This is a genomic window from Actinoplanes sp. NPDC049802 (assembly GCF_040656595.1).
In the GTDB taxonomy this organism is placed as follows: domain Bacteria; phylum Actinomycetota; class Actinomycetes; order Mycobacteriales; family Micromonosporaceae; genus Actinoplanes.
On the sequence record NZ_JBFAMR010000032.1, the window covers coordinates 18,189 to 72,438 of the forward strand.

The 54,250-nt window shown below is 70.4% G+C and carries 61 protein-coding genes (1 of these 61 running past the window's edge); 20 read left to right on the forward strand and 41 right to left on the reverse strand.

Annotated features, from left to right (window positions below; genetic code table 11):
• Nucleotides 1-384 precede the first annotated feature (384 nt).
• The 4 genes from AB0I88_RS22420 to AB0I88_RS22435 form a co-directional block, all read right to left on the reverse strand.
• A complete protein-coding gene (locus tag AB0I88_RS22420) occupies nucleotides 385-843 on the reverse strand; it encodes a hypothetical protein (RefSeq protein ID WP_361027610.1) in 459 nt (152 codons plus the stop codon).
• A gap of 202 nt (nucleotides 844-1,045) precedes the next feature.
• Nucleotides 1,046-1,288, reverse strand: coding sequence for a MoaD/ThiS family protein (locus AB0I88_RS22425; RefSeq protein WP_361027613.1), 243 nt, complete (start codon nucleotides 1,286-1,288; stop codon nucleotides 1,046-1,048).
• Between the two features lie 4 nt (nucleotides 1,289-1,292).
• Nucleotides 1,293-2,300: a GTP 3',8-cyclase MoaA gene (gene moaA / locus AB0I88_RS22430; protein WP_361027616.1), complete on the reverse strand. Its 1,008-nt coding sequence runs from the start codon at nucleotides 2,298-2,300 to the stop codon at nucleotides 1,293-1,295.
• A 154-nt stretch (nucleotides 2,301-2,454) separates the two neighbouring features.
• Nucleotides 2,455-3,324 (reverse strand): fructosamine kinase family protein, encoded by an 870-nt coding sequence (locus tag AB0I88_RS22435; RefSeq protein ID WP_361027619.1) that lies wholly within the window; start codon nucleotides 3,322-3,324, stop codon nucleotides 2,455-2,457.
• Nucleotides 3,325-3,380: 56 nt separating this feature from the next.
• Between AB0I88_RS22435 and AB0I88_RS22440 the strand changes: the two genes are divergently transcribed.
• Together AB0I88_RS22440 and AB0I88_RS22445 are read left to right on the forward strand one after the other, a co-directional pair.
• Nucleotides 3,381-3,884 (forward strand): GNAT family N-acetyltransferase, encoded by a 504-nt coding sequence (locus AB0I88_RS22440; RefSeq protein ID WP_361027621.1) that lies wholly within the window; start codon nucleotides 3,381-3,383, stop codon nucleotides 3,882-3,884.
• A gap of 90 nt (nucleotides 3,885-3,974) precedes the next feature.
• A complete protein-coding gene (locus tag AB0I88_RS22445) occupies nucleotides 3,975-4,934 on the forward strand; it encodes a DUF4192 domain-containing protein (RefSeq protein WP_361027624.1) in 960 nt (319 codons plus the stop codon).
• A gap of 39 nt (nucleotides 4,935-4,973) precedes the next feature.
• On the opposite strand, the gene fdhD is transcribed toward AB0I88_RS22445, so the two are convergent.
• Complete coding sequence (fdhD, locus tag AB0I88_RS22450) at nucleotides 4,974-5,801, reverse strand: formate dehydrogenase accessory sulfurtransferase FdhD (protein WP_361027628.1); 828 nt, start codon at nucleotides 5,799-5,801, stop codon at nucleotides 4,974-4,976.
• 100 nt (nucleotides 5,802-5,901) lie between these two features.
• Here fdhD and AB0I88_RS22455 point away from each other — a divergent pair, with 100 nt between their 5' ends.
• The 3 genes from AB0I88_RS22455 (at nucleotide 5,902) to AB0I88_RS22465 (ending at nucleotide 8,015) form a co-directional block, all read left to right on the forward strand.
• The gene (locus AB0I88_RS22455) at nucleotides 5,902-6,483 is read left to right on the forward strand and encodes an NTP transferase domain-containing protein (protein WP_361027852.1); all 582 of its coding nucleotides are present in this window, start codon (nucleotides 5,902-5,904) and stop codon (nucleotides 6,481-6,483) included.
• Between the two features lie 150 nt (nucleotides 6,484-6,633).
• Nucleotides 6,634-6,873, forward strand: a complete 240-nt coding sequence (locus AB0I88_RS22460) for a DUF6457 domain-containing protein (protein ID WP_361027631.1) — start codon at nucleotides 6,634-6,636, stop codon at nucleotides 6,871-6,873.
• Between the two features lie 59 nt (nucleotides 6,874-6,932).
• On the forward strand, nucleotides 6,933-8,015 hold the full coding sequence (locus AB0I88_RS22465; protein WP_361027634.1) for a hypothetical protein: 1,083 nt from the start codon (nucleotides 6,933-6,935) through the stop codon (nucleotides 8,013-8,015).
• Here the strand turns inward: AB0I88_RS22465 and AB0I88_RS22470 are convergent.
• On the reverse strand, nucleotides 8,010-8,462 hold the full coding sequence (locus tag AB0I88_RS22470; protein WP_361027637.1) for an Lrp/AsnC family transcriptional regulator: 453 nt from the start codon (nucleotides 8,460-8,462) through the stop codon (nucleotides 8,010-8,012). The genes AB0I88_RS22465 and AB0I88_RS22470 overlap by 6 nt on opposite strands.
• A gap of 68 nt (nucleotides 8,463-8,530) precedes the next feature.
• Here AB0I88_RS22470 and ddaH point away from each other — a divergent pair, with 68 nt between their 5' ends.
• Both ddaH and AB0I88_RS22480 read left to right on the forward strand, forming a co-directional pair.
• On the forward strand, nucleotides 8,531-9,361 hold the full coding sequence (gene ddaH / locus AB0I88_RS22475) for a dimethylargininase (RefSeq protein ID WP_361027641.1): 831 nt from the start codon (nucleotides 8,531-8,533) through the stop codon (nucleotides 9,359-9,361).
• 31 nt (nucleotides 9,362-9,392) lie between these two features.
• The gene (locus AB0I88_RS22480; protein ID WP_361027644.1) at nucleotides 9,393-9,962 is read left to right on the forward strand and encodes a bacterial proteasome activator family protein; all 570 of its coding nucleotides are present in this window, start codon (nucleotides 9,393-9,395) and stop codon (nucleotides 9,960-9,962) included.
• Nucleotides 9,963-10,302: 340 nt separating this feature from the next.
• Here AB0I88_RS22480 and AB0I88_RS22485 read toward each other — a convergent pair whose 3' ends face one another.
• From AB0I88_RS22485 to AB0I88_RS22500, 4 genes are all read right to left on the reverse strand, one after another.
• Nucleotides 10,303-11,097 carry an HAD family hydrolase gene (locus AB0I88_RS22485; RefSeq protein ID WP_361027647.1) on the reverse strand — a complete coding sequence of 265 codons (795 nt, stop codon included), beginning with the start codon at nucleotides 11,095-11,097 and terminating at the stop codon, nucleotides 10,303-10,305.
• Nucleotides 11,097-11,909, reverse strand: a complete 813-nt coding sequence (locus AB0I88_RS22490) for an HAD family hydrolase (protein ID WP_361027650.1) — start codon at nucleotides 11,907-11,909, stop codon at nucleotides 11,097-11,099. The genes AB0I88_RS22485 and AB0I88_RS22490 overlap by 1 nt, the downstream gene beginning before the upstream one ends.
• 118 nt (nucleotides 11,910-12,027) lie before the next feature.
• Entirely contained in the window at nucleotides 12,028-13,281 is a 1,254-nt protein-coding gene (gene serS, locus AB0I88_RS22495) for a serine--tRNA ligase (protein ID WP_361027653.1), read from the reverse strand.
• A gap of 55 nt (nucleotides 13,282-13,336) precedes the next feature.
• Nucleotides 13,337-14,005 (reverse strand): hypothetical protein, encoded by a 669-nt coding sequence (locus AB0I88_RS22500; protein WP_361027656.1) that lies wholly within the window; start codon nucleotides 14,003-14,005, stop codon nucleotides 13,337-13,339.
• Between the two features lie 64 nt (nucleotides 14,006-14,069).
• Here AB0I88_RS22500 and AB0I88_RS22505 point away from each other — a divergent pair, with 64 nt between their 5' ends.
• The 3 genes from AB0I88_RS22505 (at nucleotide 14,070) to AB0I88_RS22515 (ending at nucleotide 15,675) form a co-directional block, all read left to right on the forward strand.
• Nucleotides 14,070-14,498 carry an OsmC family protein gene (locus AB0I88_RS22505; protein ID WP_361027659.1) on the forward strand — a complete coding sequence of 143 codons (429 nt, stop codon included), beginning with the start codon at nucleotides 14,070-14,072 and terminating at the stop codon, nucleotides 14,496-14,498.
• Nucleotides 14,499-14,565: 67 nt separating this feature from the next.
• A complete protein-coding gene (locus AB0I88_RS22510) occupies nucleotides 14,566-14,907 on the forward strand; it encodes a metallopeptidase family protein (protein WP_361027855.1) in 342 nt (113 codons plus the stop codon).
• Between the two features lie 30 nt (nucleotides 14,908-14,937).
• Nucleotides 14,938-15,675 (forward strand): AIM24 family protein, encoded by a 738-nt coding sequence (locus AB0I88_RS22515; protein WP_361027662.1) that lies wholly within the window; start codon nucleotides 14,938-14,940, stop codon nucleotides 15,673-15,675.
• 1 nt (nucleotide 15,676) lies between these two features.
• Here AB0I88_RS22515 and pheA read toward each other — a convergent pair whose 3' ends face one another.
• The 5 genes from pheA to AB0I88_RS22540 form a co-directional block, all read right to left on the reverse strand.
• Nucleotides 15,677-16,606 (reverse strand): prephenate dehydratase, encoded by a 930-nt coding sequence (gene pheA, locus AB0I88_RS22520; protein ID WP_361027665.1) that lies wholly within the window; start codon nucleotides 16,604-16,606, stop codon nucleotides 15,677-15,679.
• A gap of 13 nt (nucleotides 16,607-16,619) precedes the next feature.
• Nucleotides 16,620-17,207, reverse strand: a complete 588-nt coding sequence (locus AB0I88_RS22525) for a hypothetical protein (protein ID WP_361027668.1) — start codon at nucleotides 17,205-17,207, stop codon at nucleotides 16,620-16,622.
• 24 nt (nucleotides 17,208-17,231) lie between these two features.
• On the reverse strand, nucleotides 17,232-17,618 hold the full coding sequence (locus tag AB0I88_RS22530) for an ACT domain-containing protein (protein WP_361027671.1): 387 nt from the start codon (nucleotides 17,616-17,618) through the stop codon (nucleotides 17,232-17,234).
• A gap of 83 nt (nucleotides 17,619-17,701) precedes the next feature.
• Nucleotides 17,702-18,163, reverse strand: a complete 462-nt coding sequence (locus AB0I88_RS22535) for a hypothetical protein (RefSeq protein WP_361027674.1) — start codon at nucleotides 18,161-18,163, stop codon at nucleotides 17,702-17,704.
• Nucleotides 18,164-18,237: 74 nt separating this feature from the next.
• Nucleotides 18,238-18,978 carry a hypothetical protein gene (locus AB0I88_RS22540; RefSeq protein WP_361027677.1) on the reverse strand — a complete coding sequence of 247 codons (741 nt, stop codon included), beginning with the start codon at nucleotides 18,976-18,978 and terminating at the stop codon, nucleotides 18,238-18,240.
• A gap of 263 nt (nucleotides 18,979-19,241) precedes the next feature.
• On the opposite strand from AB0I88_RS22540, the gene AB0I88_RS22545 reads away from it, so the two are divergent.
• Complete coding sequence (locus tag AB0I88_RS22545; RefSeq protein ID WP_361027680.1) at nucleotides 19,242-20,414, forward strand: arginine deiminase; 1,173 nt, start codon at nucleotides 19,242-19,244, stop codon at nucleotides 20,412-20,414.
• A 205-nt stretch (nucleotides 20,415-20,619) separates the two neighbouring features.
• Here the strand turns inward: AB0I88_RS22545 and AB0I88_RS22550 are convergent, their stop codons facing one another.
• From AB0I88_RS22550 to AB0I88_RS22590, 9 genes are all read right to left on the reverse strand, one after another.
• Nucleotides 20,620-21,495: a DUF5926 family protein gene (locus AB0I88_RS22550; RefSeq protein WP_361027683.1), complete on the reverse strand. Its 876-nt coding sequence runs from the start codon at nucleotides 21,493-21,495 to the stop codon at nucleotides 20,620-20,622.
• 71 nt (nucleotides 21,496-21,566) lie between these two features.
• Nucleotides 21,567-22,721, reverse strand: a complete 1,155-nt coding sequence (locus AB0I88_RS22555) for a HAMP domain-containing sensor histidine kinase (protein WP_361027686.1) — start codon at nucleotides 22,719-22,721, stop codon at nucleotides 21,567-21,569.
• Nucleotides 22,722-22,805: 84 nt separating this feature from the next.
• The gene (locus tag AB0I88_RS22560; RefSeq protein ID WP_361027689.1) at nucleotides 22,806-23,594 is read right to left on the reverse strand and encodes a glycerophosphodiester phosphodiesterase family protein; all 789 of its coding nucleotides are present in this window, start codon (nucleotides 23,592-23,594) and stop codon (nucleotides 22,806-22,808) included.
• Complete coding sequence (locus AB0I88_RS22565) at nucleotides 23,591-23,926, reverse strand: rhodanese-like domain-containing protein (RefSeq protein WP_361027692.1); 336 nt, start codon at nucleotides 23,924-23,926, stop codon at nucleotides 23,591-23,593. The genes AB0I88_RS22560 and AB0I88_RS22565 overlap by 4 nt, the downstream gene beginning before the upstream one ends.
• Nucleotides 23,927-23,974: 48 nt before the next feature.
• The gene (locus AB0I88_RS22570) at nucleotides 23,975-25,150 is read right to left on the reverse strand and encodes an LCP family protein (protein WP_361027695.1); all 1,176 of its coding nucleotides are present in this window, start codon (nucleotides 25,148-25,150) and stop codon (nucleotides 23,975-23,977) included.
• A 110-nt stretch (nucleotides 25,151-25,260) separates the two neighbouring features.
• A complete protein-coding gene (locus AB0I88_RS22575) occupies nucleotides 25,261-26,424 on the reverse strand; it encodes an LCP family protein (protein ID WP_361027699.1) in 1,164 nt (387 codons plus the stop codon).
• A 133-nt stretch (nucleotides 26,425-26,557) separates the two neighbouring features.
• Complete coding sequence (locus tag AB0I88_RS22580; protein ID WP_361027702.1) at nucleotides 26,558-28,228, reverse strand: cation acetate symporter; 1,671 nt, start codon at nucleotides 28,226-28,228, stop codon at nucleotides 26,558-26,560.
• Nucleotides 28,228-28,578, reverse strand: a complete 351-nt coding sequence (locus AB0I88_RS22585; RefSeq protein WP_361027705.1) for a DUF485 domain-containing protein — start codon at nucleotides 28,576-28,578, stop codon at nucleotides 28,228-28,230. The genes AB0I88_RS22580 and AB0I88_RS22585 overlap by 1 nt, the downstream gene beginning before the upstream one ends.
• A 118-nt stretch (nucleotides 28,579-28,696) precedes the next feature.
• Nucleotides 28,697-29,221: a flavin reductase family protein gene (locus tag AB0I88_RS22590; protein ID WP_361027708.1), complete on the reverse strand. Its 525-nt coding sequence runs from the start codon at nucleotides 29,219-29,221 to the stop codon at nucleotides 28,697-28,699.
• Nucleotides 29,222-29,302: 81 nt separating this feature from the next.
• Between AB0I88_RS22590 and AB0I88_RS22595 the strand changes: the two genes are divergently transcribed.
• Nucleotides 29,303-29,584 carry a hypothetical protein gene (locus AB0I88_RS22595; protein WP_361027858.1) on the forward strand — a complete coding sequence of 94 codons (282 nt, stop codon included), beginning with the start codon at nucleotides 29,303-29,305 and terminating at the stop codon, nucleotides 29,582-29,584.
• Here the strand turns inward: AB0I88_RS22595 and AB0I88_RS22600 are convergent.
• Entirely contained in the window at nucleotides 29,532-30,275 is a 744-nt protein-coding gene (locus AB0I88_RS22600; RefSeq protein ID WP_361027711.1) for a GntR family transcriptional regulator, read from the reverse strand. The two genes, AB0I88_RS22595 and AB0I88_RS22600, sit on opposite strands and share 53 nt — an antisense overlap.
• Nucleotides 30,276-30,464: 189 nt before the next feature.
• Here AB0I88_RS22600 and AB0I88_RS22605 point away from each other — a divergent pair, with 189 nt between their 5' ends.
• Nucleotides 30,465-30,611, forward strand: a complete 147-nt coding sequence (locus tag AB0I88_RS22605; protein WP_361027714.1) for a hypothetical protein — start codon at nucleotides 30,465-30,467, stop codon at nucleotides 30,609-30,611.
• Between the two features lie 4 nt (nucleotides 30,612-30,615).
• Here the strand turns inward: AB0I88_RS22605 and AB0I88_RS22610 are convergent, their stop codons facing one another.
• The 11 genes from AB0I88_RS22610 to AB0I88_RS22660 form a co-directional block, all read right to left on the reverse strand.
• On the reverse strand, nucleotides 30,616-32,220 hold the full coding sequence (locus AB0I88_RS22610) for an ABC transporter permease (RefSeq protein WP_361027716.1): 1,605 nt from the start codon (nucleotides 32,218-32,220) through the stop codon (nucleotides 30,616-30,618).
• On the reverse strand, nucleotides 32,211-32,996 hold the full coding sequence (locus tag AB0I88_RS22615) for an ABC transporter ATP-binding protein (RefSeq protein WP_361027719.1): 786 nt from the start codon (nucleotides 32,994-32,996) through the stop codon (nucleotides 32,211-32,213). The genes AB0I88_RS22610 and AB0I88_RS22615 overlap by 10 nt, the downstream gene beginning before the upstream one ends.
• 87 nt (nucleotides 32,997-33,083) lie before the next feature.
• Nucleotides 33,084-34,706 carry a cation acetate symporter gene (locus AB0I88_RS22620; RefSeq protein WP_361027722.1) on the reverse strand — a complete coding sequence of 541 codons (1,623 nt, stop codon included), beginning with the start codon at nucleotides 34,704-34,706 and terminating at the stop codon, nucleotides 33,084-33,086.
• Nucleotides 34,703-35,089 carry a hypothetical protein gene (locus AB0I88_RS22625; protein WP_361027725.1) on the reverse strand — a complete coding sequence of 129 codons (387 nt, stop codon included), beginning with the start codon at nucleotides 35,087-35,089 and terminating at the stop codon, nucleotides 34,703-34,705. The genes AB0I88_RS22620 and AB0I88_RS22625 overlap by 4 nt, the downstream gene beginning before the upstream one ends.
• Before the next feature lie 31 nt (nucleotides 35,090-35,120).
• A complete protein-coding gene (locus AB0I88_RS22630) occupies nucleotides 35,121-36,692 on the reverse strand; it encodes a DUF4173 domain-containing protein (protein ID WP_361027728.1) in 1,572 nt (523 codons plus the stop codon).
• Nucleotides 36,693-36,705: 13 nt separating this feature from the next.
• Nucleotides 36,706-37,752, reverse strand: coding sequence for an ATP-binding protein (locus tag AB0I88_RS22635; protein WP_361027861.1), 1,047 nt, complete (start codon nucleotides 37,750-37,752; stop codon nucleotides 36,706-36,708).
• A gap of 11 nt (nucleotides 37,753-37,763) precedes the next feature.
• A complete protein-coding gene (locus AB0I88_RS22640; protein ID WP_361027731.1) occupies nucleotides 37,764-38,456 on the reverse strand; it encodes a response regulator transcription factor in 693 nt (230 codons plus the stop codon).
• 257 nt (nucleotides 38,457-38,713) lie between these two features.
• Complete coding sequence (locus tag AB0I88_RS22645) at nucleotides 38,714-39,445, reverse strand: response regulator transcription factor (RefSeq protein WP_361027734.1); 732 nt, start codon at nucleotides 39,443-39,445, stop codon at nucleotides 38,714-38,716.
• A gap of 49 nt (nucleotides 39,446-39,494) precedes the next feature.
• Complete coding sequence (locus tag AB0I88_RS22650; protein ID WP_361027737.1) at nucleotides 39,495-40,694, reverse strand: histidine kinase; 1,200 nt, start codon at nucleotides 40,692-40,694, stop codon at nucleotides 39,495-39,497.
• A gap of 304 nt (nucleotides 40,695-40,998) precedes the next feature.
• The gene (locus AB0I88_RS22655; RefSeq protein ID WP_361027740.1) at nucleotides 40,999-42,558 is read right to left on the reverse strand and encodes a sugar transferase; all 1,560 of its coding nucleotides are present in this window, start codon (nucleotides 42,556-42,558) and stop codon (nucleotides 40,999-41,001) included.
• 177 nt (nucleotides 42,559-42,735) lie between these two features.
• On the reverse strand, nucleotides 42,736-43,596 hold the full coding sequence (locus AB0I88_RS22660) for a DNA-formamidopyrimidine glycosylase family protein (protein ID WP_361027743.1): 861 nt from the start codon (nucleotides 43,594-43,596) through the stop codon (nucleotides 42,736-42,738).
• A gap of 81 nt (nucleotides 43,597-43,677) precedes the next feature.
• On the opposite strand from AB0I88_RS22660, the gene AB0I88_RS22665 reads away from it, so the two are divergent.
• On the forward strand, nucleotides 43,678-44,853 hold the full coding sequence (locus AB0I88_RS22665) for a glycosyltransferase family 4 protein (RefSeq protein WP_361027746.1): 1,176 nt from the start codon (nucleotides 43,678-43,680) through the stop codon (nucleotides 44,851-44,853).
• A gap of 171 nt (nucleotides 44,854-45,024) precedes the next feature.
• On the opposite strand, the gene AB0I88_RS22670 is transcribed toward AB0I88_RS22665, so the two are convergent.
• From AB0I88_RS22670 to AB0I88_RS22680, 3 genes are read right to left on the reverse strand one after another with little or no spacing between them, the layout of a single operon-like run.
• On the reverse strand, nucleotides 45,025-45,891 hold the full coding sequence (locus AB0I88_RS22670) for a CDP-alcohol phosphatidyltransferase family protein (protein WP_361027748.1): 867 nt from the start codon (nucleotides 45,889-45,891) through the stop codon (nucleotides 45,025-45,027).
• Complete coding sequence (locus tag AB0I88_RS22675) at nucleotides 45,872-46,933, reverse strand: iron-containing alcohol dehydrogenase family protein (protein ID WP_361027751.1); 1,062 nt, start codon at nucleotides 46,931-46,933, stop codon at nucleotides 45,872-45,874. Before AB0I88_RS22675 ends, AB0I88_RS22670 begins: the two co-directional genes overlap by 20 nt.
• The gene (locus AB0I88_RS22680) at nucleotides 46,921-47,652 is read right to left on the reverse strand and encodes a phosphocholine cytidylyltransferase family protein (protein WP_361027754.1); all 732 of its coding nucleotides are present in this window, start codon (nucleotides 47,650-47,652) and stop codon (nucleotides 46,921-46,923) included. The genes AB0I88_RS22675 and AB0I88_RS22680 overlap by 13 nt, the downstream gene beginning before the upstream one ends.
• 122 nt (nucleotides 47,653-47,774) lie before the next feature.
• Between AB0I88_RS22680 and AB0I88_RS22685 the strand changes: the two genes are divergently transcribed.
• From AB0I88_RS22685 to eccB, 3 genes are all read left to right on the forward strand, one after another.
• Nucleotides 47,775-48,869 (forward strand): PLP-dependent aminotransferase family protein, encoded by a 1,095-nt coding sequence (locus AB0I88_RS22685; protein WP_361027757.1) that lies wholly within the window; start codon nucleotides 47,775-47,777, stop codon nucleotides 48,867-48,869.
• Between the two features lie 81 nt (nucleotides 48,870-48,950).
• The gene (locus tag AB0I88_RS22690; RefSeq protein WP_361027760.1) at nucleotides 48,951-50,066 is read left to right on the forward strand and encodes a magnesium and cobalt transport protein CorA; all 1,116 of its coding nucleotides are present in this window, start codon (nucleotides 48,951-48,953) and stop codon (nucleotides 50,064-50,066) included.
• Between the two features lie 37 nt (nucleotides 50,067-50,103).
• Complete coding sequence (eccB, locus tag AB0I88_RS22695) at nucleotides 50,104-51,441, forward strand: type VII secretion protein EccB (RefSeq protein WP_361027763.1); 1,338 nt, start codon at nucleotides 50,104-50,106, stop codon at nucleotides 51,439-51,441.
• 4 nt (nucleotides 51,442-51,445) lie between these two features.
• Here the strand turns inward: eccB and AB0I88_RS22700 are convergent, their stop codons facing one another.
• The gene (locus tag AB0I88_RS22700) at nucleotides 51,446-51,991 is read right to left on the reverse strand and encodes a hypothetical protein (RefSeq protein WP_361027766.1); all 546 of its coding nucleotides are present in this window, start codon (nucleotides 51,989-51,991) and stop codon (nucleotides 51,446-51,448) included.
• Nucleotides 51,992-52,160: 169 nt separating this feature from the next.
• On the opposite strand from AB0I88_RS22700, the gene AB0I88_RS22705 reads away from it, so the two are divergent.
• Together AB0I88_RS22705 and AB0I88_RS22710 are read left to right on the forward strand one after the other, a co-directional pair.
• A complete protein-coding gene (locus tag AB0I88_RS22705) occupies nucleotides 52,161-52,685 on the forward strand; it encodes a peptidylprolyl isomerase (protein WP_361027769.1) in 525 nt (174 codons plus the stop codon).
• A 22-nt stretch (nucleotides 52,686-52,707) separates the two neighbouring features.
• Nucleotides 52,708-53,613: a rhomboid family intramembrane serine protease gene (locus AB0I88_RS22710; RefSeq protein ID WP_361027772.1), complete on the forward strand. Its 906-nt coding sequence runs from the start codon at nucleotides 52,708-52,710 to the stop codon at nucleotides 53,611-53,613.
• On the opposite strand, the gene AB0I88_RS22715 is transcribed toward AB0I88_RS22710, so the two are convergent.
• On the reverse strand, nucleotides 53,606-54,013 hold the full coding sequence (locus AB0I88_RS22715; RefSeq protein ID WP_361027774.1) for a PH domain-containing protein: 408 nt from the start codon (nucleotides 54,011-54,013) through the stop codon (nucleotides 53,606-53,608). The genes AB0I88_RS22710 and AB0I88_RS22715 overlap by 8 nt on opposite strands.
• 107 nt (nucleotides 54,014-54,120) lie before the next feature.
• Between AB0I88_RS22715 and AB0I88_RS22720 the strand changes: the two genes are divergently transcribed.
• Nucleotides 54,121-54,250 carry the 5' end (the start) of a hypothetical protein gene (locus AB0I88_RS22720; protein ID WP_361027777.1) on the forward strand. Its footprint extends 302 nt past the window's final position, so only the first 130 of its 432 coding nucleotides appear in the window; it begins with the start codon at nucleotides 54,121-54,123; the stop codon falls past the right edge of the window.

Here is a 54,250-nt window from a genome sequence, read left to right on the forward strand (position 1 = left end):
GCCCGAGATCCGGCCCGAGATCCGGCCCGAGATCCGGCCCGAGATCCGGCCCGAGATCCGGCCCGAGATCCGGCCCGAGATCCGGCCCGAGATCCGGCCCGAGATCCGGTTCAGCCGGTGGGTGGAGCCTGGTCACGGACAGGTCCGAGATATCGGTTCAGCCGGTGGGTGGAGCCCGGTGGCTCTGGCACGAACTCAGTGCAGATCGCTGCAACCCCGGCATCAGACTCCGGGAACGACGGCGTTCGGACAGGCACCACTCGGTGAAGGGTTGCCGGAAGTGTTGTCGGCCGGCCTCACGAACTCCATGCCGGAGCCGACGCGGTTGCGATCTTCGGTCGAGGACCGGGCTTCGTGGCCGGACGAAGCACGGCGGTCGCCCGGTCACGAGACGGCGTGAGCCGGCCAGCGGCCGGTCAGATAGCGAGCCAGCAGAGCGGCATGCGACAGCGGGCTGCTCGTGTCGCCCGGATCCCCGTTGGTCGTGTAGTCGAGCAGAACGATGCCGTCGGTGGCGGCCAGACCGCGCAGCCGATCGACGAGATCGGGCACCCGGTTCTCGAGTACCCACCGGTAGGCCGGAAGGTAGATCCGCCGGCGTGCGGTCGAATAGTCCAGCAGATCCGGACCGGTCAGCCCGGCACGATGGCCACGCACCGGCCCGTAACGGCGGACCGTCCGCTTGATCCCCCTCATCGAGGTGACCGCCAACTTCCCCGGATCGACGTCAGCGGTCTCGAACACCTTCAGCGCCTGCCAGATCCCCTCGACCGAGGCGCTGACCGCACCGGGCGTGAGTGGGACCGGAATCCCGCCGTGTGGGTAGAACGGACTCAGCCGCACCCAGGGTTGTGGCCCACGGGAGGTCGCGTCGATGACGGTTGCTCCCGGAAACACGGCCCGAACCGACTCCGGCATCCGTCGTCGGCTTGCGACATCAACCCGCACATCAACCTCCCCATCAGGTCTCGCCGCACATGCTGCCCGAGGGGTCTGACAAAACGCGCTGACCAGCACGGACGTGGGCCGTGGGGCGATGGCCGGGTCAGCCGCCGGCGAAAGGCGGGAGGATGTCGACCGTGGCACCCTCCGGAAGGGCGGCCGCGCGGTCGTGGCAGGTGAGCCCGTCCACCAGGAAGCTGGCCGCCTTCAGGACCAGGCCCAGCCGCTCACCGTGGCGGTCGATCAGGGTCTGGATGAGCTCGTCCAGGGTGGCGGCGCCGACCGTCTCGCTGGAGGTGCCGTTGGCGGCCGCACGGGCGCCGGCGAAATAGCGGACCGTGAGCACCGGGTCAGCCTCCGATCGCGGACATGGGGCGGGCGGGCTGGAGGAAGGAGGGGTCGTCGATGCCGTGACCGGCGCGTTTGCCCCACATGGCGGTTCGCCACGCCCGACCGATCTCCTCGTCGGAGGCGCCGCCGCGCAGCAGGCCGCGCAGGTCACTCTCCTCGGTGGCGAAGAGGCAGTTGCGGACCTGACCGTCGGCGGTGAGCCGGGTGCGGTCGCAGTCGCCGCAGAACGGCCGGGTCACGCTGGCGATCACACCGACCCGGGCCGGCTCCCCGGCCGCGTCGACATAACCCGGGACCAGCCACGTCTCGGCAGGCGCCGTTCCACGTGAAACATCGTCGGGCTGGAGATCGAAGGGTTCGAGCGCGGCCAGGATCTCCTCGGCGGTGACCATCTCGTGCCGGTCCCACTGGTGCTGGGCGTCGAGTGGCATCTGCTCGATGAAGCGCAGTTGATAGCCGTGGTCGAGGGCGAACCGGAGCAACGTCGGCGCCTCGTCCTCGTTGACGCCCCGCATCAGCACGGTATTGATCTTCACGGGGGTGAGGCCGGCGTCGGCGGCGGCCCGTAGCCCGGCCAGGACATCGGAGTGCCGGTCGCGCAGGGTGAGCGTGTTGAATCGGTCCGCGTCGAGCGTGTCGAGCGAGACGTTCACCCGGTCGAGGCCCGCGTCACGTAGCGGAACAGCGATCCGGTCCAGGCCGATCCCGTTCGTGGTGACCGACAGCTTGGGGCGCGGGTCGAGCCGGGCGGCCTCGGCGACGATGTTCACCAGCCCGCGCCGGATCAACGGCTCGCCGCCGGTGAAGCGCACCTCGGTGACGCCGAGCCGTTCGACCGCGATCCGGACGAGCCGCTTGACCTCGTCATCGGAGAGTTGCTGCTGCTGCGGCATCCAGGCGAGGCCCTCGGCCGGCATGCAATACGTGCAGCGCAGATTGCACCGGTCGGTCAGCGAGACGCGCAGATCGGTCGCAATGCGGCCGAAGCGGTCGACAAGCGCGGTCACGGTCGCCGCCGCTTCGGCTCGACTGATCTCCTGGAGATGCGCACCTGTCGAACTTAGCGTCTCCTTCGCCATCCTGCCGTTAGGCATATCGTCCTGTGGGCAATGTGCCCTTCCGTTTCGGGACTCGGACCGCGCAACGGAACGTGACGGCCCGTCAGGCGCGGAGCACGGCGGTGGCCGCCGCCCGTACCGCCGGTTGGTAGGTGTCGCCGAAGGCGGCGGTGTGCACCAGCAGCAGATGCAGTTGGTGGAGCGGGACACGCGCCCGCCAGCCCTCCGCCAGCGGCCACTCCGCGTCGTAGGCGGCCAGGATCACGTCCAGGAACGGAACCCCGCCGAACAGCGACAGAGTGGCCAGGTCGGTCTCCCGGTGGCCGCCGTGCGCCGCCGGGTCGACGAGCCAGGCGCGGCCGTCGGCGGCCCACAGCAGGTTGCCCGGCCACAGGTCGCCGTGGATTCGTGCGGGCGGTTCGCTCACGGCGTACTCCTCGAGGGTTTTGAGGATCCGCTCGACGAGGGTGACGTCGGATTCGGAGAGCGAGCCGCGGTCGGCGGAGGTTCTGAGGTAGGGAAGCAGGCGCCGGGTCGCGAACCAGGACGCCCATGTGCCGGTGTCGGGGGTGTTGTCGAGTGGCAGCGGCCCGATGTAGCCGGGCCAGGGAGCGCCGAATGAGTCGGCGCCGCTGCGATGCAGAAGGGCGAGCGAGCGGCCGAACTCCTCCGCCGCCTGGCGGGTCGGTTCGCCCGGCTGAACCCATTCGGTGGCGAGCATGCCGGGCAGGGCGGCCACGACCTCCGGCACCGGGACCGTCCCGGAAGCGCGCAGCCAGGCCAGTCCGGCCGCCTCGGCCGCGAACATGCCGTCGGGCGCCGACCCGGACGGCCGCGACTTCGCGAACAGGGACGTTCCGTCGTCGAGGGTGAGACGGGAGACGCCGCCGCCGACCGGTGTCTCACGAATCCGCTGATGGAGAAGAAATGTCGGTAGGTGCTCAGGGTGCGCACGCAGATACGCCAGGTCCACCCGCCTATCTTGCGCTTCCGGTGACGTAAGCCTTCATTCGGAGGCAAGATGGCGTCATGACCCCTGTCGTCGTGCGCTCGTACCGTCCGAGTGACCACTCCGCCGGCAGGCGCCTGTGGACCGAGCTCACCAGGCAGCACAACGAGATGTACGGGGAACACCGCGACGACGGCGGCGCCGGCTTCGAGGAGTACCTGACCAGGCTGGACCTCTCCGGCTTGTGGGTGGCCGACCACGCCGACGACGGAGTGATCGGGATGGTCGGCCTGATCATGCGCGGGCGGGCCGGCGAGGTGGACCCGGTCGTCGTGACGATCACCCACCGGCACAAGGGTGTCGGCCGCCGACTGCTGCACCACGTCGCGAGTGAGGCGAAACGCCGCAACATGTCCGCGCTGACGATCTCGCCGGAGTCCCGCAACGTGGACGCGATCCGCAGCCTGCACGCCGCCGGGTACGACGTGGTCTCGTCGATCGAACTGACCATGGACCTGGACCGGCACACCCACCCCTGGCAGCAGGAGGGTCTGCAACTCCACGAGTTGCCGTTCCGCTCCTAGCTGGGCCTTTCCGCCGGCCGCCTGTGGACGAGCCGGCGTGTCGTCCACAGGGCATCCCACGGGCCGCCGAATGCGAGCACGCTGCCCGGCATGACAGCCGATTGCCCCCTCGTCGTCCGGACCCCCGCCGAGCTCCTCGCGCTCCTGCCGTACCTGCTGGGCTACCACCCGCACGACAGCATCGCCCTGATCGGCCTGCACGGCCGTGACCTCGACTTCGGCGCGTGCTTCGATCTGCCGCCGCCGGATCGTGGTGAGGAGGCCGCCCGCGACGTGGCCGGGGCGGTGGCCCGGCAGCGCGCCGATGCGGTGGTGATCGTCGGCTACGGGCCGCCGCGGCGGGTCACCCCGATCGCGTTGCACGTGACCGAGGCGCTGCGGGCCGCCGGTGTCCGGATCGACGACGTGCTCCGGGTCGACGGCGGCCGCTGGTGGTCGTATCTGTGCGAGGACCCGGGCTGCTGTCCGCCGGAGGGAAGCGCCTGCCTGCCGCCGGACAGTGTGATCGCGGCCGAGGCCACCTATCTCGGTCAGGTGGCCCTGCCCAGCCGGGAGGACCTGATCGCCCAGGTGGCGGCGGTGCAGGGCCCGGCCCGGGAGGGCATGGTGGCGGCCACCGAGCGTGCCCGGAGCCGTTTTCCCGGCCTGCTGAACGACGTCCGCCGGATCCGCCGCGCCGGGCGTCTGGCGGTGCGGGAGGCCGAGAAGCGGTACCGGTCCGGCGCGGCGTTGACCGACGACGAGGTGGCCTGGCTCGGAGCGCTGCTGACGGACCGGGTGGTGGAGGACTACGCACTGGACCGCACCTCCGCCCACCATTGGCGGGTCCGGCTCTGGACCGACGTGGTGCGGCGGGTCGAGCCGGCCTATGTGCCGGGCCCGGCCTGCCTGCTCGGATTCGCCGCCTGGCGGATGGGCTGGGGGCCGCTGGCCCGGGCGGCCGTGGACCGGGCCCTGCGCGCGGAGCCCGGCCACCAGCTCGCCCGGATGCTGTTCGAGATCCTGGGCGCCGGCATTCCCCCCGGGGCGATGAGCCGCCGTGACGGCTGACCGGTGCGCGCCCACGACGTCGCGCGAGACCGGGGCTGGTCAGAGAGTGACGCGATGCGGAGCCGAGTAGACGTTCATCCGCTGTTCGCGAAGAAAGCCGACAAGCGTCATCCCGGCATCGTCGGCCAGCTCCACCGCGAGCGTGCTCGGCGCCGACACCGCGGCCAGCATCGGCAGCCCGGCCATCCACGCCTTCTGAGTCAGCTCGAAACTGGCCCGCCCGGAGACCAGCAGCACATGTCCGGTCAACGGCAGCCGGCCATCGCGCAGCGCCCAGCCGAGCACCTTGTCGACCGCGTTGTGCCGGCCCACGTCCTCACGCAGCACCACCAGCTCACCCTCGGCGGTGAACAGGCCCGCGGCGTGCAGGCCACCGGTGCGGTCGAAAGCGCGCTGGGCGGCCCGCAGCTTCTCCGGGACGCCGGCCAGCACCCGGGCCGGGATCCGCATCGGGTCGGCGGCCACGTCGAAGTGCGACTTCACGCGTACCGCGTCGATGCTGGCCTTACCGCAGACCCCGCAGGAGCTGGTCGTGTAGAAGTTGCGGCTCGGATCGGTGACCGGCGGCGGCACGCTCGGATCGAGCGTCACGTCCACCACGTTGTACGTGTTCGGCGTGTCCGCGCCGGCGCACAGCTGAGCCGTCGTGACATCGGGCGCCCGGCCGATCACACCCTCGCTGAGCAGGAAACCCATCGCCAGATCGATGTCGTGGCCGGGGGTGCGCATGGTCACCGCGAGAGGCCGTTTCCGCACCCGGATCTCCAGCGGCTCCTCGGCCGCCAGATGGTCCTGACGGCTCCGGGCGGCGGGCGACACGCCGACATCGATGGCCACCACCGTGCGGCGCGCCGTACTCCTGGCCATGGCGGGAGCATACGGGTTCCCCCGAAGGCGTCGAACCGAGCGCGTGGTCACGTCCGGCACGTGGTCGGGATACGGTACTCACGTGGGGGGATTCGCGGCGGTGGTCTTGGCCGGTGGTGCGGCACGGCGGATGGGCGGTGCCGACAAACCGGCCATCGCGGTCGCCGGCCAGTCGATGCTCACCCGGGTGCTGGCGGCGGTGCACGACGCCGACCCCCGCGTGGTGGTCGGCCGGATACCGCCGGACTTCCCGGTTTCGGTGCACGTCACACGGGAGGAACCGCCCGGTGGTGGGCCGGTCGCGGCCGCCGCGGCGGGGCTCGCCCTGGTGCCGTCACAGGTCACCTTCACCGCCCTGCTCGCCGCCGACCTGCCGCTGCTGACCGGCGAGGCGGTCGACGTGCTGCGGCTGACCCTGGAGTCGGCGCCGATGGAGGGCGCGGTCTACCGGGACACCGACGGGCACCTGCAACTGCTGTGCGGTGTGTGGCGCACCGCCGGGCTGCGCGCCGCCCTGGAGCGGGTGGCCCAGGCCCGGGGCGGACTGCACGGAGCCCCGGTGCGGGCGCTGCTGGAGCACTCCCGGGTGGCCGAGGTGTCGTGGCGCCGGCCCGGCCCACCCCCCTGGTTCGACTGCGACACCGACGACGACCTGCGCACCGCGGAGGAGTGGGCCCAATGAGCGAGCTTGCGAGCGAATCGGTCAGCTCAGGGTTGAACTCATGGCGGCGCCGGAGCGAAGCGGAGGTGACGGCGTGAGCGAGCTTGCGAGCGAATCGGTCAGCTCAGGGTTGAACTCATGGCGGCGCCGGAGCGAAGCGGAGGTGACGGCGTGAGCGAGCTTGATCACTGGGTTGCCGAGGTGGTGGCCGAGCTCGGGCTCGGCGATGTCGACGTGCCGGCGAAGCAGGTGCTGGACGTGGCCCGCGATGTGGCGCACAACGTTCTCCGTCCGGGGGCGCCGGTCTCCGCGTACCTTCTCGGGCTTGCTGTGGCGGGCGGCGCAGACCCCGCCGAGGCGGCCGCGAAGATCAGCGCGCTGGCCCTGCGACGAGCCTCTCCCGGCAAATAAGAGGCGGTCCACGCTGGACCCGGTTCGCTCGATAGGGTGACGGGAACGGAGGTGCGATCATGACGGCAGAAGGCGCCGCGGGCGAGGCGTATGAAGGCGGGTTGCTCGACGAGCCGACCACGGCTGACCTGAAGGCGAAGGTCACCCAGGCTTGGCGGGAGTTCGCCGGCGCGCTGGCCGGTCTGCTGCCGACCCTCCAGCCGGGGGCGCACATCGACCTGACTCTCGATCCGACCGCTTCGGGCACCGGCACGGCCGTCTACTCGGTCAGCATCCGGGTGCTGCCGGAGGGCGTCGTCGAGGCGCTCGCGGTCGGCAACGCCGCACTCCCGCAGGAGTTCCGGATGGATCGGGCCGCGGTCGCCGACCTGGTCGCTCTCGGCTGGTCGCCGCCGGGTGTGCTGCCGGGCTCCGGTGACTCGTTCGGTTTGCGCTCGGCACAGGACAAGGCGGCGCAGTTCGCCACCGTGGTCACCCGCACGCTGCGCGACGTGCACGGCGCTCCGCACCCCGCCTTCCTGGTCTATCTGGTGCATGACGAGGAGGACGAGCCGATCGAGTCCACCCCGCTCGGCACCGCCCGCCACGAGCCGAGCATCGAAGCGGGGCTGAGCCTCGACGATCTCGACGACGAGGCGGCTCTGGACGCCGCCTTGGCGGGGGTGACCGGCGACGTGGTGCCGCTGGAGGAGCGGGTTCGCACGGTCGTCGCCACCATGTCGAAGACCACCATCGACCAGCTTCAGGTCGACGCCGACGGCGACATCGGCATCCGGGCCGGCTCGGCGATGGTCTTCGTCCGGGTCCGCGACAATCCGCCTCTGGTCGACGTCTTCTCTCCGATCCTCACCGAGGTCGAGCCGACCGAGCAGCTTTACGTGAAGCTGTCCGAGCTGACCAACCGGATGCCGATCGGCCGCCTCTACTGCGCGCAGGACACCGTCTGGGCGTCGATCCCGGTCTTCGGCCGCAACTTTCAGGCGATTCATCTGATGCTGGCGGTGCAGGTGATGACGGGTCTCGCCGACGAGCTGGATGACCGGCTGCACGGCGAGTTCGGCGGGAAACGGTTCTTCGGCGAGGGCGACAAGCCGGCGGCCGGCAAGATCGATGACGAGCACCGGCCGGGCATGTATCTATAGCGGCACCGCGGTCGGTGTCTCCACCAGCCGCGACAGCACCACCATGCTCCGGGTCGAGGTCACGAACGGTTCGGCCCGGAGCCGCTCCAGTGCCTGCTCGAGGTGCCCGATGTCGGCCGCCCGCAGGTGCACCAGCGCGTCCGCCTGCCCGGAGACCGTGTAGGCGCCGACCACCTCCGGGTGCCGCCGGGTGGCCACGGTTATCTGGGCCGGGGTGGTCCGCCCGGTGCAGAAGAGCTCGACGAACGCCTCGGTGGTCCAGCCCACGGCGGACGGTTCGATGACGGCGGTGAATCCCTTGATGACCCCGTCGGCGCGTAATCGATCGACGCGCCTCTTCACGGCGGGAGCCGACAGGGAGACCTTCGCACCTATCTCAGCGTACGAAGACCGCGCGTCCGCCACGAGAAGCGCAATGATTCGCTGGTCGACGGCGTCCATCTGCAACGATTCGCCTCCGAGAAGCAAGATTTACGGCTGTTTGCTGCAACCGAGCCTACCTACCCTTGAACCTCATGAGCCACATGGAGCGCTTGCCGCGAAACAGGACATACCTTATGTGTCCGCCGGAACATTTCACGGTCGAGTACGCCATCAACCCCTGGATGGACACCACCGTCGCGGTGGACACCCGTCTCGCCGTCAAACAGTGGGACCAGCTCCGTAACACCCTCGCCGACCTGGGCCACGTCGTGCACGTGCTCGACCCGGAGCCCGGCCTGCCCGACATGGTCTACTCCGCGAACGGCGCGTTCTCCGTCGACGGAACGGTCTACGGCGCCCGCTTCCGGCATCCGCAACGCTCCGCCGAGGCCGTCGCGCATCAGGCGTTCTACCTTGCGAACGAAGGCTGGAACTTCATCGCCCCGGAGCATGTCAACGAGGGTGAGGGCGACTTCGCGTACCTTCCCGCGGCGTACGGCGGCATCGTCCTGGCCGGCTACGGCTTCCGCACCGACCCGGCCGCGCACGCCGAGGCGCAGGAGGCGCTGGGCCGCCCGGTGATCTCCCTCAAGCTGGTCGACCCGGCCTTCTACCACCTGGACACCGCTCTCGCCGCCCTCGACGACCGGCACGTCACCTACTACCCCGGCGCCTTCTCCGAGGCGTCCCAGCGGGTGCTGCGCCAGCTCTTCCCGGATGCGGTGATCGCCGACCGGGCCGATGCCGAGGCGTTCGGCCTCAATCTGGTCAGCGACGGCCGGCACGTGATTCTCAACACCGAGGCCGTGGCGATGGGTCACAAGGTCCGCGACGCCGGTTATCTGCCCGTCCACGTGGATCTCTCCGAGCTCAAGCGCGGTGGCGGCAGCATCAAGTGCGCGGTTGCCGAACTGCGCCCCTGACGATCGCGAACCGGTGAGCGAAGATGGGCGCATGACCGACGACACCCGCACCACAGAGCACAAGGAAGACGGCTCCGTCATCGTCGTGGGCCCCGACGGCCGCCCGATGGGCACGGTCGAGTCGGACGGCTCGCTCACGCCCGAGGAGCCGGGCAACCTCATCGAGCAGCCCGCGAAGGTCATGCGGATCGGCAGCATGATCAAGCAGCTGCTCGAGGAGGTGCGGGCGGCTCCGCTCGACGAGGCCAGCCGTGGCCGGCTGCGGGAGATCCACCAGCGGTCGATCGCCGAGCTCGAGGACGGCCTCGCCCCCGAGCTCCGCGAGGAGCTGGAGCGCCTCTCCCTGCCGTTCGAAGGCGACACGCCGCCCAGCGAGGCCGAGTTGCGCATCGCCCAGGCCCAGCTGGTCGGCTGGCTGGAGGGCCTCTTCCACGGCATCCAGGCCGCCCTCGTCGCCCAGCAGATGGCTGCCCGCCTGCAACTCGAGCAGATGCGCGGTGGCGTCCCGGGGCGCCCGGCCCTGCCGATGGGCGGTCTCATCCCGGGCGCCGCCGCCCCAGGCCAGGAGAATGTCCACGGCCGCACCGGCCAATACCTCTAAAAAACCGCTATATCGTACGGGGTCGCTCGTTCCGCAAAATTCGGATAGTCCCGAATGGCCCGCGCGGCCCCCGTGCGACTCCAGGCCATGCCGCGCGTTCCGGGCGTGAGTGGTGGGCCGGCCTCGCAAGCCCCTGCCCCCTCACCCACCACACCCCCGGCTCCCGCCCGACAGCCGTCTGAGGCGCCCAGGAACAGCGCTGAACCTGCTGGTCGATGACGCACACCGATCAGCCGCGGGCCTTCCCGTCCGGTGCACGCACACATTGCGCGCCCGATCGGGAACACGCGGAACGGGCGGAACGGCCCGGGTTCGCCGGGGACGGCGAACCTCGTACCCCTCAAAGGTTGAAGAGGGTCCGCAGATAGCGTGCGACGCCGTCCTCATTGTTGGTGCCCGTGATCTCGTCGGCGATCGCGCGCAGCGCGGGATGCGCGTTGCCGACGGCGACACCCCGGCCCGCCCAGCTGAGCAGCGGAATGTCGTTGGGCATGTCACCGAAGGCGACGACCTGGTCGGCGGTGATGCCGTGCCGTTCGCAGAGCCATGCCAGCCCGGCCGCCTTGGTGACGCCTGCCGCGGAGATCTCCACGAGCGCCGACGAGGACGATCGGGTCGCCTCGGCACGCTCACCGAGGGTGCGGCTGACCAGCTCCAGGAAGTCGTCGGGGTCGGCGGTGGCGGAGCGGGCCAGCAGTTTCACGGCCGGGATGGCGGTCAGCTCCTCGGGATGGGCGATCACCCGGACCCGGTGGTCGTGCTCCCAGCGGATGGTCCACGTCTCCTCGTGCAGGAAGGCGCGGCCGTCGTCGATTTCGACAGCCAGGGAGACGTCGGGAACGGCGTCGCGCAGCCGTTTCGTGACGTCGAGCAGCAGGTCGACGGGCAGCGGGTCGGCGCGCAGCACCTCGTCGGTGTGCGGGTCGTAGATGACCGCGCCGTTCGCGCAGACGGCGGGCAGCGGCGCCGACAGCTGGTCGTAGAGCTGGTCGAGCCAGCGCAGTGGGCGGCCGGTGACGAGGATCACCGGGACCGGGATCCGCTCCAGCACCTCCAGGGTGCCCGGGGACAGGCTGCGGTCGCTGGTGATCAGGGTGCCGTCGATGTCGGTGGCGACGAGCCGGAAGTCTGCCATCACCTGGACAATAGCCGGTCCAGGTATGTCGCGACGCCGTCCTCGTCATTGGTGAGCGTCACATCGTCGGCGGCGGCCAGGAGCGACGGATGAGCGTTCGCCACGGCCACCCGCCCCCAGCCGGCCCACGCGAACATCGGCAGATCGTTGGGCATGTCGCCGAAGACGAGCACGTCCGACGGATCCACCCCGACGGACTCGGCCACCACCGACAGGCCGGTGCCCTTGTCGACGTCGGGTGGGCAGATCTCCACGTAGTCGAGGCCGGCCTGGGTGACGGTCGCCAGGTCCGGCGGCACGACCCGGTGGGCCACCGCGAGCAACTCGTCGACGCCCAGTGTGAACGACCGGGCGAACGCCTTGATCACCTCGCCGTCGAGGCACTCGGAGCGTGGCCGGGACTCCACGGTGACCGGATATCGCCAGGTGGGGTCGTAGTCGCCCCAGAGCGGGGACTCGTCGTGCTCCAGCGCCTCGAACATCACCGACAGCGGCCCGGCCACCGACTCCAGCGCGCCGAGGACCTGACCGAGCGCCGGGCCGGGCATCCGGGCCTGACGCAGATAGCGGGTGTCCGCCAGGTCGAGCACCCAACCGCCTTGGGCGAGCACCAGGTAGTCGGCGACGCGGATGTCGTTTCGGGTGAGTGAGGTGAGGCGGGGGCCGCGGCCGGTGGCGGCGACGATCCGGATGCCGGCGGAGCGGACCCGGTCGAGAACCTCGTGTGTGAACGCCGAGACGGTGTCGTCATTGCGGACCAGGGTGCCGTCCAGGTCAGTGGCGATCAGCTTGGGGAGCCCAGGCTTGAGCATCGGAACCTCCGAGGGTCGGCGAACCCCCGCGGAGGGCGGAAGGAGAACGGTACACCTGATCGGCTACCAGCTGCTATGACAACTGGTAGCCGATCGATTGCGGGATCTTTACGGTCTTCTACCGGGGTTCGAGGACCTCGCGGCCGAGGAACGGCTGCAACGCCTTGGGCACCCGCACCGACCCGTCCGGCTGCTGGTGGTTCTCCAGGATCGGGATGAGCCACCGGGTGGTGGCGAGCGTCCCGTTGAGCGTGGCGGCGGTCTGCGGCTTGCCGTCCGCGTCCCGGTAGCGGATGTTGAGCCGCCGGGCCTGGAAGGTGGTGCAGTTCGAGGTCGAGGTGACCTCCCGGTAGCGGCCCTGCGACGGCACCCAGGCCTCGCAGTCGAACTTGCGGACCGCGCTCGACCCGAGGTCACCGGCCGCCACGTCGATCACCCGGTACGGGATCTCGACCTTGGCGAGCATCTCCTCCTCCATGGCGAGCAGCCGCAGGTGCTCGGCCTCGGCCTCCTCCGGGCGGCAGAACGAGAACATCTCCACCTTGTCGAACTGGTGGACCCGCAGAATGCCGCGCACGTCCTTGCCGTGCGAACCGGCCTCCCGCCGGTAGCACGACGACCAGCCGGCGAACCGCGACGGCCCACCGCTCAGGTCGATGATCTCGTTCGAGTGGTACGCCGCGAGCGCCACCTCCGAGGTACCCACCAGGTACAGGTCGTCGGCCTCCAGCCGGTAGACCTCGCCGGCGTGCGCGCCCAGGAATCCGGTGCCCTCCATCGACTCCGGCCGGACCAGGGTCGGCGTGATCGACGGCGTGAAACCGTGCTCCACCGCCTGCTGCATGGCCAGCTGGAGCATGCCGAGCTGGAGCAGCGCGCCCACCCCGGTGAGGAAGTAGAACCGAGAGCCCGACACCTTCGCCCCGCGCTCGGTGTCGATGGCCCGCAGGCGCTCACCGATCTCGAGGTGGTCCTTCGGGTCGGCGATCTCCGGCTTGTCGCCGACCTCGCGCAGCACGACGAAGTCGTCCTCGCCGCCGGGTGGGGCGTCCCGCACCACGTTCGGCACGGCGAGGTGGGCCCGGCGCAGCGCCTGCTCGGCCTCACCGGCGGCGGCCTCGGCGGCCTTCACCTCGGCGGCCAGCTCCTTGGTCCGGGTGAGCAGGGCGGCCCGCTCGTCCCCGGAGGCCTTGGCGACCTCCTTGCCGATGGACTTCTGCTCCGCCCGGACCGTCTCGAACCGCTGGGTGGCGGCTCGGCGCTCCTCGTCGGCACGCAGCAGGTCGTCCACGAGCTCGGTGGACTCACCGCGCAGCCGCTGGCTCGCGCGGATCAGGTCGGGGTCGTCACGAAGCAGACGCAGGTCAATCACGGTTGTCGAGCGTACCGGCGTCCAGGTCCGTTCATCACCCGGATATCCCCCGGTGTCACGATCGGTGCGGCTGATCCAGCTCGCCGGGGTACGCGGCGAACGGCTCGGCCGGCGCGATGCTCAGTTCGAGCGACTCGCCGTCGTGGGTCTCCGCCGGAGCCGGTTCGGTGATCTCACGCCTGCGGCGCTCGGGCAGCCGAAGTGCGGCCATCGCCAGAGCCACCGCGGCGAACGCGCACCACAGGCCGCGGCCGGGCGTCACCATGAGCTGCTCGTTGGCCAGTTCGACGGTGAAGTACTTCGGGAAGAGCAGGCTGGTGTCGCCGATCACCGGAATCAGCGCCACCAGCACGGCGAGCAGCAGACCACCGGCGGCGAGGCCGGTGAGCTGGGCGTACCGCCGGCTCTCGGACGGTCCGAAGAGGGTCAGCACGACTGCGATCACCAGCAGGAACAGCCCGGCCAGGTAGCCGGTGCCGAACACCCCCAGCTCGACCAGCCCGGTGGGTACGACCCGGGCGGTGGGCACCGCGGCGTTGCCGGTGGAGATGGATCTCATGTCCGTGATCTGCCACTCGGAGATCAGCGACCCGAAGGCCGCCACCCCGGCGAGCGCCGCGGTCAGCACCGGCAATCGGTGGTCTGTGCCAAGGTCACGGAGGAAGCCGCGCCGCCGGGGGGCGCCGAACGAGATGACCGAATCTGCCGGAAGATCCTGCGACATGTGAACCATCATGACCCGCCCAGTCTGCGGACCGACGGGCGGGATATCGGCTAGCGTCGGGGTCATGCCTATTCGTTCTTCTTCTGCCCGCTGGGAAGGGAACCTCACCGAGGGTTCCGGCACTGTCAAGACCGGTAAGGGGGGCCTGCAGGGCGCCTACTCCTTCAAGTCGCGTTTCGAGGAGGGCGAGGGGACCAACCCCGAGGAGCTGATCGCTGCCGCGCACGCCGGCTGCTTCTCGATGGCCTTCTCGAAGGGTCTCGCCGACGCGGGCTTCACGCCCACCTCGGTGGAGACCGTCGCCAAGGTGCACCTGGACAAGACCGACGCCGGTTTCGGCGTCTCCCGCATCGACCTGGAGACGGTCGGCGACGTCCCGGGGATCGACGACGCCAAGTTCCAGGAACTGGCCCAGGGCGCCAAGGAGAATTGCCCGATCTCGCGCCTGCTCAGCCCGGGCGCCGAGATCAGCCTGGTCGCCAAGCTGTCCTGAGGCTTCCGGCGCGGCCGTGCACCGGTCGCGCCGGAAACCCGGGCACAATGGGCTCGTGCCGGTCGACATGAGTCCAGAACGCTTCGAGGAGTTGGTAGGCGAGGCCCTCGACGAGGTGCCCGTCGAGTTGATGTCGTTGATGAACAACGTGGTCTTCCTGGTGGAGGATCTTCCGCCGGGCGGCGGCGATGATCTGCTCGGGGTCTACGAGGGTGTCGCCCTGACCGAGCGTGGCTGGGATTACGGCGGCTCGCTGCCCGATCGGATCACCATCTTCCGGCTGCCCACCCTCAAGGTGTGCGACACCGAGCAGGACGTGATCGACGAGGTCGCGATCACCGTGGTGCACGAGATCGCCCACCACTTCGGCATCGATGACCAGCGGCTACATGAGCTGGGTTGGGGCTGATCGGTTGATCGGGCGGCCTACCCTGAGCCCATGCGCAGCGAACTGTTCTCCGCCGAGAACCTGGAGAAGGAACACGTCGAGCCGGGACTCCGGTTGCAGAACTCGAAGCTTCTGAAGGCCGAGCTGAACGGTGAGTTCCTCGCCCGGACCGGCTCGATGGTCGCGTACCAGGGCCGGGTGACCTTCGAGGCGCTCGGCTCGGGTGGGCTCGGCAAGTTTCTCAAGCAGAAGCTGACCGGTGAGGGTGTCCCGCTCATGCGGGTCCGTGGCCAGGGCGACGTCTTCCTCGCCGACAACGCCGCCGACATCCACCTGATCGACCTGGAGCCGGGTGACGCCCTGTCCATCAACGGGGCGAACGTTCTGGCCTTCGACTCGACCCTCCAGTACGACATCAAGATGGTCAGCGGCGCCGGCATGATGTCCAACGCCGGCCTGTTCAACTGTGTCTTCTCCGGTCACGGCCGGATCGCGGTCACCACCAAGGGAACTCCCGTGGTGCTCAACGTCGACCAACCCACCTACGTCGATCCGCAGGCCGCGATCGCCTGGTCTGCCAGCCTGCAGACCGGTTACCACCGGGCCGAGCAGTTGGGCCTGGGCACGCTGCTCGGGCGGACCACGGGTGAGCGGTTCACCATGAGCTTCGCCGGTCAGGGCTTCGTCATCGTCCAGCCGTCCGAGGAGCCGCCGGGCGGCCTCGCCGGTGTGGGCGGCGGAAAGAAGAGCTCCGGCGGCAGCATCCTGGGCGATCTGTTCGACGACTGAGTCAGCTGCCGGAGCGCAGCCGCTCCAGCCACGCCGCCGAGCCGGCGAAATCGTCGTCGGAGAGGCCGGGCGGCGCCGCCACGGGCGCTTCCGGCTGCAGGCGATGTTTCGGGTAACTGCCGAGGAAACGAACCTCGGCACAGATCCGGCGCAGACCCTGCAGCGCCTCGCCGAGACGTGGCTCGGCCACGTGGCCGGTGCAGTCCAGGAAGAAGACGTAGGTCCCCAGTTGCTCGCCGGTCGGCCGCGACTCGATCCGGGACAGGTTGATGCCCCGGACCGCCAGCTCGGTGAGCACCGCGAGCAGGGCGCCCACCTGGTCGTGGCGGATCGACACGGCCAGCGAGGTGACGTCGTCCCCGGTCGGGTCGGCCGGGCGGCCGGGCCGGGTGAGCAGCGCGAAGCGGGTGACCGCCTCGGCCCGGTCGGCGATCTTCTCGGCCAGCACGGTGAGCCCGTTGCGGCCGACGCCGATGGGGGCGCAGATGGCCGCGTCGAACTCGCCGGTGGCCGCACTGATCGCGGCCGCGGCGTTGGACAGCACGTCGACGACGACGGCGTCCGGAACGTTCGCCTGGAGCCAGCGCCGGCACTGGGCGGAGGCCTGCGGGTGCGCGGCGATCGACCGGATCGCGGCGAGCGGCGCCGCCGTGCGCGCTCCGAGCACGAACTCGACCGGCAGCAGCACCTCCCGCGTGATCATCAGCGGGCTGCCGGTGATCAGCTCGTCGAGGGTGACCGGGATCGCCCCGCCGACCGAATTCTCCAAAGGCACGAGGGCCGCGTCCGCCTCGCCGCTGCGGACCGCCTCGAGCGCCTCCGGCACGCTCCGGGCCGGGGTGCGCTCCCCCTGCTCAGCGGCAGGGATGGTACGCAGGGCGGCCTCGGTGAAGGTGCCCTCCGGGCCGAGGTATGCGAAACGGGCAGGCATCCCGAAAGTCTAGTCACCCACCACAGGCCAGCACCCGGATGCCGGCCGAAGCCTCCGCCCTGACCCGCGGATTGCACACATCGGTGCCGGCCGTGACGAGCGTGAGGGTCGCGCCCTTGCCGGTGGTGACGACCGACAGTGGCTCGGCGGACTCGGCGCCGGTGAGGCGTACGGTGGCGAAACTCCACGTGCCCGCGCAGTACGGCCCGTCGGTGACCGTCAGATTCTTGTCCGGCACGGCCGGGCTGTTCTTGAGCAGTGTGACGAGCTGCGCGGCGGTCGGTTCGCCGGTGCACCGGGGCGCGTGCGACGGCGTCGGGCTCGGGCTGGACGTGACGGTCGTCGGCACGGTGGTCCGCGGCGGTGTCGTCGTGTAGATCGGTGTCGTCGTGTAGATCGGGGTCGGCGGTGTGTACGCCGGAAACGTCGTCTGTGTGGGCAGGGTGAGCGGTGCGGCCGGCACCGGGCCGCCTGCCGGCAGGCTGGCGCTCGACCGGGGCAGGGGAGGGCTGGTGGGCAGCGCCTCGGGCGGGGCGCCGCAGGCGGCGCTCAGCAGTAGCGCTCCCACCACCAGGGGAAGAGGACCTGTGCGGGGGGACACGCGCTCATGGTAAGAGGCGAGGGGTCAGCTGGCGATCCGATGGCCCGCGGTGGTGAGCGTGTTGATCGCCTCGGTCAGCCGGACGGTGGGAACCAGCAGATAATCCGTGTCGTACGTCGAGAAGGTGACGATGTTGACCCGAGCCTCGGCCAGCGGCCCGACCAGCGATGCCAGCACCCCGGTCATGGCCAGGTTGAGGTCGGCCACCCGCAGGCAGCGCCAGGCCGTGTCGGCGATCGCGTCCGCTGGCACCCGGTCGTTGGGGCAGATCACCGAGAGCTCGTCGACTCCCCAGGTCACCGAGATGACGCTCTTGTCGTCCGGACCCGCGGTGAGCGAGGGGGGCAGGGTGGAGCCGGCGGGAAGCCGACACACCGCGTATTCACCCGGTAACAGGTCTAGATCGAGCATGTTCGCAGACTACGTTGCGGATCTGTAACGTCCAATGCCCGCCAAGTGCAATGAACACCACACCGGCATGGGCGAACAGGATTTCAGTACCGCACCGGGGACAGGAAGGTCAGAGTCCCCCCGATCCGGTCACCCGCCTGCAGAGGTGTCGAGATGGCGTCGACGGTGAGCGCGGCCTCGCCGTCACCCGGCACGACCCGCATCAGGCCCCGGGCCAGCCGCTCGCTGCGCAGCGCCAGCAGCGGCGGAATGTTGTCCGCCTCGGGCTCCACCAGCCGGCCACCGCCGGCCGTGAAGTCGATGAGGTGCAGCGCGGCGCTGAGCCGCTGACCGATGGCCTCGGCCGGCTTGCCCAGGCCGAGAAGCTCGCTGCAGGACGGCGACACCGCGAGTATCGAGCCGTCGGCGTCGATCACCAGGCACGGCTCGTCAGCCACCGCGACCGTCATCGTCCAGCGCTCGACGCCGGTGATGAACTCAGCCTCGGACGGCGTGCGGGCCTGCGGTACGAACGCTCCCGAGAGGGAGAGCTCAACATGCGCCACCGGCTCCTCCTCGCTCCTGTGGACGTCGCTGACCGGCGCGGGAACGTCGGTCAGCGACGGCGTCGCAGGGAACGTTACCGGCGGCTCAGCCGCTTGTCAGCGGCCGTCTGTCCGTTGCTGTACGAAGAGTAGTCATGGTTCGGGCGCCACGGCGCGTTCGCCCAGGTGCCCGGATGCTGGGCGACAGCGGTGAGCTTGGACGCGGTGGCCGGGGAGATCTTTCCGCCACCGGCGATGAGGAGGCGGTCGAGCTCCTTGTCGGTGGAGACCAGACAGTCCTTCGGCAGGCCGTGGACGCTGATCACACCGGAGCCGACGAACGTCAGCACGGGCGTGACCGGGACGTTGAGACCCACGACGGCGGAGATCGCCTTGGCGGCGCGGCGTGCGTCCCGACGGGCCTCGGCAACGTACTCCGGGCGCTTCCCGTTGATCTGGACCACGTCACCGGCGATCAGCACACGGGAGCGGCCGTGGTCGGCCACCGTGACGGCGTAGACGCCACCGGGACCGATGGCGAGGAACCCGGCACGCTCGTCGGCCGGGTTCGGTTCGTAGTACGCGTTGGTCAGGTCGGTCCGCGGCCAGTCGACGATGTGCCAGTTGGGCCCGAGGCGGTCGAGGCGGGTGAGCGCACGCGCTCCGGCGGCCTCGATGCGGCGGGCACCACGCTCGGCGCGGCGACGGCGGGCCCACTCGGCCGGGGTGGTCATCCGTTGTGTGTCCTCCAAGAAGGAGGTCGGATGGCTCCGGTCGACGGGGGCGAGGGTTTGGGACGACATGGGCAGCGCGGGGCGGGCGGGGAAGACAGTCACTGCAGACCTCCGGCAAAAGGTCAGTCGGGCTCTCTTTTCCAACTACCGTACGTGCTCGTACCCCTACGGAACAGGGTGACGGGGTGGGAAAGAAAGGGAATGAGTGTGGATGAATGACATATTCACGACAACGTCTTCTTTCGCATGGTGCATCGTCGCACCTTCCCAAGCTATCCCTCTGCCCGGCCGGATGCATGACTGTCCCAAGATCTAGTCACAACGTCACTGCCCGATAGCGCTCGGTACGGGCTAACGTCGGCCATGTGTACGTCGACAGTGAAGTCAGTCGCCTCCGTACCGTACTGCTTCATCGCCCGGGATCGGAACTGGCGAGGCTGACCCCGCGCAACAACGACTCGCTGCTCTTCGATGGCATCCCGTGGGTGAGCCGTGCCCAGGAGGAGCACGACGCCTTCGCGAAGGCTCTGCGCAGCCGTGGAGTCGAGGTCCTCTATCTGGGTGACCTGATCGCCGAGACTCTGACCCTGCCGGAGGCCCGCGCCGAGCTGACCGCCGGCGTGCTCTCCGACCGCCGGCTCGGCGACGCGCTGCGTGCCACGGTCGCCGACTATCTGGCCGATCAGGAGCCGGCCCGGCTGGCCGAGGTGCTCGTCGCGGGGCTCGCGCACGAGGAGATCAAGTCCGGTGGCGGCGGTCTGGTCTACGAGATGATGGACCGGTACGAGTTCGTCATCGACCCGCTGCCCAACCTGCTGTTCACCCGCGACTCGTCGGTCTGGGTGCGCGACCGGGTTGCGGTCACCAGCCTCGCCATGCGCGCCCGCCGCCGGGAGACCACCCTCACTCACGCCATCTACCGGCATCATCCGCGGTTCGCCGGGACCGGGCTCCTCTTCGACCCGTCGCTGGAACACCTCGAGGGTGGCGACGTGCTGATGCTCGCGCCACGGGTGCTGGCCATCGGCGTCGGCGAGCGGACCACCCCGGCCGGCGCCGAACGCCTCGCCCAGCGGGTCATCGCCGCCGGCCTCGCGCACACCGTGCTGGCAGTCCCGATCGCCCAGGAGCGCGCCACCATGCACCTGGACACCGTCTGCACCATGGTGGACATCGACGCCGTGGTGATGTACCCCAACATCGCCCACACCCTGCAAGCCTGGACCGTCACCGAGCAGAAGGTCGGTGCGCCCCGCCCGTTCCTGGAAGCGGCCGCCGAGGCGATGGGCATCGAACGACTACGGGTGATCGACACCGGGCTCGACCCGGTCACCGCCGAGCGTGAACAGTGGGACGACGGCAACAACACCCTGGCCATCGCGCCGCGGCTCTGCGTCGCCTACGAACGCAACGTCGAGACCAACGCCCAGCTCGAACGGGCCGGCATCGAAGTGGTCCGGATCAGAGGCAGCGAACTCGGCTCCGGCCGCGGCGGCCCCCGATGCATGAGCTGCCCCATCGAACGGGACCCGCTCTGAAGATCAAGATCAAGAGCTGGAGGTCGTAGCGGGGTGGTGGGTACGGACCGTCGCTCCCGCCGAGGGCCCGGCGCGTCTCGCAGGCCGCTGACGCGTCCAGAACGCGAGCCACACCGCGCGACGTGCGTGAGCGGTTGCGCTCCCAAAACCCGCGTGTTGATTTCGGGTGCGGTACGCACCCGAAATCAACACGCTTTCAACGCGCTCAGCGCAACGTGAGCTGGCGGCCGATCAGGCCCTGCTTGGCGCGGCGGGCCGCGGCGTCCAAGGGCTCGTCGACGGCGAGGATGTCGGCGTACCGCTTGGCGAAGTCGGCCAGCGCCGCCTCGAACTCGGCGCCCTCCGGCTCGCCCGGGATGTCCCACACCGGGACCAGCAGACCGTGCGCCCGGAACATGCCGGCGAACTTGGTGTCCTCGCCGAGCAGCAGTTCCCCGGCGGCGGAGAGCCGGGACAGCGCGTCCAGCGCCCGGTCCTCCGGCTCGGCCAGCACCCAGCGGATGTGGCTCTTGTCCGGCGCCACCCGGCACCAGTAGGCGGCGTGGGCCGCGGCCATCCGCACGGTCGGGTAGATCGAGGCGTTGGCCCGCTCCAGCGACGCCTTCACGGTGGCGTCCTGCATCTGCTCGGCGTCCAGCCAGTACTCGAAACCGTCCTGCATGGTGATCTCGAGCGGGTCGTCGACCAGCAGGTCCTGCAGGCGCGGGCCCGCACCGGGAAGGGCCGGCACCGACACGGTGTTGCCCGGCTCGGTGGCCAGCGCGTTCAGGATGGCGACCGCCAGGTCGCGGGAGACGTCACCGGACTGGAGGTGCCGCTGGAGGCCGATGAAGATCTTGCCGTCCCGGCGGGACATGGCGGGCCACGCCATCGGCAGCACGGTGGAGAGGATCACCGAGCGGTCGCCGTACTCCTCGACGATCTCCGGTTTCAAGGTCAGCGGCGCGGAGGCGGCCGGGACCAGCTCACGCAGGGCTACCCATTCCGGCTCGTCGGCCAGGCCCTCGAAGGGCCGGGCGACGAAGATGTCGCGCACCTTCGTCTTCGGTGCGGTTTCGCGGGACTTGCGACGCTTGCTCACGGGGAACCAGCGTAAGCGTCCCTCCCGCGAACCGGTGACGTGGGCCACCCCCGGTGTGTCGCTGGAAAGTGTCACGCCCGGGGCAGGCGCACCTCGGCGACCGTGCCGCCGCCCTCCCGCGGGCGCAGCGAGACCCAGCCGTTCTGCCGCTCCACCAGCCGCCGGACCAGGTAGAGACCCAGTCCGGCGCCGGGCCGGTGCGGTCCCGGATCGGCCTGCCAGTAGCGGTCGAAGGCGTGCTCGACGTGTTCCGGCGCGATCCCGGCGCCCCGGTCGGACACCCGGAACCGCAGCGTGTCGTCCTCCGCGCCGGCACAGACCTCGACCGTGCCGTCCGGGTCCGAGTACTTCTCGGCGTTGGTGGCCAGCTCGGTGAGGATGGTCGTGATCGAGTCCCGGTGCCCGTACGCCTTCGGCAGGTCGGCCGGCAGATCCCCGAGCAGCAGCCGGGCACGCAGGTCGCCGGGTAGTTCACCGACCGCCTCGCGGAGCGCCTCCACCAGGTCGAACGGACCGGCCGGGGCGGCGCCCACCGAGCCGTCCTCCTCGCTGGCGGCGGAGAGCAGCCGGTCCACCAGCCGGGCCAGCTCACCGGCCCGGGTCCCGATCACGCGGACCGCCTCGCGCCGGCCGGGTTCGCCGAGGGTCTCCCAGTGGTTGGTGAGCGTGTCCGCGTACCCCTTGATGACGGTGACGGGGGTGCGCAGCTCGTGGCTGGTGACCGCCAGCCAGAGATCGCGGTCGGCGTCACGGCGGGCCTGCTCGGGGGCGGGCGCACCGTGGGCGGGCAGGCCGGCGCGCTTCGCGTAGAGCCGGCCGATCAGGCAGGCCAGGAGCCGCAGCACGTCCTGGTCTTCGGGGCCGGGCTCGCCGTCGAGGTAGACGTGCAGGGAGCCGACGGCCTGCTCGCCGTCGGCGCACCGGGCGCCGAGGATCCGCCGCGGGTCGCCGCCGTCGACGAGGCGGAGGAACTCGTCGTCGGGCAGCCGGTCGCCCGGATGGTCGACCCGGCGGCCGACGGCGCGGGCCCACACCCCGGTGGCGGCGATGATCCGGCCGTGGTCGGCGGCGAGTTCGGCGAAACCGGCGGCGTGGGCGCCGAGGGTCTCCGCGGCGAGCCGGACCAGTTGCTGGAGCACGGACAGACCGGCTTCACCGGAGTCGACGCGGTCGAGGACCGCGATCTGACCCCGGGTCAGCGCCGCGTAGTCGGGACGGTCCGGCATGCCTGCGAGTTTGCCTCGCTCGGCGGCTTTTGGGCAGATGAACCTAAGCGAACCCTGCGGTTGACCGGCACCCAGTGGTGCACGTCACATCCCCGCGAGGTGGTCCAGGATGAACCGGGGACGGTCGGTGATCACGCCGTCCACGCGGTGCTCCAGAACCATCTCCAGATCGGCCGGCTCGTTGACCGTCCAGACGTACGCCTGATGGCCCGCCGCCTTGATCGCCGGCAGCAGGGTGGGCCGCGCCCGGACCAGGTCGACGCCGGGTCCGGCGGCCCGTGCCCCGAACGGCAGGCGGCCACGGCCGACTCCCGGTGGCACCAGCTCCAGCAGGTAGACGGTCGGCAGGGCGGGCGCCTGTGCCCGGATCCGGCGCAGCGCGAGCGCGGCGAACGACATCACCGTCACCTGTACGTCGTCGTCCGGTTTCGGTTCGGCCAGACCGAAGTGCCGCAGCATCCGGATCAGCCGGCGCTCCACCTCGGCCCCGTACCGGGACGGGTGTTTGGTCTCGATCAACAGGCGCACCGGGCGGCCGCTCGACCGGATCGCGTCCAGCAGGCGCTCCAGGGTGAGCAGCCGGGACAGGTCGGGCAGTTCGGTGTCGGCCGGGTAACCGGGATGCCAGGAGCCGAAATTGAGCGCGTTCAGCTCGGCCAGGGTCTTCGAGCTGACCCGGCCCCGGCCGTTGCTGGTGCGGTCCAGTCGGCTGTCGTGCACGCACACCAGGTGACCGTCCCGGGTCAGCCGGACGTCGCACTCCAGGCCGTCGGCGCCCTCGTCGAGGGCGCGCAGATAGGCCCCGAGCGTGTGCTCGGGCAGTGCGTCGGCGCCCCCTCGGTGCGCGAAGACGAGGGGACGGTGCCCGGTCACAGGACGCGGGCCGGTTGCCCGTCCTCGCTCACCATGTCTTTGCCGAGGGCGGCCCACGCCTGCATGCCGCCTTCGAGGTTGCGCACGTTGTCCCACCCGTTGTTCATCAGGTAGGCCACGACCTGGCCGGAGCGGCCGCCGGCACGGCACACGACGATGACCTCACCGTCGGACGGCACCTCGGCCATCCGGGCGGGTATCTCCATCATCGGCAGGTGATTGGCGCCGGGCGCGTGGCCGGCCGTCCACTCGTCCGGCTCGCGCACGTCGAGCAGGTAGGCGCCGGGAGCGACTTGATCAGCGGTGACGCTGGGAACCTGAGGTCCGAACACGGAAGACAGCGTAGTTGGGCAGCCTTCGGTCCGCTCCGGTGGCGGGGGCTACTTCTCGTTGGCGATGACGTCCGGGTGGTCGAGGACGAACTCGGCGAGGGTGTCCTTCTTCACGGCCTGGAACATCTTCAGGCTGGTCTCGTTGAACACCTCCCGCCCGCTGCTGTTGCCGGAGAAGGTGCCGTTGTTGGTGCGCAGCAGGACCAGGTCGTTGGCCGCGACGTTCTTCAGCCCGAGCACGAAGTCGGTGATCTCGATCTTCCCGGTGTCGAGGGTGAACGCCTTGCCGGCCGCCTTGATCAGCGGATTGATCTTGAGTGGGTTGCTGAGGATCCCGCCCTCGGACGCCTTCGTGGCCATCGCCTTGATCAGCTGCTGCTGGTGGCGCTGCCGGTCGTAGTCACCGTTCTCGAGGCCGTAACGCTGACGGGCGTAGTCGAGCGCCTCCCAGCCCTCCATCTCCCGGCAGCCCACCTTGTGCACCACCGCCTTGCCGGACTCGCCGGCCTTCTTCGCGTCGGCCAGGTACATCGGCTTGCCGTCGACGAGCACCAGGTGCTTCGAGCTGACCTGCTGGTCGACGCACATGTCCACGCCGCCCAGTTCGTCGATCACGTTCTTGAAGCCGCCGAAGTTGATGATCGCGGCACCGTCGAAACTGATCCCGGTCATGTTCTTCAGCGTCTTGGCCAGCAACTGCGCGCCACCGGACGCGCCGGCGCCGTTCTGGGCGCCCCAGTAGAACGCCTCGGTGGCCTTGACCGTCCCGCCCTCGTACTTGCTCGGCGTGAACGCCGGGACCTTCACCTCGGTGTCCCGTGGCACCGAGATCAGGAACGCCTGATCGTGGGTGGCCGGGATGTGCAGGATGATGATGGTGTCCGCGTGCAGGGTGTCGTCGGACCAGCTCTCCCGCTTGTCCACGCCCATCAGCAGCATGTCGATCGGGCCCTCGAGGGTGCTGCCGCCACCCTCCTCGACGGTCTTCTTCGCGTCGCCGGTGAGGTCACGGACCGCGATCGTCGAGGTGGTCTGCTCGATCATGATCTTGCCGCCGGCCAGCCCGCCGGCGCTCGCCACCAGCAGCACCGCGCCGAATGTCGTGGTGAGCCGTGCCCACAGCGGCGAGCGCCGTTTGCGGGGGACGGCAGGCGGCGCCGCCGGCACCTCGGGCCGGTCGGCGTCGTCCTGCGGCGATGGCTGCCGGTGATCCACGACGGTCATGCAGCGCTCCTGGGAAGATCGGGGGCTGCATCACCTTACGGACAGAAACCGCGTTCTCTGAAGATCTCTCGGGTTTCAGGATGAAGTCACAGCTGTCCGACAGCCGATACTTACTTCTTCACCGGGTTCGCCTTGAGCCATTCGTCCACCTTGTCGTCGGCGACCGCCTTGTAGAGGGCCAGCGCCTTCTCCCGGTCGGAGACCACCACCGACTGGCCGTTGATCGTCTCGCTGCCCTTGTTCGGGCTGGTGAGGAACGTCAGGTTCTCGCCGCGCAGGCTGCGGAACTGGAGAACCATGTCCTTGAGGGAGAAGTTCTCGTCGACCGTGACGGCGGCCGTCGCGGAGTTCAGGAACGCGTTCAGCTTCGCCGGGTTGGACAGCGTCCCGCTGCTCGCCGCCTTGTCCATGATCGCCTTGAGGAAATCCTGCTGGTGCTGCATGCGGGCGAAGTCGCCGCGGGCGAACTGCTTGCGCTGCCGGATCCAGTCCAGGGCCTGTGCGCCGTTCATGTGCATCATGCCCTTCTTGAACTGGCGGAACGGCTTGTGGATGGACTTGGTGTCCTGCTCCACGTAGAGGTCGACACCGCCGAGCGCGTCGGTGACCTCCTTGAAGCCGCCGAAGTCGATCGCCATGACGTGGTCGATGCGCACGTCGGTCATGCACTCCACGGTGCGGACCGCGCGGGGCAGCCCACCGAAGGCGAACGCCGCGTTGATCTTGGCTCGGCTGCCGGAGCTGCACGGCGCGTTGTTCTCGCTCGGGATGACCACCCACAGGTCACGCGGGATCGAGATGAGCTGCGCGGATTTGTGGTCGGCCGGCACGTGCATGAGGATCAGCGTGTCGGCGCGCCACTGGTTCGCCCCGTCCTTCTTGGCGTCCGGGTCACGCGAGTCGCTGCCGACCAGCAGGATGTTGAAGGCGCCCTCGACCGTCTTGGCCGGCCGGTCCGTGGTGATGTCGGAGAAGGCGTTGGTCCGTTTCAGATCGTCGTCGAGCCCGGAGACGTAGCCGTACGCCGCGATGCCGGCGATCACGGCGAGCACCACGACCACCGCGCCCAGCACCAGGGCGATCCGGCCCCAGCGGGGCCGCGGGCGACGACCGCGGTAGGAGCGGCCCGAACCGCCGGGACCGATCGGGCCACGGGGGCCGCCCGGTCCGGCGGGTCCGGATCCACCTCGCGGGGACCAGTCCCGGGACTCGGGACGGCCGGGCACGGACGCTCGTCCGGAAGAGTTGCCGCTGGGGGAGGTGGTGGCTGACATGCCATCCAGGTTACGGAGTCGATGCCGCTGATCCATTGGCTCGGCACGCTTCGGCACGAAGGTAGGAGGAGAGTAGTCGCGCGGTCACGGGCCGGCGTCGGCGACTACGCCGGCCCGTGCACTGGGTGGGGTCTCAGTGTGCGCCGTGCCCGGTCAGCGACCGGACCTCGAGCTCCGCGTACTTCTCCGGGTCGGTCTCCTTGGTGATGACCGTGCCGAGCCAGCCGAAGAAGAAGCCGAGCGGGATGGAGATGATGCCGGGGTTGGACAGCGGGAACCACTGCCAGTCCTGATCCGGGAACATCGCGGTGGGCGAGCCGGAGACGACCGGCGAGAAGAACACCAGGACGACCGCGGTGGTGAGACCGCCGTAGATGGACCAGAGCGCGCCCGCGGTGTTGAACTTCCGCCAGAACAGGCTGTAGAGGATCGCCGGCAGGTTCGCCGACGCCGCCACCGCGAACGCCAGCGCCACCAGGAACGCCACGTTCAGGCTCTGCGCGAAGATCGACAGGGCGATCGAGACGGCGCCGATGATCAGGGCGGCGATCCGGGCGACGCCGACCTCCTGCCGCTCGGACGCGGTGCCTCGTTTGATCACACTGGCGTAGAAGTCGTGCGCGAGGCTCGACGACGAGGCCAGGGTGAGGCCGGCGACCACGGCCAGGATGGTGGCGAAGGCGACGGCCGCGATGACGGCCAGCATGATCGCGCCGCCGGTGTTGCCGCCGAGATACTCGATGCCGAGCTGCTGGGCGAGCTGCGGCGCCGCGGTGTTGCCCGCCTTGTCCTGGGCGGTGATGTTCGCGCCGCCGACCAGGGCCGCCGCGCCGAAGCCGAGGGCCAGGGTGAACAGGTAGAAGGTGCCGATGATGCCGATCGCCCAGAGCACGCTCTTGCGCGCGATCCGGCTGGTCGGCACGGTGTAGAAGCGGGTCAGGATGTGCGGCAGGCCGGCCGTGCCGAGGACCAGCGCGAGGCCCAGCGAGAGCAGGTCCATCTTGCTGTAGAACGTCTTCGCCGCGTCGCCGGCCGTCTCGACGCCGTACCGGAGGCCGGGTTCGAGGAAGGCGTCACCCTTGCCCGATTGCGCGGCGGCGTCGCCGAGCAGCGCCGACAGGTTGAACTTGTAGTGCGCCAGCACCATCAGCACCATGATCAGGGCACCGCCCATCAGCATGAACGCCTTGACGATCTGGACGTACGTGGTGCCCTTCATGCCGCCGACCGTCACGTAGATGATCATCAGGGCGCCGACCAGGATGATCGTGGCGACCTTGGCGGTGTCCGCGTCCATGCCCAGGAAGGTGGTGTCCGGCTTGATGCCCAGCAGCAGCGACACCAGCGCGCCGGCGCCGACCATCTGGGCGATCAGGTAGAACACCGACACGACGATGGTGGAGACGCTGGCCGCGGTACGCACCGGGCGCTGACGCATCCGGAAGGCGAGCACGTCGGCCATCGTGTAGCGGCCCGAGTTGCGCAGGAACTCGGCGACCAGCAGCAGGGCCACCAGCCAGGCGACCAGGAAGCCGATCGAGTAGAGGAAGCCGTCGTAGCCGTACAGGGCGATGATGCCGGCGATGCCGAGGAAGGACGCCGCCGACATGTAGTCGCCACCGATGGCCATGCCGTTCTGGAAGCCGGAGAACTGACGGCCGCCGGCGTAGAAGTCGGTGGCGGTCTTGGTCTGCCGGCTGGCCCAGACGGTGATCCCCAGCGTGATCGCCACGAAGATCAGGAACAGGGTGATGGTCAGCGACCGGGAACTGGACGCCTCGGCGGCGAGGAGCTGTGGAGCCATCAGTCCTGGCTCCCCTCGGCGGTGGTGGCGGCCGCGGGCGTCTCATCGATGTCGTGCAGGATCTTGTCGGCCAGCGGGTCCAGCTTCCGCGCCGCGTACCGCGAGTAGTACCAGGCGATCAGGAACGTCGAGACGAACTGGAGGACGCCGAAGACCAGCGCGACGTTGATGTTGCCGACCAGCTTGATGCCCATGAAATCCCGCGCGTACGCGGAGAGCAGCACATACAGCGAGTACCAGACGATGAACGCGACCGTCGTCGGAAAGATGAAGCTGCGCAAGCGGTGGCGCAGTTGAGCGAACTCCTCGGAGTTCTGCACCTCGAGATATCTCTCGGCGGATGCCGGCACGGGGTTTCACCACCTTCGTGGGGGCGGACTTTCCGGCACCGTACGAAGGAGTGAGCCGCGTCACCGGCCGCCGGTCGAGGTCTGCGCTGAGTGGCGGCCTGACTGCGCTGAGCGGCAGTCATGCCGGTTCGGTGTACCTGCCCCGATAGTGGATCAGAGGCGACCCGGCGTCTCCGGCCTCGACGCGTTCGATCACCCCGTCGAGTAGCAGCGCCCATCCGCACGGACGGCTCTCCTCGAGGCGGCACCCGGCCCAGGTGGTGGCGTGTGCGGGGACCGGACCGAACTCGGTCTGCCGCCACTCGCCGGCCGCGAACGGGCCGCCCGGCGCGGGGAGGAGCCCGGCGAACCGGTCGGCCAGTCGCCGGTCGCCGGGGCCGAGCGGGGTGACGGCGAACCGCCCGGCGGTGGAGATCGCCTCCCAGAGGTCGCTCTCCTCGTCGATCAGCCCGAGCATCCGGCCGGGGTCCCCGTCGGCGACCACGGCGGACGAGACGGTCAGCCCGGCCGGGCCCGGCGCGGTCCACAGCGTCACGGTCGCCGCGAACCGGCCGCGGAGACGCCGTACCTGCGACTTCCCGGTCTCCGGGACGGCGAACGGATCGGTGGAGTGGATACGCCCACCCGGCTCCTCGGGATTCATCCGATCATTCTCTCGTTTACAGATCGCGCATGACGCTATGCCGATTTATTGATCAACAACTATTTTCTAGGCATGACTCAGGTGATGCTCCGCCCCGGCGACGTCGTCCACGTCGGCCCCGACGCGAGCGTGCAGTTCTCCGGAGACCGGGCGCTGGACCTGCGGATCATCCGGGTCGACCCGCGGGTCACCTACGACGGGTGGATGTGGCTGGACGGCTACGTGCTCGATCCGGCCGGCAACGCGCTCCAGCGCCGGCGCATCTTCGTCCGCCGGGACGGCCTGCGGCCCGCCGCGGAGCAGCGGCCGGTCAGCCGGGTCCCGAAAGCTCGTAACGGATCTCGAACTGTTGACCGGCCTTGACCATCACGGTCACCTCGATCGGCCGGTCGTCGCCGGTGTAGGCGATCCGGAACTGCCGCAGCACCGGGATGTCACCGGCCAGTCGCAGCGCCAGGAACTCGGCCACCGTGGCGGGCCGCACCGACACCTGGTCGATCGCGTGCCGTAACGGGTGGCCGAGTGCCGCCAGGACCCTCGGCGAGCCGCCGGGCATCCGCCGGTCCTCGGCCAGCGCGGTGCCCCGGGCCACCTCGGCCGGGTAGTACGCCCAGACCAGCTCGGCCGGTTCCCCGTCCAGCACGAGCATCTGATGCCGGCAGAGCACCGGCGTGCCGGTCACGATGCCGAAGGCCAGTGCCACCTGTGCGGGGGCCGGTCTCTCGGCCACCTCGAGCAGTTGGAACACGGCGTCTCGGCCGGGCGCGATGGGCGCCGGGTAATGACCGGCCCGGACCACCGCGGGCCGGCGCCGGGTGGAGGTCACCGACTTTCCCCGGTGGCCGGTCACCAGCCCCTCGGCCTTGAGGATGGCGAGGGCGCGGGTGACGGTCTGGTTGTTGACCCCGTACCGGCGGGTCAGTTCGGCGGTGCTCGGCAGCCGCTGATCCGGGCCGATGTCGCCGGCGAGGATCAGGGCGCGCAGATCACCGGCGAGTTGCCGCTGGCGGGATCGGTGCCCGTCGTCGGGTATCTCGGGATCGATGGCCCTCATGACCGATCATGCTGCCCCATTCCGACTCGAAAGTGGACGATCCACGGGGTGCCACCGGATTACACAATTTGTGTAATGTCGAAGGCGGCGCAGGATGGGAGGCGGACCATCAGTGAAGCGTTGCCGCGAGCCGGTGAGGTGCTGTTCATCGGGGCAGCGGCGAGTGTCCAGTTTGCTGGGAGCAGGGCGTTGACCTTCCGGGTGATCCGGGTCGACCCACGGATCACCTACGACGGCTGGCTCTGGATCGACGGCTACGTGCTCGGGCCCACCGGGGAGGCGACCGAGCGGCGGGTCATCTTCGTGAAACGGGACGGTCTGCGCAGACCGCATTGAGCGGTCAGCGGGGGGTGACCGCGGCCAGCAACTCCGGCATCCGGCGATCCAGCAGACGCCCGGCCACGTTCGCGCCCAGCCAGTAGGCGGCCGCGCCGTAGACCAGGCCCACCGGCAACCCCAGCCACGGCCACATCCAGACCAGCAACACCACCGGCAGCGCGCCGACCATCGCGCCGATCAGAGCGGCCGCACCGGGCAGCGCCTTGCTCAGGCCGCCGCCGGAGGAGAGCGAGAACGGGCCGTTGGTGTCCGGCAGCGCGTAGGCGGACCGCACCGAGATCGGCAGCACCAGCGCCAGACCCGTGCCGTAGGTGGCCATCAGCGTGCCGAACTGGGCGGCGATCCCCTCCGGGCGATCCGCCACCAGACCGGTCACCACCGCCACGAGCACCAGCGTCGGCACCGTGTAGAGGGCGTGCGCCGCCGCCCGCGAGTGCACCTCGAGCCGCCCCGGAACCCCGGTGGCCAGGTTGGTGGCGTAAGCGCTTCCCTCGTACCCGAACTGATTGGCCAGAGCCACCGGCGCGATCGCGCCGACGACGAAAGCCATGCCGGTCGCTCCCTCGCCGCCACCGGCGAAGGCCGCGGTGATCGGCAGGAAGACGCCGGCCACGCCCAGGGTGACCAGCGCGGCCCGCCGCCGCGTCTCCCGCCACCAGTAGCGGATCTCACGCGCGGTCAGCGCGCCGAACCTGGATCGCGGCGACCACCGGAACAGCAGCCGCGTCACCGGCGCGCGCGGGTCCGGCGCCATCGCCCGGCCGGGCACCGCGCCGCCGGCCGCCCCGGCCATCGCCCGCTCCAGCGTGCGGCTCCACCACAGCAGCAGGCCACCGGCGGCGATCAGGACGATCAAGACCTTCAGCGGTACGGCCCACGCGCGGCCCGCCACCACATCGACACCCATCGAGTACGGGGCGCCGAGCGGCGTCCACCCGGTCACCTCGGCGATCCCGGCGACCGCGTCCCAGTCCGCCCGGTTCAGCAGCCCGAGCAGGGCCAGCTCCATCGGCCCGATCGACGCGGTCACCACGGCGAGCATGATGGTGGCCAGGTCACGGGCCCGCCGGGAGCGCAGCGCGGTGGCGAAGGCGCTGATCACCGCACGGCTCAGCAGCACACAGAGCAGCAGCCCGCAGACGATGCCGAGCAGGGCGGCGAGGGCCGCGCCGACACCGCCGAGCCGGGCCGCCGAGTCCACCGTCCCGGCCGTCGCGGCGAGCGTGGCCAGTGCCGGCAGCCCGGCCAGGGCGGCCGCGGTCATCCCGGAGATCAGGGTGCGGCGGCGTAACGGCAGCAGCGCGAACTGGGCCGGGTCGAGGGTGTTGTCCACCCCGAAGAACAGCAGCGGCAGAAAAACCCAGCCGAGCATGATCAGCGCGCCGCCGAACGGGAACAGCACGGCGGCGGCCGCGGGCCGGCCGAGCAGGCCGGGGACGGCGAAGGCCGCGTACCCGAGGATGGCGAACCCGCACGCCGCGACCAGACCCAGGACGAACATCACGATCCGGGCCGGGCGGCCACGCAGGCTGTTGCCGGTGATCCGCAGTTTGAGCCGGACGAAGACCCGGACCGGGACCCGTCCGGAGCCCGGCGTCAGAGCCACGCCAGTTCCGACCCGGTGGCCACCCGGCCGCCCACGACCTGGACGAAGACCTCCTGCAACGAGCGCTCGCCGCGCACGTCGGCGAGCGCCCCGTGCATCCGCAGCACGCCGTCCGACATGATCGCCACGTGTGAGCAGAGCCGCTCCACCACCTCCAGCACGTGACTGGAGAAGACCACCGTGCCGCCGCCCGACACGTACCGCTGGAGGATGTCGCGGATCAGTGCGGCCGACACCGGGTCGACCGCCTCGAACGGCTCGTCCAGCACCAGCAGTCTCGGCGCGTGCAGCAGCGCGCAGGCCAGGCCGATCTTCTTCTTCATGCCGGCCGAGTAGTCGACCACCAGGGTGCGGTTGCCGGTGCCGAGCTCCAGCACGTCGAGCAGATCCCGGGCACGCTGGTCGACCACGTCGGCCGGCATACCGCGCAGCAGACCGTGGTACGCCAGCAGCTCCGCCCCGGTCAGCCGGTCGAACATCCGCACACCGTCCGGCAGCACCCCCACCAGGGATTTCGCCTCGGCCGGGGAGTGCCAGACGTCGTACCCCAGAAGGACGGCCTGACCCGCGTCGGGCCGCAACAGGCCCACCGCCATGGAGAGGGTCGTGGTCTTGCCGGCGCCGTTGGGGCCGAGCAGGCCGAAGAACGACCCGGCCGGGACCTCCAGGCTCACCCCGCAGACCGCCAGCCGGGTGTCGAAGTGCTTGACGAGCCCGCGCAGCGACATCGCCGCCGTGCCGCCCTCGCTGGGCGGGCGTTGTACCGGAATGTTCATATCCTCCTGAACGTATCGGGCCGTGCCTGCTCTGGGAACACCCGAGCAGGCCGGGCGGTCGGCCCACCCGTTCGATGACAGCCCGAATCACGTACGCAGGGACTCCGGAGCGTGCAGCCGCAGCATCGTGGCGCCCACGTCCGGCGGCACCCGGCGCCCGGTCAGCAGCGACACACCGACCATGACCAGGAACGCCAGCGGCACGGTCCACGCGGCGGGCTGGCCCACGAACTCGGCGAACGCACTCGGCAGCGGCGGGCCGAGCACCGTCACCAGCACCGCCACCATGGCCGCACCGCCGCCGGTGACCAGCCCGGCGATCGCCCCGGCATCGGTGAGGCGCCGCCACCAGATGCCGAGCACCAGCAGCGGGCAGAAACTGGAGGCCGCCACCGCGAAAGCCAGCCCGACGACACGGGACACGTCCATGTCGGACACGTAGAGCGCCAGGGTGGTCGGGACCAGCGCGGCCAGCACGGTCGCCATCCGGAAGTCCCGGATCGAGCCGCTGCGCCCGGAGCGCAGCACGTCCGTGAAGATCACCCCGGCGACGCTGGTCAGCAGGCCCGACGAGGTGGACAGGAAAGCGGCCAGGGCGCCCGCGGTGACCAGGGCGCCGAGCAGCCGGCCCAGGTGGCCGTCACCGAGCGCCGCCTCCGGCAGCAGCAGCACCACGGCGTCGGTGTTGCCGGTCATCAGCAGTTGCGGGGTGTAGATCCGGCCGAGCACCCCGTACAGGGTCGGCAGCAGGTAGAACAGGCCGACCAGGGCGAGCACGACCAGCGTGGTGCGGCGGGCCGAGGCGCCGTCCGGATTGGTGTAGAACCGCACCAGCACGTGCGGCAGCCCCATGGTGCCCAGGAACGTGGCCAGGATCAGCGAATAGGTGGTGAAGAGGCCGCCCTCGCCGGGCAGCAGCCAGGGCTCACCGAACTCGGCGTCCACCGTGCTCACCGTCGGCACCGGGTCACCGGCCGCGAAATACAGCGTCTCCCCGGCCTCGACCGGGCGGGCGCCGTCCAGCAGCGCGTCCTGTTCCACCACCACGGTGGTGGCGGCCGGGAAGACCGCGCCGGCCGGTGGGGTGACCTCGGGTCGGCCGTCCGACTGCCACTGCAGGATCAAGAAGATCATCGGTACGGCCAGCGCGGTCAACTTCAGCCAGTACTGGAACGCCTGCACGAAGGTGATCGCCCGCATCCCGCCGAACGCCACGTTCGCCGTCACCACCACGCTCACCACGAGCGCGCCCCAGGCGTACGAGCCGCCGGTCAGGGTGCTGAACGTCAGCCCCGCCCCCTGCAACTGCGGCAGCAGGTAGAGGCAGCCGATGAACAGCACGAACGCGGTCGCCAGCCGGCGCAGCGCCAGCGACCGCAGCCGGACCTGGCAGAAGTCGGGGAGGGTGAACGCGCCCGAACGGCGCAGCGGGGCCGCCACGAACAGCAGCAGCGCCAGATAGCCGGCCGCGAATCCGACCGGGTACCAGAGGACGTCGACGCCGTACCGCAGGACCAGGCCGGCGACCCCGAGGAAGGACGCCGCCGACAGGTACTCGCCGCTGATCGCGGCCGCGTTCCAGGACGGGCTCACCGACCGGGACGCGACCAGGAAGTCCGATGTGGTCCGGGCGAAACGCAGGCCGTACGCGCCGATCGCCACGGTCAGCAGCACCACCAGGACCAGGCCGGGCGCCAGATACGGGTTCACTGCTCCGGCCTGCGGATCAGCGCCGCGAAATCCTGCTCGTTGCGTTCCGCCCAGCGGACGTAGGCGGCGCCCACCCCGACCAGGAACGGGAACGACAGCAACCCGAGCAGCACCCACGGCAGGTGGACGCCGAAGACCTTGACGCTGCCGACCGTGGGCGCCACGGCGAACAGCAACGGCAGCGTTCCGAGGCCGGCCGCCACCACCAGGGCGAGCCGCAGCGCGAGTGCCAACTGTGCCCGGACCAGGCCTTTGACCAGCGCCTCACCGATCGGGGTCTGCTCGGCCAGGTCGGTGCCGGCCCGGTCGGCCGCACTGCGCCGGGTGGCGGCGTCGGCCAGCACCACCCGGGTCCGGGCGGGCGGGGACGGATCGACGGCCATGTTCGGCAGTCTGTCCGTCCCGCGCCGATTGTCAATACCGGGTCACCTGTTCCCAGCACCAGCCGGGACTGTCCTCGGGGTGTTCGGCGATCAGATCGCGGGCCGTCGAGCGGGCCAGGTTCCAGCCGCGCCAGTCGTCCTCCGGGGTGCGTTCCCCGATCACCATCAGCAGGCAGGAGCGGTACGCCTCGTCGTCCAGCCGGGCGAGGGCCGGCACCGCGTCCGGGGACAGGTCCGACAGGTAGGGCAGGTCGATCCGCTGGGTCTGCTCGTACCGTTGCACGTGGTTCTCGGCGATCAGGCCGTCCGGGTCGGCCGCCGACAGGCCGAGCAGCGCCAGCACACCGGCGGCGATCGCCACCCGGGGCAGCCACGGCGCCCGGATCCGGATGCCGGCCACCAGCACCATCACCAGGACCAGCCCGAACCATGCCTCGCAGCAGGCGACCAGCAGGCGCAGCCGGGTCAGCCCGTAAGTGTCGGTGTAGACGTTCATCCGGTGCAGCGCCGACGCCACGATGACCAGGGTGAGCGCGGCCAGGGCGCCGAGCACCACACGCAGCAGGATCCGGTCGGCCCGTTCGGTGCGCGGCGCCCACCGGGCCGCTCCGGCCAGCACCACCAGGGTCAGGCCGGTCACGGCGCAGAGCTGCCAGAAGCCGCTGCGGGCGTACTCGGCGTAGGTCAGCCCGTCGGTCTCCACCACGTGCTGGTCGCCGCCGAACAGCACGGTCAGCTGGATCACCACGAACGCCGCGAACAGCAGCACCAGCAGGCTGAGCGGGATTGCCCACTCCAGACGGTTCACCTTGCGGCCCTCGGCGCGGTCCAGGTCGTCGGCGGCCGGCGGGGCGGCCCGCAGGAACGCGGCGGCGGCCAGCGCGGCCGTGGTGACGCCACCGACGAACACCCACCGGACCAGAGTGATCGGCTGGACCTCCGGGATCGCCGCCTCGAAGATCCGGGCGAACGCGGCGTCGGCCGAGACGAACAGTGCGCCGAAGACGCTGAGCAGCGCGATCGACACCGCCACGGTGGCCAGCACCCGCAGCGGGGCGCCGGCCTTGCCCCGGCCGCGGATCCGGGCCATCCCGCGCAGCAGCCACAGGCCACCGCGGGTGGCGGCAACCGGGGCCAGCAGGTAGGTGAGTGCCACCGACCGCAGCGACCGGCCGTGGGTGATCGCCAGCGCGCCGGTCAGCGTCGCCGTCAGCAGGCACAGCGCGAACAGCCAGCCGGCCGCCCGGAAGGTGCCGGTCGCCAGCAGGACCACGGTGGCCGTGCCCCAGAAGAACCGGTCCCACGAGCCGGGGCCGGGATCGCGCCGGACCGCCGCCGGGATCGCCTCCGGGGCCCGGACGACACGGGCCACGATCAGGGCCGCCGTGCCGGCCAGGGCGGTGACGAACCAGCCGAGGCCGGCCCGGTCCAGCGGCACGCTGAGCGCGGCGACGACGGAGGCGGCGAGGACCGCCACGACGGTGGCCGGCGAGGCCGGGCGTCCCGGTCCGGGCCACTGCCGGCCGAGCAGGGTGAGAGCCGGCCACGGCCCGTGCAGCTGTCCTGTTTGTCCGGTGGATGGTTGGTTGACGGCCGTAGACATGTCGCTCATCCCCTCAGACCGCTTGCAGCGGGAGTCGTACCTGTATGTGGCAGCCGCTCCGGTCGTCGGGCTCGACGACGGCGATCGTGCCGCGGTGCAGCTGCACCACCCAGCGGGCGATCGCCAGGCCAAGCCCGGTTCCGCCGCCGGTGGCCCGCTCGCCCCGGGTGAAGCGTTCGAAGACCCGCTCGCGCTCCGCGGGCGGGATGCCGTCCCCCTGATCGGTGACGGCGAGAACCACGTGGTCGTCGTGGCGTTCCGCGCGGACCGTCACGAGCCCACCGCGCGGGCTGTGCCGGGCCGCGTTGTCCAGCAGGTTCGCGAAGACCTGGTGCAGCCGCTCCCGGTCGCCGTGCATCAGCAGCCGGGGTGCGGACACCTCGAAACGCACGTCGTGGCCGGTGCCGCCGGCGTTGACCGTCGCCTCGCGGATCACCTCGTCGAGGAAGGCCGGAACGTCGATCAGCTCACGCCGCATCGGCACCACCCCGGCGTCCGTCCGGGACAGGTCCAGCAGGTCGGCGACCAGGCGGCTGAGCCGCTCGGTCTGCGCCAGGGCGGTCCTCATCGTCTCCGGCTCGGCGTCGGCCACCCCGTCGACGATGTTCTCCAGCAGACCCTGGAGCGCGGTGATCGGCGTACGCAACTCGTGCGAGACGTTGGCGATCAGCTCCCGGCGCTGCCGGTCCGCGGCGGCCAGATCGGCGGCCATCTGATTGAACGCGGTGGCCAGCTCGCCGACCTCGTCCTGCGACCGGGTCCGGATCCGTCGCGTGTAGTCACCACGTGCCATCTCCCGGGCCGCCACCGTCATCTCGCGCAGCGGCACCGTCGCGCCGTGCGCCATCACCTGGAGCGTGACCAGGCCCAGTGCGGCCGCGATGGCGATCCACAGCACGTCGACCCGGTAGAAGTCGATGGCCCACAGGAACACCAGCAGGCCGACGCCGCCGGCGAAACCCAGTGCCAGGGAGAGCTTCGCCTTGATCGACCGGACCGGGTCGAGTGGGCGGGGTAGGTACGCGAGAACCGGCGCCACCAGGTTGTGGACGAACAGCATCAGGCGGGAGCTCACCGGTCCACCTCCAGGGCGTACCCCACCCCGTGCACGGTGCGGATCAGGTCGGCGCCCAGTTTCCGGCGGAGGCCCTTGATGTGGCTGTCGACCGTACGCGTACCCGAAGTGTCCGCCCAGCCCCACACCTCGGCAAGGAGCCGTTCCCGGGGCAGCACCGTACGCGGCCGCCCCGCCAGATGCACCAGCAGATCGAATTCGGTCGGTGTCAGATGCACCTCGGCGCCGCCGCGCAGCACCCGCCGCTCCCCCTGATTGATCTCCAGGTCACCGAAGCGCAGTGTCGGGGGCTGTGGACGGGCCGCGACCTGTGCCTTCTCGGCGCGCCGCAGCAGGGCGTGCACCCGGGCCGCCAGCTCCCGCATCGAGAACGGCTTGACCATGTAGTCGTCGGCGCCGACCGCGAGCCCGACCAGCAGATCGGTCTCGTCGTCGCGGGCGGTCAGCATCAGCACCGGCACCGGCCGCTCGGCCTGGATCCGGCGGCACACCTCCAGGCCGTCGAAGCCGGGCAGCATCACGTCCAGGACGATCGCGTCCGGCGGGGTCTGCCGTGCCGCCGCCACCGCGCTCGGTCCGTCGCCCGCGACCTGCACCAGGAAGCCTTCGGCCCGCAGCCGGGCCGCCACGGCGTCGGCGATCGCCCGTTCGTCCTCCACGACGAGAATCCGCCGTTCGATCGTCCCCACGCCGCCGTCACCCCGTTCACGTAGCCCTGGCTTCCGGTCGGTGCGCCCCCGTGGCCCACCGGCCGGTGGCCAGCAGCTTATTGACCGCCTGGGCAGACTCGGCGGTGGAGTTGTGAACAACCTGTGGAGATGGATCTTTCAGCCCCGGACCGCGGGCGCGGCGTCACCGGATCGTGGTTGGCAGGAAATGGTGAGGTGGGGAGGGCCTGTGGATAACTCTGTGGAGAAAGCTGTGGGCCTGTGGATAACCGTGTGGATTAACGGGTCCAGTCGTGCTTGGCGGCCCGAATCAGACGATCCTTCAGCTCCCGGGTGTGCCGCCGGCTGACCGGCAACTCCACCCCGTCCACCGCCACCACATAGCCGGAACCGGTCAGCCGCAACTCGGTCACCAGGCGCAACTGCACCAGAAACGACCGGTGGATCCGGACGAAACCGGCGTTCGCCCAGCGCTCGGCCAGCGTCGCCAGCGACACCCGGACCAGATGGGAGGCGTCCCCGGTGTGCAGGCGGGCATAGTCGCCCTGCGCCTCCACCCAGCGCACCGACGAGCGCGGCAGCATCCGGGTGGAGCCGGCCAACTCGACCGGGATGGCCGGCTCGTCCGGCGGTGGAGGCGGCACCGACCGCAGCCCGGCCACCCGGCGCAGCGACTCGCCGAGCCGCTCGGCCCGCACCGGTTTCCGCACGTAGTCGGTGACCCCCAGATCGAACGCGTCCACGGCGCCGTCGTCATACGCCGTCACGAACACGATGGCCGGCGGCTGGGCGAACCGCCGCAGGATCCGGGCCAGCTCCATGCCGTCCAGGCCGGGCATCCGGATGTCCAGGAACACCGCGTCCACCTCGGTGTCCCGCAGCACCCGCAGCGCCTCGGTGGCGTCGCCCGCCCGGTGCACGTGTGCCACCCGGCCGTCCGCGTTCAACAGGTACGCCAGCTCGTCCAGCGCCGGCGGCTCGTCGTCGACGGCCAGCACCACGAGGCTCATGTCAGCCCCTCCGCTGCGCTCCGGCGCCGCGTGAGCTCCTCGAACCCGCTCACGCCGACGCCTGGACCTGGGGATGGAATTTCGGCACCCGCATGCTCACCTTCGTACCCGCTCCGGGGGCCGTCTCCACGATCAGGCCGTTGTGGTCGCCGAACACCGAGCGCAGGCGCTCATCCACATTGACCAGCCCGACGTGCTGCCCGTCCTCACTCTCCGAACCGTCTCGCCCGAAGACCTCCGGATCCATGCCGACCCCGTCGTCCTCGACCGTGATGTGGCACTCCGCGCCCGCGTCGCGCGCCTCGATGCTCACCATACCGACACCGGTCTTTCGGGACAGACCATGCCGGACCGCATTTTCCACCAGCGGCTGCAGGCACAGGAACGGCAGACCGACCGGCAGCACCTCGGGCGCGATCTGCAACCGCACCTGCAACCGGTCACCGAACCGGGCCCGCTCGATGGTGAGATATCGATCGATGGACCGGAGCTCCTCGGCGAGTGTCGTGAACTCACCGTGCGCCCGGAAGGAGTAGCGCGTGAACTCGGCGAACTCCAGGATCAGCTCCCGGGCCCGCTCCGGGTCGGTGCGCACGAACGAGGCGATCGCGGTCAGCGCGTTGTAGATGAAATGCGGGCTGATCTGGGCGCGCAGCGCACGCACCTCGGCCCGGGCCAGCCGCTCCCGCGACGAGTCCAGCTCGGCCAGCGCCAACTGCGAACCGGCCCATCGCGCGGTCTCCAGCGTCGCCTGCACGAGGCCCGGCGCCGGCGGCTCGTCGGCCACCGCGACCAGCACGGTGTCCGGCTGACCGTCGGATCCGCTCAGCGGCACCACCACAGCGCCGCGAACCACGCAATCCACCCGGTCACAAACCAGATCAGACCCATTGAGTACGACGGAGCGCCGCGATCTCGCCGCTCGCCGGGCCGCCGCGATGAGCTGTTCGGTGTGGTGCCCGCCCCGCCCGTCGTAGGCGAGACAGTCCGTTCCGTCCACGATCGCCAGCCCGACGGCGCCCACGAGGTAGCGCAGGTGCCGGACCGCCTTACCGGCCGTCGCCGTGCTCAGCCCGGCTCGCAGCGGTTCCGCCGCCAGTGACGCCGTGTGCAGGACGTCGTAGGTGGCCCGTTGCATGGCGGTGGCGATCCCCCGGCGGGCCCGCAGACGCAGCACGGCCACCACCGCGGTGCCGAGCGCGGCGAGCACGGCGAGCACCGCCACCGCGCTTCCGATCTGACCGGCCACGGGACAGATCCTGACGCCTCGATGCCCGGCACGCCAAGGACGCTCCGCGGAAAGCACTGAGGCGTGTTGATTTCGGGTGCGGATCGCACCCGAAATCAACACGCGGGTTGGGGAGCGCAACCGCTCACGCACGTCCGGTGGGGCTCGTGTTCTGGACGCGCCAGCGGCCGGCCTGGCCGGGCGGCTTGCCGCCGCACGACGCGGGCCGGGCGGCTTGCCGCCGCACGACGCGGGCCGGGCGGCTTGCCGCCGCACGACGCGGGCCGGGCGGCTTGCCGCCGCACGGCCTACGTGGTCCGGCTGTTCAGTACGCGCCCTTGCGCTTCAGGACGACCCAGATGGTGCGCCACAGGATGCCCAGGTCATACGTCAGCGACCAGTTGTCGACGTAGTAGAGGTCCAGCCGGACCGCTTCGTCCCAGGAGAGGTCGGAGCGGCCGCTCACCTGCCACAGGCCGGTCATGCCGGGGCGGACCAGCAGCCGCCGGCGGACGTCGCCCAGGTAGTCGCCGTCGTCGGCGGGCAGCGGGCGCGGGCCGACCAGCGACATCTCGCCCTTCAGCACGTTGATCAGCTGAGGCAGCTCGTCCATCGAGGTGGCCCGCAGCTTCGCGCCGAAGGTGAAGATGCGCGGGTCCTGCTTCATCTTGAAGAGCATGCCGTCGGACTCGTTGAGCTCGTCCAGCGTGGCCTTGCGCTCCTCGGCGTCCACGTACATCGTCCGGAACTTCCACACCCGGAAGGTGCGGCCGTCGTGGCCGACCCGGGTCTGCCGGAAGAAGACCGGGCCGGGGTCGGAGAGCCGGATGCCGATCGCGATGAACGCCAGGATCGGGCTGATCAACAGCAGGCCGAGACCCGCCGCGACCCGGTCCATCAGGTTCTTCACCAGCCAGCCGGGGCCGGAGAGCGTGGGCTCCTCGACGTGCAGCAGCGGCAGGCCCTCGATCGGGCGGATGTGCACGCGCGGCCCGGCGATGTCGGTGAGCTGCGGCGCGACCACCAGGTCGACGCCGGTGCCCTCCAACTGCCAGGCCAGGCGGCGCAGCTCGCCGGGCTCGGCGCTGGCCGAGCCGCAGACCGCGATCGTGTCGGCGCCGACCTCACGGACCAGCGACAGCACGTCACGCCCGGCGTAGACCGGGACCGGCGTCTCGATGCCGCGGGCGGCCGCGTAGCCGTCGGTGAGGTGGATGGCGACCGGGATGAGACCGGCGGCCGGGCTGCGGGTGACCGCGGTGTAGACCTCTAGGGCCTCCGGCAGTGTGCCGACCAGGACCATGCGGTGCGCGCCGTGGCCGGTGCTGCGCCGGGCGAAGTGCAGGACCTGCCGGGCCGTCACCCGGCTGAGGAGGATCAGCAGCAGGGCGCTCAGCGACACCGTGGCGACCGTCCCACGGGACAGGTCGGTCTTGGTGGCGAAGGCCAGCAGCGACACGCAGGCCACCACGGTGACCGAGGCGCGGACGACGCGTTTGAACTCCTCGCTGCCCAGGCCCAGGTAACGGCGGTCGTAGGTGCCGTTGGTCCAGAGCAGGAGCAGCCAGCCGAGGGGCAGCACGATGTAGGCGAAGAGGAAGAACAGTTCCGAGTTGCTGAAACCGGCCCGCGACTTCTCGAGGAAACTGGCGATGTAGCTCGCGCCGAGAACCGAGAGCAGATCGAGGACGATCAGCGCTAAGGTGTACGGCCGGTGCCAGCGGGAAAGGCGGCGGCTCGGCCGGCTCCATGCGTTTCGGGGCACCCCGTTGCTCGGTGGCTGTTCCTGCCACTCGAAGCTCTCGTACCGCACGGGTCTGCTCCGGCTGCTGTCGGTAGATGGGCGATGCAGGCTAGTAGTCACTTCGCCTACGTCCTCCCGCATCCGGAAAAAGATTACGCACCGCCACGACCTTGGGATCGCCGGCGGGTCCGCCGCTACCCGTTCGCGTCACAACGGTTGCCATGGACCGGGCCACTATACCGATGGATCGGCCGGAGAGAAGGTGACGTCACGGCCGCAATCCTTACATGTACGCACGGTAATGATTTCGTGGCAAAATCACCGCACCAGCTTGGAGAGCCGCCGATCGGCCAGCGGTTTTCCACCGGTCTGACAGGTCGCGCAGTATTGCAGGCTCTTGTCCGCGAATGACACCTCGCGGACCGTGTCGCCGCAGACCGGGCAGGGCAGCCCGGTCCGCGCGTGCACCCGCATCCCGGCCCTCTTCTCGCCCTTGAGCTCGGCGGCCTTCTGCCCCACCGATCGCTGCACGGCGTCCGTCTCGATCTCCCGCATCGCGGCGTAGAGCGCGTCCAGTTGATCCTCGGTCAGCTTTCCGGTGAGCGCGAAAGGGGACAACCTGGCCGCATGCAGGATCTCGTCGGAGTAGGCGTTCCCTATCCCGGCGAGCACCTCCTGATCGACGAGCACCCCTTTGACCTGCCCGTTGCGCCCGCGGAGCCGGTCGGCGAACTCGTCCCGGGAGACGGCCAGCGCGTCCGGGCCGAGCCGGGCCACCCCCGGCACCTCGGCCGGATCCCGCACCAGGTAGACGGCCAGGGACTTCTGGGTGCCGGCCTCGGTCAGGTCGAACCCGGAGCCGTCGTCCAGCCGCACCCGGACCGCGATCGGCCCGCTGCCCGGCTTGAGCGGGGCCGGCGACTTGAACGAGTCCCGGTAGTGCAGCCAGCCCGCCCGGGCCAGGTGGACGACCATGTGCAGGTCGTCGCCGAGGCTGACGTCGAGGAACTTGCCGTGCCGGCCGGCTCCGGAGAGCGGCGTGCCGGCGATCGCCGAGGGCGCCGGATCATAAGTCTTCAGCGCGCTGAACGAGGCTACTTCGAAGCGCTGCACGGTGTGGCCGACCGCCCGCTCACGCAGATATGCCGCGAGCGCCTCGACCTCGGGGAGTTCGGGCATTCCCTCACGGTAGCGTTTCGGCGTCCGAACGAGGAGAGAGCGAAACGAGCCCCGTGGTTCGGACCATTAGGCTCCAGCCCCATGAAGGTGGTGGTAGCGCACAACCGGTACCGCGAGGCGATCCCCTCCGGCGAGAACGTCATCGTCGACACGGAGATCGGCCAGCTTCGCGCGGCCGGCGTCGAGGTGGTGCCGTTTCAGCGCAGTTCCGACTCGATCGATTCACTGTCGGCGGCGCGGAAGGCGCTGTTGCCGATCTCGCCGGTCTACGGCGCCGAGGCCCAGCGTGATCTGGCGGCCCTGCTGACGGCGGAGAGACCGGACGCGTTGCATCTGCACAACCCGTACCCGCTGCTCTCGCCGTGGGTGATCCGGACCGCCCACGCGCACGGCGTCCCGGTGGTGCAGACCGTGCACAACTACCGGCAGGTCTGCTCGTCGGGGCTGTACTTCCGGGACGGGCACAACTGCCGGGACTGCCGTGGCAAGCTGCTCGGCTGGCCGGCGGTCAAGAACCGCTGCTACCGCGGCTCGGCGGCGCAGAGCGCGATCATGGCGACCACGCTGGCCGTGCACCGGCCCACCTGGCGCTCGGTGGACCGCTACATCGCGCTCACCGACAAGATCGCCGCGCATCTGGCCGACTACGGCATCCCGGACGACCGCATCGTGATCAAGCCGAACGGCCTCCCCGACCCCGGCGCCCCCGCACCGCTGGGTGAGGGGTTCCTCTACGGCGCGCGGCTCTCCCCCGAGAAGGGCCTCGGCCTGCTCCTCGACGCCTGGCGCCGGCACCCGGACGGCAGCCTCGGCACGCTGCGCATCGCCGGCGACGGCGAACTCCGGCCGCTGGCCGAGCAAGCTGATCGGGAACGGTCGGACGTCACCTATCTGGGTCCGCTGGACCGCGCCGGGATGGCCGCGGCCCGCCAAGCCTCAGCGGTCGTGATCGCCGTCCCCACGTGGGAAGACGTCCTGCCGACGGTCATTCTGGAAGCGATGTCGACGGGCCGCGCGGTCCTGGGTACTGCGGTAGGCGGCATCCCCTACATGATCGGTTCCGGTCCCGAAGCGGCCGGCTGGCTCGCCGATCCGGACCCCGTCGCCCTGGCCGCCGCGCTCCCTCTGGCCCGAGCCGGCGCGCCCGCGGCGGCGGTGGCGGCCCGAGCCCGCTACCAGCACCACTTCCACCCCGACGTCCTCACACCCCGCTTGATCTCCATCTACGCGGACATGTCACGCCACGCCCACAGATAACCCCATCCCCGGTACGGCGTTCGCCGCCCCGAAGACAACGGCAGTCCCGCCCGCCCCACGCGAGCACCTGCCCACTCAAGCCCGTGCCGCGCCCACCGGGCTGAGCTCGTGGGTACTGCCGGCTCGGGGGCTGCCGCAACTCTCGATGAAGCAGCCCCCGAGCCGGCCGACTCAGCTCTTCAGGGACTCGCGGCCGGCGAAGGCGATGCTCGCGGCGAGGAAGCCACCGTTGACGAGGGTGAAGAGGGCGACGAACCACACCGCGAACTGGGGCGCCACGGTGAGGACCACACCGGCCAGGGCGATCACCGCGCCGTAGTCGCGGACCAGCTTGGCGGCGCGAACCGGCAGGGACCTGCTGGTCACCATGCTGGCGGCCTGGCTGCCGGTCTGCATGACCGAGGTGACCAGGTTGACCATCCAGGTGGCGGCGAAGGCGGCGAGCAGCCACGCCGGGGTGTCCGGTTCCTGGGCGGCGGCGGTCGCGGACAGCGCCGCCACCAGCGACGCCTGGACGGCCACGTCGCAGAGCACGTCGAGCCGGCCGCCGGCGGGGCTGGACCGGCCGGTGACGCGGGCCAGCTGACCGTCGGAGCAGTCGAACGCGTACGCCATCTGCCAGCCGATCAGCGCGAGCAGGCCGATCGGCGCGGCCCAGATGCTGCCCCCGGCGACCGGGCCGGCGGCCGCGATGACGACGAACGACGTCAGGCAGCCGAGTCCCAGGTTGAGGATGGTCAGCACGGTCGGCGTGAGGCGGCGTTTGTGTGCCTGGACCGCGATCCGGGCGCCGATCCGCTGGCTGATCGCCTCGCTGAAGAGGCCACCGCCACGGTTGACCGCGTAGTAGTCGGCGGCGGTGGGCGTACCGCTGAGGGGTGTGCCGGACGGGCCGGGCGAGCCGGCGGCGGGCGCTGCGCCGGGGTTGTCGATCCGGGTGGGATTCGCCGGAGGAACCGGAACGGACCGGGCCGTCGGTGGCCGGCCGTCCCCGACGGGAGGGCGGCCGGTGCCGGATTCAGAGGATCGCGAGGGCATCGTTGTATTCGGCCAGCTTCTGCCGGGTCTGTTCCGGCGTCATGGCGAGGTGTTCCAGGATGGTGTAGCGGTCCGGGCGGGTCCGCGGCGCGAACTCGACGGCCTGGACGAACTGTTCGGCGTCCAGCCCCACGTCGGACGGCGTGCGGGGGAGCTGGTGCCGGAGCAGACAGTCGGACATCTGCTTGAGCCGTCGCTCGTCCTCACGCAGGAAGGTGCAGAACAACGCTCCGAGACCGGCGAGTTCGCCGTGTGAGGCGGTGTTCGGGAAGAGCGAGTCGATGGCGTGCATGATCTCGTGGCAGCCGCCGCTGGAGGGCCGGCTGCTGCCGCAGACCGCCATCGCCAGACCGCTGGAGATCAGCGCCTCGGCGAGCACGGTGACGAACGCGTCGTCGGACATGTCGCCGGGCATGGTCAGCACCGCTTCGGCGCCCATCCGGGCGAGGGAGGCGGCCAGGCCGTCGACCGGCTCACCGCGCACCTGGCGGGCCAGTTCCCAGTCGGCGAGCGCGCTGATGTTGCTGATCACGTCGCCGATGCCGGCCCGGTTGACCAGTTCCGGCCCGTTCTCCACGAAGTCCAGGTCGACGACGACGCCGAACGGGATGTGCACCCCGTACGACCCCTTGATGCCGTCGTTGATGAGGCTGGCCACCGGTGAGGCGATGCCGTCGTTGGCGAGGCTGGTCGCGACCGACACCATCGGCAGGCCCCAGCGGCTCGCCGCGTATTTGGCGGTGTCGACGGTCTTGCCGCCGCCGATGCCGACGACCGCGTCGAAGTGGCCGGAACGCAGTTTGCCGGACAGTTCCAGCGCCGCGTCCAGGGTGCCGCCGCCGGTCACGAAGATCTCGGCGGAGGTCAGCGAGGGGCGGAGCAGGTCGACGACCTGCTCGCCGAGACCCGGTCCGACGACGACCGCCACCTCGCCGCCGGAGGAGATCCGGCCGTCGGCGAGGATCTTGCCGAGGTCGGCGACCGCGCCCCGCCGCACCTCGATGTGCAGCGGGGTCTGGACGCTACGGGCTAGTAGCGGCATGCGATGTCCCGCGCCTTCGCCAGGTCCTCGTGGTTGTCCACCTCGACCCAGGAGACGTCGCCGATCTGGGCGCCCCGGACCTCGCCGCCGCGGTCGGCGTACACCTGGAAACCGTCCTCGTAGAACTGGTTGGGGTCGCGTTCGAAGGTGGCCTTCAGCGCGTCGGCCAGCTTGCCGGCCGCGGACGCCTCGATGATGTTGGCGCCGATGTACTCCCCGTACGCCTCGGCCGGGTCCATCAGCTTCGTGATTTTGGTGAGCTGGCCATCTTCATTGAAGACGGTCTTCATCTCCTCGTCAGCCAGCTTCTTCACAGTGTCGACGGCGAGGAGGATGCTCGGCCCGCGCTGGGCCAGCAGGGTGTGCTCCACGCTGACCGGGTGCACGGTGTCGCCGTTCACCATGAGGGCGCCCTGGGCGAAGTGGTCCCGGGCGAGCCACAGGGAGTAGGCGTTGTTCCACTCCTCGGCCTTGTCGTTGTGAACCAGGGAGATCTTCACGCCGTACTTCCGCTCGAAGCCTTCGACGCGCTCCTCCACCGCGCCGGCGCAGTAGCCGACGACGATGGTCACGTCCTTGAGGCCCGCGCCCGCGAGGTTCCGGAGCGAGATGTCCATGATCGTGGTCTCCCCGTCCACGGGGACCAGCGCCTTCGGGAGCGTGTCGGTGTACGGGCGAAGCCTGCGCCCGGCCCCGGCGGCGAGTACCAGACCGATCATGGGGGTGGTTCCTTCCAGCGATGTGAGAGGTGCCCAGCGAGGATAGCGGCTTGTGTCCCATCCGTAGGATTCGCGAGGGGCGCTGGGGAAATGGTATAGACCCGGCTTCTAAGCTGATGGGCATGACCGCTGAGCAGCTGATCTCCTTCGCCCGTGGCGCCCCTTCCCTGGACATCGTCGACGTGGAGGGCCTGAAGGCCGCCGCCGCCCGCGCTTTCGACGCGGACCCGGCCGGTGTGACCGCTTACGGCACCTCCGTCGGCTACCTGCCGCTGCGGAAGTGGATCGCGGACAAGCACCACGTATCCGCGGATCAGGTCATCGTCACGAACGGTTCGCTGCAGGCGGACGCGTTCCTCTTCGGCCACCTGGTGAAGCCCGGCGACGACGTGGTGGTGGAGAAGCCGACGTATGACCGGACGCTGCTCAACCTGCAGAACCTGGGCGCCAAGGTGCACCAGGTGACGGTGCGGCCGGACGGCATCGACGTCGAGGAGCTGCGCGCGCTGCTCGAGTCCGGGGTGCGGCCGAAGCTGGCGCACATCATTCCGAACTACCAGAACCCGGCCGGTGTCACGCTCTCCGAGCAGAAGCGGCGCGGCCTGCTGGCCCTGGCCGAGCAGTACGAGTTCATCATCTTCGAGGACGACCCGTACGTGGACATCCGGTTCCGTGGCGAGCCGCTGCCGTCGATGCTGTCGATGGACACGAACAGCCTGGTCGTGCACGCCTCCAGCTTCACCAAGACGGTCTGCCCCGGTGTCCGCGTCGGTTACCTGGTCGGCCCGGCCGCGCTGATCGACGCGATCGCGAAGAAGGCGACCAACCTCTACATCTCTCCGGGCATGGTGTCCGAGGCGATCGTCCACCAGTTCTGCGTCTCCGGCGACATCGAGAAGTCGGTCCGGACGGTCAGCGAGGCGCTGGGCGAACGGGCGCGGGTGCTGGCCGAATCGATCCGCAAGCACATCCCCGGGGCCACTTTCACCGAGCCGGACGGCGGTTACTTCCTCTGGGTCGACCTGCCGTCGGACGTCGACGTGGACAAGCTGTTCCCGGCCGCCATGAAGAAGGGTGTCGCGGTCGTGAAGGGCAGCGACTTCCTGCTCGCGGGCGGTAAGAGCTCGCTGCGGCTGGCGTACTCCGCGGTCACCGTCGACCAGATCGACGAGGGTGTGCGACGGATCGCCGAGGCGATCGAAGAGGTTCGCGGCTGACGTATCCGTGCGCCGGGTGAGCTGAGGTTCGCCCGGCGCGGGTACCCTCGGCTGGTTTGTCGTCCCCCGGGGGAGGTTGGCATGGCGGAACGTGGTTGGACCCGGGGCCGGCCCCTCGGAGCGGCCTGGGCGGCCCGGATGAGAGGGCTGCTGCACAACGGCGAGCACGCCGAGCGCGGCGACTCCGACGACAGCGCGCCGACCTCCGTGGTGAACTGCGGGGTGTACGCGGACGGCCGCCGGATGCCGGGCGAGTTCAGCCCGGACGAGGCACTGGCCGAGGCCTGCCGGCGGGAGGGCGCCTTCGTCTGGCTGGGTCTGCACGAGCCGTCCGCACTGGAGATGGCCGGCATCGCCCGCACCTACGGCCTGCACGAGCTGGCCGTGGAGGACGCGGTCAAGGCGGAGCAGCGGCCCAAGCTGGAGCAGTTCGGCGACGTGCACTTCCTGGTGCTGCGCACCGCCCGGTACGTTCCGCACGCCGAGCTGACCGAGAGTTCGCAGGTGGTCGAGACCGGCCAGATGATGATCTTCATCGGTGAGCAGTTCGTGATCACGGTCCGGCACGGGGACGCCTCCGAGATGGCGCCGGTCCGGGCCGACCTGGAGAGCCAGCGGGCGGTGCTGCTCCAGCAGGGGCCGTGGGCGGTCGCCTACGCGGTGACCGACCGGGTGGTCGACCACTATCTGGAGGTGGCCGACGAGGTCGAGGCCGACCTGGACATCATCGAGGAGGGCGTCTTCTCCCGCGAGCGCAGCGCCCCGATCCAGCAGGTCTACCACCTCAAGCGGGAGCTCGTGGAGTTCCGCCGGGCGGTGGTGCCGCTGCAGCGGCCACTCGCCTCGATCACGTCGAGCCAGGGCGTGGTGCCGAAGGAGATCCGGCGCTACTTCCGGGACGTTCAAGACCATTTGACGCGTACGGTCGAGCAGGTCTCCTCCTACGACGACCTGCTCAACTCGATCCTCCAAGCCCGCCTCGCACAGGTGACCGTGGACCAGAACAACGACATGCGGAAGATCGCCTCGTGGGCCGCGATCGCCACGGTGTGGACCGCGTTCGCCGGGGTCTACGGCATGAACTTCGACTACATGCCGGAGACCGAGTGGAGGTACGGATATCCCGCTCTGATCGCCCTGTTGTCCGGTGTCACCGTGCTGCTCTACCGGGCGCTGCGGCGTAACGGCTGGCTCTGACCCCACGCGAATCGGCCGGAACCCCTAGAGTGTCGGGGTGCCGTCGCGTCAGGATGAGCTGCACTCGTATCAGTACTCGGTGCAGCGTGTGGTGGCGGCGCTGGTGTCGCACGACCCGGACCCGCATCGTTCCCCGCTGCGCCGGGCCGGTGCCACGGCCCTGGTCGGGCTGCTGGTCGCCGCCCTCGCGGTCGGTGGTTTCGCGGCGTACGGGCTCTTCACCGGTCACACCATGGCGAAGGCCACCGACGCCACCTCGGTGCTGGTCGAGAAGAAGACCGGAGCGAGGTACGTCTATCTGCCCGCCGACGGCAAGTTGCATCCGGTGCTCAACTACACCTCCGGTCTGCTGCTGGCCACCGGCAACCCGACGCGGCTGAAGACCGTTCCGGCCGACGAGCTGGCGAAGGTGCCGCTGGGCGAGCCGCTCGGCATCCCCGACGCGCCGGACGCCCTGCCCGCGCCGGGTGACCTGCTCGGTGGCGCCTGGTCGGTGTGCACCGACACGTCCGGCGGCCCGCCGCGCAGCACCCTGCTGATCGGGGCCACCCCGGCGGGCGGCACGGCGCCGGCGTCCGGGCTGCTGGTCCGGGACACCGCCGGGCGTACGCATCTGGTGCACGGTGGCAAGCGTTTCCTGATCCCGGCCGCCCGGGTGGACGCCGTGCAGCGGGCCCTCGGCTGGTACGGCACCCGCCCCTGGCAGGTCTCCGCCGCCTGGGCCGACGCCGTCCCGGCCGGCCCCGACCTGGACGCCCCCACCATTCCGAACTTCCGGCGACCGTCGGCCATCGACGGCCGCAGGGTGGGGCAGGTCCTCACCGCGGACGGCAAGACCTTCGCGCTGGTGCTGTCGGACGGCATCGCGCCGCTGACCGTGATGCAGGCGCGGCTGCTGGCGGCCGTCTACAACCTGTCGTCGCCGATCACCGTCGGCGCCGAGTTCCTGGAGCTGCCCGACTCGCGGGTGGGCCTGGGTCTGGGCCAGACCGGAGAAGGGCTGCCGGCTTCCGTTCCCACACTGGGCGAGGCGCCGAAGAACGCGTGCGTCGGCTCCACCGGTGACGCGCTCCGGGTGAACACCACCTACCCGGCGGGCAGCGCGCCCGGAACCGGGGCCCGCGTCGACCTGGTGCACATCGCCCGCGGCAAGGGGGCGCTGGTCGAGGCGGCCGCGTCACCGGACGCCCCGGCCGGCAGCGGCACGGTCGGCCTGGTCACCGACTCCGGCCGGTTCTATCCGCTGGCCGGGCGCGACGTGCCGGCCCGCCTCGGGTACGCGAACGCCCGGCCGGTACGTGTTCCGGCCCAGTTCGTCGCGTACCTGCCGGCCGGACCGGCGTTGGATCCGGTCCGGGCCGGCCGGTCGTCGTAGTCGGTTACCGAGGGGTCTGCTTGCTCTGATCGGTCACGGTGCCGTTGGAGGTCGTGTAGACGGTCGGTTCCATCGGCTCGAAAGCGGCGTCGTCGGCCCCGCCACCGAGGGTGCTGGGCTCGTACTCCTCCCACTGCGCTTCACGGCGACGGCGGGCGACATACGCGGCGCCGATCCCGACCGCGGTGCCGAGCAGAGCGTACCCCGCCATGCGCCCGGTCCGGCTCTTCTTGCGCCCGACCGCCTTGTCCGCCTTCTTCTGCAGCTTGCGGGCCTGCTTCCGCTCCGCCTTCAGCTCCCGCTTCATCTCCTTGCGGCTGGCCTTCTTGGCGGTCTTGCCGGCCTGCCGGACGTTCTCCGACGCGGCCACCAGCGCTGCGAGGGCGCTGTCCCAGCTCTGCGAGGCGGCGTCCCGCGCGGCCGTGGCGGCCGGCTGAACCCGATCTCGAGCGGCAGTGATCCTGGGTGTGACGGTCGCGCTGGTCTCGTGTGCCGCGATCGAGGCCGCGCGCTTGAAGTGATCCACGCTCTGCCCGAGCTCGTTGCGCATCCGCGCCTTCCGGCTCCGACGGCGAATCGTTGCGAACACCGGTGCCCACCTCCTGTGGTCTCTTCAGGCCATGTTGCCTTCTCGGGTACCCCCGCGCCGCCGGATCCACGACATGGGGGAGGATCCGAATTGCACGAGAACAGTCCGTTCACCGCAGACGGGAGTACCCGTGGCCGAGAACCTTTACGCCACCCTTCACACCAATCACGGCGCGATCCGGGTTCAGCTCTTCCCGGATCACGCCCCGGCGACCGTTCGCAACTTCGTGGAGCTGGCCGAAGGCACCAAGGAGTACAAGGACCCGCGGACCAACCAGCCGGGCAGTGGGCCGTACTACGACGGCACCATCTCGCACCGGGTCATCCCCGGGTTCATGATCCAGATGGGTGACCCGACCGGCACCGGTCGTGGCGGCCCGGGCTACCAGTTCGGCGACGAGTTCCACCCGGAGCTCTTCTTCGACCGGCCCTACCTGCTCGCCATGGCGAACGCGGGACCGGGCACCAACGGCTCGCAGTTCTTCATCACGGTCGCGCCGACGCCGCACCTGAACCGCCGGCACACGATCTTCGGTCAGGTCGCCGACGAGCAGTCCGCGAAGGTCGTCGACTCGATCGCGAACACCCCCACCGGCCCCGGCGACCGTCCCCGTGAGGACGTCGTCATCCAGCGGGTGGAGATCACGCGCGGCTGAACGCTCAAGGTACCTTTGTGCCATGAGTGAGGCTCCGTCGACGGCACCGGTGTGTTATCGCCATCCGTCACGAGAGACCCTGCTTTCGTGCAGCCGGTGTGAGCGTCCGATCTGCACCAGTTGCATGAACGACGCGGTCGTGGGTCACCATTGCCCCGACTGTGTCAAGGAGGGCCGCCGCAGCCAGCGGCCGGCGCGCACCGCCTTCGGGGGGAGCCGCGCCGGCCAGCTCGGCTACGTCACCACCGGGATCATCGCGGTCAACTCGCTCGTCATGATCGCCTCGGCGGTCCTCGGCGGGCCGACCGCCATCGCCGGTGGAGGCGGCTTCTTCGGCCTGCTCGGCACCGGCACCCCGCTCACCGACTTCGGTGAGGTGCTCGGCCTCGCGACCTACGGCGGCGAGATCCACGGTGTCGCCGAAGGCGAGTGGTACCGGCTGGTCACCGCGATGTTCCTGCACTACGGCGTGGTGCACCTGCTGCTCAACATGATGCTGGTGGCGCAGGTCGGCCGCTATCTGGAGGGCCAGCTCGGCCCGATGCGGTTCGCCGCCCTCTACCTGCTGGCCGGTCTCGGCGGCAACGTGACGGCCTATGTCTTCCAGGCGCCCAACCAGCCGTCCGCCGGCGCCTCCACGGCCACGTTCGGCCTGGTCATCGCAACCATCGTGATCAACCGCCGATTGCTGCGCGACAACAGCTCGATGACGTCGATGCTGGTGGTGAACCTGATCTACACGTTCACCATTCCGTACATCTCGATCGCCGGTCACCTCGGCGGGCTGGTGGTCGGAGGCGCGACGGCCTTCGTGCTGGCCTACTCCCGGATGCCGCACCGCTCGATCAAGCAGGCCGCCGGCTGCGCCGTGATCCTGCTGCTGATCGTCGCGGCGGCCGTCGTCCGGACGACGGCGCTGCTCAGCTGACCGCGCGCAGGTCGGCGAGGGAGACGGCCACGTCGTCCGGCATGGCGCCCAGCTCGTGCGCACTGAACGTGTGGATGGTGTCACCGGCGTCGATCTCCAGGACGTCGCCGCGGAACACTCGGCGATTGGCGCGCTCCACGCGTACCCTCTCGATTTTCGACCAGGGCAGATGCTTGCGCCGGGCGAATCCGGTGACCACCGTGATGCCGTCGCCGTTCGCCGCCAGGCGGACCGGAACCACCAGATCGCGCGCCGCCCAGACGGTCAGGCCCGTCGCGGTGACCGCGGCGAGCGCCCAGCGCACCGGATCTCCCTCGGCGAACCCGGCGGCCAGCACCAGCAGGGCGACCGCGGCGATCAGTTTGGACACCGGCAGGGCCGGTTTGACGCGCCATTGCATCGCATCACTATCTCAGAATGATTCACGCCAACTCGTCCGGCCTGCTGTAATTCGATATTCAGTGGCGCGGGCCGACTCCTCCGCCATTCATCTTCCGTTAACACTGCATGGACGTGTTCGCCAGTACGTTCCACCCCGCGGCCGAGGCCGCCGCGGCCCTCCCCGCCGCCGGCCGGCACCTTCCGATCTTCCGCAACTGCGTGGACCCGGACGATCCCGCGACCCTGGTGGCCCGCT

Excerpts from the sequence above, each read along its gene's own strand:
- AB0I88_RS22440 (WP_361027621.1), top strand. The coding sequence starts at position 3,381 with ATGACCCCTGTCGTCGTGCGCTCGTACCGTCCGAGTGACCACTCCGCC.
- AB0I88_RS22445 (WP_361027624.1), top strand. The coding sequence starts at position 3,975 with ATGACAGCCGATTGCCCCCTCGTCGTCCGGACCCCCGCCGAGCTCCTC.
- fdhD (WP_361027628.1), bottom strand. The coding sequence starts at position 5,801 with ATGGCCAGGAGTACGGCGCGCCGCACGGTGGTGGCCATCGATGTCGGC.
- AB0I88_RS22465 (WP_361027634.1), top strand. The coding sequence starts at position 6,933 with ATGACGGCAGAAGGCGCCGCGGGCGAGGCGTATGAAGGCGGGTTGCTC.
- ddaH (WP_361027641.1), top strand. The coding sequence starts at position 8,531 with ATGAGCCACATGGAGCGCTTGCCGCGAAACAGGACATACCTTATGTGT.
- AB0I88_RS22480 (WP_361027644.1), top strand. The coding sequence starts at position 9,393 with ATGACCGACGACACCCGCACCACAGAGCACAAGGAAGACGGCTCCGTC.
- AB0I88_RS22485 (WP_361027647.1), bottom strand. The coding sequence starts at position 11,097 with ATGGCAGACTTCCGGCTCGTCGCCACCGACATCGACGGCACCCTGATC.
- AB0I88_RS22490 (WP_361027650.1), bottom strand. The coding sequence starts at position 11,909 with ATGCTCAAGCCTGGGCTCCCCAAGCTGATCGCCACTGACCTGGACGGC.
- AB0I88_RS22500 (WP_361027656.1), bottom strand. The coding sequence starts at position 14,005 with ATGTCGCAGGATCTTCCGGCAGATTCGGTCATCTCGTTCGGCGCCCCC.
- AB0I88_RS22505 (WP_361027659.1), top strand. The coding sequence starts at position 14,070 with ATGCCTATTCGTTCTTCTTCTGCCCGCTGGGAAGGGAACCTCACCGAG.
- AB0I88_RS22510 (WP_361027855.1), top strand. The coding sequence starts at position 14,566 with ATGAGTCCAGAACGCTTCGAGGAGTTGGTAGGCGAGGCCCTCGACGAG.
- AB0I88_RS22515 (WP_361027662.1), top strand. The coding sequence starts at position 14,938 with ATGCGCAGCGAACTGTTCTCCGCCGAGAACCTGGAGAAGGAACACGTC.
- pheA (WP_361027665.1), bottom strand. The coding sequence starts at position 16,606 with ATGCCTGCCCGTTTCGCATACCTCGGCCCGGAGGGCACCTTCACCGAG.
- AB0I88_RS22530 (WP_361027671.1), bottom strand. The coding sequence starts at position 17,618 with ATGCTCGATCTAGACCTGTTACCGGGTGAATACGCGGTGTGTCGGCTT.
- AB0I88_RS22555 (WP_361027686.1), bottom strand. The coding sequence starts at position 22,721 with ATGCCGGACCGTCCCGACTACGCGGCGCTGACCCGGGGTCAGATCGCG.
- AB0I88_RS22570 (WP_361027695.1), bottom strand. The coding sequence starts at position 25,150 with ATGACCGTCGTGGATCACCGGCAGCCATCGCCGCAGGACGACGCCGAC.
- AB0I88_RS22575 (WP_361027699.1), bottom strand. The coding sequence starts at position 26,424 with ATGTCAGCCACCACCTCCCCCAGCGGCAACTCTTCCGGACGAGCGTCC.
- AB0I88_RS22580 (WP_361027702.1), bottom strand. The coding sequence starts at position 28,228 with ATGGCTCCACAGCTCCTCGCCGCCGAGGCGTCCAGTTCCCGGTCGCTG.
- AB0I88_RS22590 (WP_361027708.1), bottom strand. The coding sequence starts at position 29,221 with ATGAATCCCGAGGAGCCGGGTGGGCGTATCCACTCCACCGATCCGTTC.
- AB0I88_RS22600 (WP_361027711.1), bottom strand. The coding sequence starts at position 30,275 with ATGAGGGCCATCGATCCCGAGATACCCGACGACGGGCACCGATCCCGC.
- AB0I88_RS22615 (WP_361027719.1), bottom strand. The coding sequence starts at position 32,996 with ATGAACATTCCGGTACAACGCCCGCCCAGCGAGGGCGGCACGGCGGCG.
- AB0I88_RS22625 (WP_361027725.1), bottom strand. The coding sequence starts at position 35,089 with ATGGCCGTCGATCCGTCCCCGCCCGCCCGGACCCGGGTGGTGCTGGCC.
- AB0I88_RS22630 (WP_361027728.1), bottom strand. The coding sequence starts at position 36,692 with ATGTCTACGGCCGTCAACCAACCATCCACCGGACAAACAGGACAGCTG.
- AB0I88_RS22635 (WP_361027861.1), bottom strand. The coding sequence starts at position 37,752 with ATGCTGTTCGTCCACAACCTGGTGGCGCCGGTTCTCGCGTACCTACCC.
- AB0I88_RS22645 (WP_361027734.1), bottom strand. The coding sequence starts at position 39,445 with ATGAGCCTCGTGGTGCTGGCCGTCGACGACGAGCCGCCGGCGCTGGAC.
- AB0I88_RS22655 (WP_361027740.1), bottom strand. The coding sequence starts at position 42,558 with ATGCGGGAGGACGTAGGCGAAGTGACTACTAGCCTGCATCGCCCATCT.
- AB0I88_RS22660 (WP_361027743.1), bottom strand. The coding sequence starts at position 43,596 with ATGCCCGAACTCCCCGAGGTCGAGGCGCTCGCGGCATATCTGCGTGAG.
- AB0I88_RS22665 (WP_361027746.1), top strand. The coding sequence starts at position 43,678 with ATGAAGGTGGTGGTAGCGCACAACCGGTACCGCGAGGCGATCCCCTCC.
- AB0I88_RS22670 (WP_361027748.1), bottom strand. The coding sequence starts at position 45,891 with ATGCCCTCGCGATCCTCTGAATCCGGCACCGGCCGCCCTCCCGTCGGG.
- AB0I88_RS22675 (WP_361027751.1), bottom strand. The coding sequence starts at position 46,933 with ATGCCGCTACTAGCCCGTAGCGTCCAGACCCCGCTGCACATCGAGGTG.
- AB0I88_RS22680 (WP_361027754.1), bottom strand. The coding sequence starts at position 47,652 with ATGATCGGTCTGGTACTCGCCGCCGGGGCCGGGCGCAGGCTTCGCCCG.
- AB0I88_RS22685 (WP_361027757.1), top strand. The coding sequence starts at position 47,775 with ATGACCGCTGAGCAGCTGATCTCCTTCGCCCGTGGCGCCCCTTCCCTG.
- AB0I88_RS22690 (WP_361027760.1), top strand. The coding sequence starts at position 48,951 with ATGGCGGAACGTGGTTGGACCCGGGGCCGGCCCCTCGGAGCGGCCTGG.
- AB0I88_RS22700 (WP_361027766.1), bottom strand. The coding sequence starts at position 51,991 with ATGCGCAACGAGCTCGGGCAGAGCGTGGATCACTTCAAGCGCGCGGCC.
- AB0I88_RS22710 (WP_361027772.1), top strand. The coding sequence starts at position 52,708 with ATGAGTGAGGCTCCGTCGACGGCACCGGTGTGTTATCGCCATCCGTCA.
- AB0I88_RS22715 (WP_361027774.1), bottom strand. The coding sequence starts at position 54,013 with ATGCAATGGCGCGTCAAACCGGCCCTGCCGGTGTCCAAACTGATCGCC.